This is a genomic window from Burkholderia sp. BCC1208, from assembly GCF_902833095.1.
GTDB lineage: Bacteria > Pseudomonadota > Gammaproteobacteria > Burkholderiales > Burkholderiaceae > Burkholderia.
On record NZ_CADFDY010000008.1, the window covers coordinates 1 to 57393 of the forward strand.

Sequence of the window (57393 nt, forward strand, 5' to 3'; positions counted from 1 at the left end):
CCCACCCCCACCACCCGCGCGAAAACTCTCTCAAATCCCGACCAAAAGCTGCGCAGTTTTTCTCGCTGCCCGCCGGTCCGAGCAAGATGAGGAAAAACATTCTCGGCTGCGCGCGAAAAAATAGAGCCATTCGCTGCCGGCCCCCGGCGTCATCCGACGCCCCGTCGCGCGCGGCCCAGAACAGCACAATCCGGAGACTTCCCCCCATGACCGCCCGCCTGCCCGTCGACGGCACGCCTGCCCTGTCCGACTACCGCCTGACCGACAACCTGACCGCGACGCGCGGCCGGATCTTCCTGACCGGCACGCAAGCGCTGGTCCGCCTGCTGCTGATGCAGCGCACGGTCGACGCCGAACTGGGGCTCGATACGGCCGGCTTCGTCAGCGGCTATCGCGGCTCGCCGCTCGGCATGGTTGACCAGCAGCTGTGGAAGGCGAAGAAACTGCTCGACGCGAGCGGCGTGCGCTTTCTGCCCGCGATCAACGAGGAGCTCGGCGGCACGGCCGTGCTCGGGACGCAGCGCGTCGAGGCCGACCCCGAGCGCACGGTCGAAGGCGTGTATGCGATGTGGTACGGCAAGGGTCCGGGCGTCGATCGCGCGGGCGACGCGCTGAAGCACGGCAACGCGTACGGTTCGTCGCCGCACGGCGGCGTGCTGGTCGTCGCGGGCGACGACCATGGCTGCGTGTCGTCGTCGATGCCGCACCAGAGCGACTTCGCGATGATGGCGTGGCACATGCCGGTCGTGAACCCGTCGAACATCGCCGACATGCTCGAATTCGGCCTGTACGGCTGGGCGCTGTCGCGCTACTCGGGTGCGTGGGTCGGCTTCAAGGCGATCTCGGAAACGGTCGAGTCGGGCTCCACCGTCGACCTCGATGCATTGCAGACGCGGTGGCCGGCGCCGGAAGGCTTCGCGCCGCCCGCGGGCGGCCTGCACAATCGCTGGCCCGACCTGCCGAGCCTCACGATCGAGGCGCGCCTCGCGGCGAAGCTTGACGCGGTCCGCCATTTCGCGCGCGCCAACAGCATCGACAAGTGGATCGCGCCGAGCGCGCAGGCGAACGTCGGGATCGTCACCTGCGGCAAGGCGCACCTCGACCTGATGGAAGCGCTGCGCCGCCTCGACCTGACGGTCGCCGATCTCGACGCGGCCGGCGTGCGGATCTACAAGGTCGGCCTGTCGTATCCGCTCGAAATGACACGCGTCGAGACCTTCGTCGGCGGGCTCGCCGAAGTGCTGGTGATCGAGGAGAAGGGCCCGGTCATCGAGCAGCAGATCAAGGACTACCTGTACAACCGCACCGAAGGCGCGCGCCCGCGCGTGCTCGGCAAGCATGACGCCGCCGGCGCGTGCCTGCTGTCCGAGCTCGGCGAGCTGCGTCCGTCGCGCATTCTGCCCGTGTTCGCCGAGTGGCTCGCGCGGCACAAGCCGGCGCTCGACCGCCGTGAGCGCGTCGTCGATCTCGTCGCGCCGCAGATCCTGTCGAACGAGGCCGATGCGGTGAAGCGCACGCCGTATTTCTGCTCGGGCTGCCCGCACAACACGTCGACGAAGGTGCCGGAAGGCTCGATCGCGCAGGCCGGCATCGGCTGCCACTTCATGGCGTCGTGGATGGAGCGCGACACCACGGGCCTGATCCAGATGGGCGGCGAGGGCGTCGATTGGGCCGCGCACGCGATGTTCACCCACACGAAGCACGTGTTCCAGAACCTCGGCGACGGCACCTACTTCCACTCGGGCATCCTCGCGATCCGCCAGGCGGTCGCCGCCAAAGCGAACATCACGTACAAGATCCTCTACAACGATGCGGTCGCGATGACGGGCGGCCAGCCGGTCGACGGCAGCATCTCGGTGCCGCAGATCGCGCGGCAGGTCGAGGCGGAAGGCGTGTCGCGCTTCGTCGTCGTGTCGGACGAACCGGAGAAGTACGACGGCCATCACGGGCTTTTTCCGAAGGGCACGACGTTCCATCACCGCAGCGAGCTCGACGCGGTGCAGCGCGAATTGCGCGAGACGCCGGGCGTCACCGTGCTGATCTACGACCAGACCTGCGCGGCCGAGAAGCGCCGTCGCCGCAAGAAGGGCGAATTCCCCGACCCGGACAAGCGCCTGTTCATCAACGACGCGGTGTGCGAAGGCTGCGGCGACTGCGGCGTGCAGTCGAACTGCCTGTCGGTCGAACCGCTCGAGACGCCGCTCGGCCGCAAGCGCCGCATCGATCAGTCGTCGTGCAACAAGGACTATTCGTGCGTGAACGGCTTCTGCCCGAGCTTCGTGACGGTCGAAGGCGCGGCGCTGAAGAAGGCCGCCGGCGCCGCATTCGACGAAGCGGCGCTCGCCGCGCGCGTCGACGCGCTGCCGGTGCCGGCGACGCACCTCGACGCGGCGCCGTTCGACATGCTCGTGACGGGCGTCGGCGGCACCGGCGTCGTGACGGTCGGCGCGCTGATCAGCATGGCCGCGCACCTCGAAGGCAAGAGCGCATCGGTGCTCGACTTCATGGGCTTCGCGCAGAAGGGCGGCTCGGTGCTGTCGTTCGTGCGGATCGCGTCGAGCGACCGCTGGCTGAACCAGGTGCGCATCGATACGCAGCAGGCCGACGTGCTGCTCGCGTGCGACATGGTCGTCGGGGCGAGCGCCGAAGCGCTGCAGACGGTGCGTCACGCGCGTTCGCGCATCGTCGTCAATACGCACCGGATCCCGAATGCGTCGTTCGTGCAGAACCCCGACGCGAACCTGCATGCGGATGCGCTGCTCGAGAAGATGCGCCACGCGGCCGGCGACGGCTATCTGTCGAGCTGCGACGCGCAGGCGCTCGCCGCGAAGTTCCTCGGCGATTCGATCGGCGCGAACATCCTGATGCTCGGCTACGCGTGGCAGCTCGGCCTCGTGCCGGTGTCGCTCGCCGCGATGATGCGCGCGATCGAGCTGAACAACGTCGCGGTGCCGATGAACAAGCTCGCGTTCTCGATCGGCCGGATGGCGGCCGGCGACGCGGCGGGCCTCGACGCGTTGTGGAACGCGCGGCATACGGTGGCCGCGCAAGCCGCGCCGGAGACGCTCGCCGAGCTGATCGCCGATCGCGAAGCGCGCCTCGACGCATACGGCGGCGCGCGCTACGTCGAGCGCTACCGTGCGCTGGTGAACGCGGCGCGCGCGAAGGGCGACGACGCGCTCACGCGCGCGGTCGCGACGACGTTCTACCGGCTGCTCGCGGTGAAGGACGAATACGAAGTCGCGCGGCTGTACACGGACGATGCGTTCCGCACGGCGCTCGAAGCGCAGTTCGAAGGCGTGCCGGGCCACGCGTACCGCGTGAAGTTCAACCTCGCGCCGCCGACGGTCGCGAAGGCCGGCAGCGACGGCAGTACGCCGAAGAAGCGCGTGTTCGGCCAGTGGATGTGGCCGGTGTTCGGCATGCTTGCGCGTGTGCGCGGCCTGCGCGGCACGTGGCTCGATCCGTTCGGCCGCACGGTCGAGCGCAAGATGGAGCGCGCGCTGGCCGACGATTACGAGACCACGCTCGCGCGTGCGTTCGCCGCGATGACGGCCGGCAATGCGGCGCAGGTCGTGCAACTGGCCGACCTGCATGCCCGCGTGCGCGGCTTCGGTCACGTGAAGGTGCGCAACCTCGCCGGCGTGAAGCGTGCGGAACGCGAGCTCGCGTTGCAGCTCGGCATCGACGCGGCGACGAGCGCGGCCGTGCAGCACGCGCTCGACGAGATGAAGGGCGCGGGGATGCTGAAGGGGATTCCGGTCGTCGTCGCGAAGTAACGCCGCGGCAGGCGGATGTGAAAACGGCGACGCCGGTGCGTCGCCGTTTTTTTGCCTCTCGGGCGGCTGCGCGCCGGCCGCGGCCGATCGTTCAAAGAATGCCTTTCTTGCGCGTCGACAGCGCGGTTTCCGACAGGTCGATCTCGCGAAGCAGCTTCGTCAGCGTCTCGTCGGAAATCTTGCTGTCGGTGCGCAGCCGGTACAGCGCCGAGCGTTCCGCGCGCACGGCCGCGATCCGCATCTGCAATTCCATCGTTTCGGATTGCTTCGCTTGCGCGCGCGGCGTGGGGCCGTCCTCGGCCAGCGCGGCCAGCCGGCGGCGGTACTGGTCCATCACGCGTGCGGAGATGTCCGCGCAGCGCGCCGCGCCCGATTCGTCGAGGTCGGCCGAGATCGCGTCGTGCGACGCGTCGATCGCACGGATCGCGGCCTGCGCGGCGGCCGAGCGTGCGATGCGCTCCTCGTCGCCGAGCGCGTTGCGCGTCGATCGCACGCCGCGCAGCAGCAGCGGCAGGCCGATCACCGCGACGATCAGCGAGCCCAGGATCACGGCCGACGCGATGAAGACCGCGGTGTCGCGGCCCGGCAGCGGCGCGCCGTCGGACAGCGCGACCGGGATCGACAGCACGCCCGCGAGCGTGACCGCGCCGCGCACGCCGCCGACCGTCATCACCGCGATCGTGCGCACGCCGGCCATCGTGCCGGCGAGGCCGTGGCGCGCCGCGCGGCGGCTCGCGAACCAGCGCAGCAGCCATACCCACAGGAAGCGGATCGCATACAGCGCGAGCATCATCGCGCACACGTTGAAGATCATGCGGCCGACCAGCGCGTCGCTCGTATGGTGCGCGTCGACGAGCGCGCGGCCGATGATGTGCGGCAACTGCAGTCCGAGCATGATGAAGACCATGCCGTTGAACACGAACTCGATCATCGCCCACGTGCTTTCGGCGCGCACGCGCGACGCGACGGTGCTTTTGCGCGAAAAGCTCGTGTAATTCATCATCATCCCGGCCGATACGGCCGCGAGCACGCCCGACAGGTCGAGGTGCTCGGCGAACAGGTAGGCCGCGAACGGCACCAGCAGCGTCATCACGATGCCGGGGGCCGGGTCGCCTTCCTGCTCGGCATTCAGGAAGCGCGTCGACAGCGCGCTGAACACCCACGACACGATCGCTCCCGTCGCGAGCCCGCCGGCCGCGACGATCACGAACGTGAGCGACGCGGCGCGCAGCGAGAACACGCCTGTCAGCGCGGCCGCGATCGCGAACTTCAGCGCGACGAGGCCCGACGCGTCGTTCATCAGCGCCTCGCCTTCGAGGATGTGCATCAGTTGCGGCGGAATGCGCCCCTTGCCTGCGATGCCGGACAGCGCGACCGCATCGGTCGGCGACAGCACCGCCGCGAGCGCGAACGCGATCGGCAGCGGCAACTCGGGAATCAGCCAATGCGCGAAGTAGCCCACCGCGAGTACCGTCATGAACACGAGGCCGAACGCGAGCATCAGGATCGCGCGGCGCTGCAGGTAAAGCTCGCGTTTGGGAATTCGCCAGCCGTCCGCGAACAGCAGCGGCGGAATGAACAGCAGCATGAAGATTTCAGGGTCGAACGTGACGTGCAGGTTCAGCTTCGGCCACGCGAGCATCGCGCCGAACGCGATCTGCATCAGCGGCAGCGGCAGTTGCAACGGCAGGAGGCGCGTGACGGCGCCGGACAGCGCGACGGTCAGCAGCAGAATGAGGACTGTGAAGACGATTTCCATCGATACGGCGGATAGGCAGAATGAAACGGTCGTACGGAGTGTAGCGTGCCGACGTGACGGATGCGCTCGAGCGGCCGGTGCGTGCGCACGGAAATGGTGCGTCGATGGTGCGCCACGATGGTGCGGCGGCCCGGCGCGGCCGCGCGGCGCGAGGTTCCGCGCACCTTGCACGGAGCTTGCTTGAAGGTGGGCAGCCGCCCGGCCCGAGCCGGGCAACCGAGGGTCCAACCATGACATTGCGCGCGCCGTCCCGTTCGTCGTTTCGTTCGGCGGACGTCGCGTTCGACCGCATCACCAGGAGAAGGGCATGACGATCGTGCAACAGGAGCGTCCGGCCGCCGCGTCGCCGTACCGGTTCGAGCGGGAGATGAGCTCCGGCTTCGAACGGCTGGCGACGCAGCACCGCGACCTGACGCTCACGACCGTGTTCCAGCCGATATTCAGCCTGTCGCACCAGCGTGCGGTGGGCTACGAGGCGCTGCTGCGCGCGCACGATGCGCTCGACCGCCCCGTGTCGCCGCTCGACGTGTTCGGCGAAGCCGCGCGCCGGGGCGAACTGCTGCAGATCGACCGGCTCGCGCAGGCGCTGCATCTGGAGAACTTCGCGCTGCTCGGCGCGGAGCGCGAGTGGCTGTTTCTCAACGTCCATCCGGGCGTGCTCACGGATCCGTTCCAGGCGGCCGCGCTGCTCGCGAACCTGAAGCGGCTCGGCATGCCGCCGCGGCGTATCGTGCTCGAAGTGCTCGAACAGCGCGCGGACGACGTCGAGCGGCTCGCGGAGGCCGTGCGCGAATTCCGCACGCACGGCTTCCTGATCGCGCTCGACGATTTCGGCGCGGGCCACTCGAACCTCGAGCGGATCTGGCAGCTGAACCCGGACATCGTGAAGCTCGACCGGATCATGCTGTCGCACGCGGCGCACCGTACGGGGCTCACCGCGATCCTGCACGGGCTCGTGACGTTGTTGCACGAGGCCGGCAAGCTGGTGCTCGTCGAAGGGATCGAGACCGAGCACGAAGCGCAGATCGCGCTGTCGTGCGAGGCCGATTTCGTGCAGGGCTACTACTTCGGCCGGCCCGCGCCGGGGCTGCCCGACAGCGCGGCCGCGACCGGCTGCATCGGCGAGCTGACCGAGCGCTTTCGTCAGCAGACCGAAGCGCGCGAGCGGCGCGACACGCAGCGGCTCGCACCGTACCTGCGCGCGTTCGAACGTGCGGCCGAGCGCCTCGAGGCCGGCGAGCCGCTCGACGAGGTGTGCTGGAACTTCCTCGCGCTCGACGCGGCCGCGCGCTGTTTCCTGCTCGACGCGCAGGGCCGGCAGTCGGGCCGCAACCTCGTGCTGCGCGCCGATCGCGCGCTGGCCGAGGCGCGCTTTTCGCCGCTCGCGGACGCGCAGGGCGCGAACTGGCTGCGCCGGCCGTATTTCCGCTCGGCGATCGCCGAACCGGGGCGCGTGCAGGTGACGCGGCCGTACCTGTCGATCAACGAGGCGCAGCCGTGCGTGACGCTGTCGGTGGCCGTGCGCGTCGGCGATGCGCAGCGCGTGCTGTGCGGCGATATCGACTGGAGCGACGACGACGCCGAAGCGGCGTAGGGACGCACGGCTTGCACCGGCGATCGTCGACATGATGCAGCCGCAGGGCGCGCACTTCAGCGCGCGGATGTTCAGGTTCGTGCCCGGCGCCGCGGTGACGGCGTTGTCCGCACTGGTCGGCATCTGGCTCGTGCGGCGCGGCTGAAGGACGCGGCCGACGTATTCGACCGACATACGCGGCCGCCGGGGCGCTGGCGTCCGTCACGCGGCTCGGCTAGGATGCGCGAATTGTCCAGACGATTCGCGGGCCGCCCATGAACCGACACGCCGCTTCTTCCGTTCTCCTCGAAGTGATCGCCACGACCGTCGGCGATGCAAAGGCTGCCGCCCGCGCGGGCGCCGACCGCCTCGAACTCGTGACCGCGATCACCGAAGGCGGGCTCACGCCGAGCGTCGGGCTGATCGAGGCCGTGGTGGCCGCCGTGCCGATTCCCGTCAACGTGATCGTGCGTCCGCACAGTCGCTCGTTCGTCTACGACGCCGACGACCTGCGCGTGATCGAGCGCGACGTGCGTGCGGCCGTCGCCGCCGGCGCGAACGGCGTCGTGTTCGGCGCGCTCGATGCGCGCGGCGACGTCGATCTCGGTGCGCTGGCCCGCATCGCGGCCGCCGCCGACGGGCGCGCGCTCACGTTCCACCGCGCGTTCGACGTCGCGCGCGATCTGAACGCCGCGTTCGACGCGCTGCTGCGCGTACCGGCCGTCACGTCCGTGCTGACGTCGGGCGGCCATCCGTCGGTGCTCGATGCGGTCGCGACGATTACGCGGCTCGTGCGGCAGGCGGCGGGCACGACCTGCACGGTGCTGGCCGGCTCGGGGCTCACGATCGACGCGGTCGGCGATTTCGTGCGCGCCACCGGCGTGCGCGCGGTGCATTTCGGCTCGGGCGTGCGGCCGCGCGGCGAGGTGCTGGCGCCCGTCGACGAGCAGCGCGTCGAACGCGTGCGCGCGGCGCTCGACGGCGCGGCGTCGCACGTGTGATGCCGCCGCTCGCGCACCGTCGCGTATTTCGTACGAACCGGGTTTTTCGGCACACGTTCAAAGAGCCACGGGCGATGGGCGGCGCGGGCCGAGCGCGCGCCGCGAGCACATAAAAAAACCGGGACGTATCCCGGTTTTTTTGCGACGCATGAACTTGCCGTGTGCTTACACGCTCTCCGCCAGCGCATCGGCCTGGCTCGCGCGAATCCCGAGGCGCTCGAACAGCGCACGGTCGCGCTGCGTCTGCGGGTTGCTCGTCGTCAGCAGCTGGTCGCCGTAGAACATCGAGTTCGCGCCCGCGAGGAAGCACATCGCCTGCATCGCGTCGTCGAGCTGCTCGCGGCCGGCCGACAGACGCACGACCGCCTTCGGCATCGTGATGCGCGCGACCGCGATCGTGCGCACGAATTCGAACGGATCGAGCGGCGCGGTGCCTTCGAGCGGCGTGCCTTCGATCGCGACGAGGTTGTTGATCGGCACCGATTCCGGATACGGGTTCAGGTTCGCGAGCTGCGAGATCAGGCCCGCGCGCTCGCGGCGCGATTCGCCCATCCCGATGATGCCGCCGCAGCACACGTTGATGCCCGCGTCGCGCACGCGGTCGAGCGTGTCGAGACGATCCTGGTACGTGCGCGTCGAGATCACCTGGCCGTAGAACTCCGGCGACGTGTCGAGGTTGTGGTTGTAGTAGTCGAGGCCCGCGCTGGCGAGCTGCTGCGCCTGTTCGTCCTCGAGCATGCCGAGCGTCATGCAGGTCTCGAGGCCGAGTTCCTTCACGCCGCGCACCATTTCGGTCAGCGCCGGCATGTGGCGCTCCTTCGGGTTGCGCCACGCGGCGCCCATGCAGAAGCGGCTGGCGCCGTTCGCCTTCGCCGCGCGCGCGGCGTCGAGCACCGTGTCGACGTCCATCAGCTTCTCGGCCTTCAGACCCGTGTCGTGATGCGACGACTGCGAACAGTAGCCGCAATCTTCCTCGCAGCCGCCCGTCTTGATCGACAGCAGCGTCGACAGCTGCACCGCGTTCGCGTCGAAATGCTCGCGATGCACCTGCTGCGCGCGGAACATCAGGTCGTTGAACGGCAGCTCGAACAGCGCGACGACGTCGGCGACGCGCCAGCGTTGCGGGGCCGGTGCAGCCACGGGAATCGCGTCGGGTTGCACGGCGGCGGTCTGGGCTTGGGTCATTTCGTTTTCCTGTCCTGGGCGGAATTTGGGGGATCGGTTGGTCAATGCCGCGCGGCGCGCAGCGACTCGACGAGCGCGGCGATGTCGAGCATCGCCGCGGCGGATTCGGGGGCGGCCGGCGTCATGTGCGCGATGCGGCCGAGGAGCGGCGCACGGTGCTCGCGCGCGAGCCAGTCGCGGATCGTCGCGACGTTCTCGTCGGCGAACGACATGGCCGGGTCGACGTGGTTGGCGACCCAGCCCGCGAGCGTGAGGCCGCGCTGGCGAATCGCATCGGCCGTCAGCAGCGCGTGGCTGATGCAGCCGAGCCGGACGCCGACGACGAGCACGACGGGCAGGCCGAGCGCGACCGCGAGATCGGCGGTGTCCTGCGTGTCGTTCAACGGCACGCGAAAACCGCCGACGCCTTCGACGACGACGACGTCCGCGCGCGTCAGCGCTTCGCGATGGCATGCGACGATCGTGTCGAGGTCGAGCGTCACGCCTTCCCGCGCGGCGACGATGTGCGGTGCGGCCGGCGCTTTCAGCAGGAACGGCGTGCGCAGCTCGGGCGGCAGCACGACGTTCGCGGCGGCGTCGAGCTGGTCCGCATCCTCGTTGCGCCACACGCCGTCGCGTTCGTACGCGCCGGCCGCGACCGGCTTCAGCGCGGCCGCGCGCAGGCCGTGCCGCGCGAAGCCGTGCAGCATCGCGGCCGAGACGAAGGTCTTGCCGATTTCGGTGTCGGTGCCGGTGACGAAGACGGAAAGCGGGGCGGTGCTCATGCGGCTGCCTCGCTGGCTTCGATCAACGCGGCTTCGAGCCGTGCGAGATCGTCGAACGAATGCGCGGCCGACAGAGACACGCGCAGCCGCGACGTGCCGGCCGGCACCGTCGGCGGCCGGATCGCGGGCACCCACAGGCCGTGCGCGTCGAGCGCGCGCATCGCCGCGAGCGTCGCGTCGTTGCCGCCGATCACGAGCGGCTGCACGGCCGTGTGCGAATCGACCGGCTGCCAGCGCGTGTTGCGCAGCAGCGTGCGCGTGCGTTCGATCAGCGCGGCGAGGTGCGCGCGGCGCGCGTCGCCTTCGTCGCCCGCGATCACCTTCAGGCTGGCCGATACCGCATGCGCGACGGCCGGCGGCGCGGCAGTCGTGAAGATGTAGCTGCGCGCGCGCTGGATCAGCCATTCGATCACGGTTTCATGCGCGATCACGAAGGCGCCGGCGACGCCGGCCGCCTTGCCGAGCGTGCCGACGTACACCAGATGCGGCGAACGCAGTGCGGCGGCCGCGAGCGCGCCGCGGCCCTGCGGGCCGAGCACGCCGAAGCCGTGCGCGTCGTCGACGACGAGCCACGCGCCATGGCGTTCGGCCAGCGCGACGAGTTCGGCGAGCGGGGCGAGATCGCCATCCATGCTGAACACGGTATCGCTGACGATCAGCTTCGTTTCGGCGTCCGACGCGTCGAGCAGCGCGGCGAGCGCGGCCGTATCGGCGTGCGGATAGACCTGCACGTTCGCGCGCGACAGCCGCATGCCGTCGATCAGCGAGGCGTGGTTCAGTGCGTCGGAAAAGATCGTCGCGCCCTTGCCGGCGAGCGCCGTCATCGCGGCGAGGTTCGCCATGTAGCCGGTGCTGAAGTACAGCGCGCGCGGCGCATCGGAGAAGCCGCCCGCGAAACCCGCGAGTTCGTCCTCGAGTCGGGCATGCGCGCGCGAATGCCCGCCGAGCAGGTGCGAGCCGCCGCTGCCGGCGCCGTAGCGCTGCGCGCCTTCGCCGAGCGCGGCGACGAGCGCCGGATGCGCGGCGAGGCCGAGGTAGTCGTTGCTCGCGAAGCCGACGATCTCGCGGCCGTTCACGGTCATGCGCGCGTCGCATGCGGTGTCGGCGATGCGGCGCACGCGGCGCAGCCCTTGGGCGTCGAGGTCGGCGAGGCCGCGTTGCAGGGTGTCGAGCAGGCTCATCGGCCGAGGTCCTCCAGCGTGGCGTCGAGCGTGTCGCGCGTGCGCTGCGCGAGCCATGTGACGTCGTCGTCGCTCATCACGTACGGCGGCATCAGGTACACGGTCGTGCCGATCGGGCGCAGCAGCAGTTCGCGCGCGAGCGCCTGCTCGAAGAAGCGCCGCGAGAAACCGCGTGCCGCGTCGCCTTGGAGCGCGACGTCGAATGCGAATAGCGTGCCGCGCTCGCGCAGGTGGCGCACGTGCGGATGCGCGTCGAGCGGCGCGAGCGCCGCGCGCAGCGTCGCCGATTTGCGGGCGTTGCTCGCGAGCACGTCGTCGCGCGCGAACAGATCGAGCGTTGCAACGGCCGCGCGGCACGCGAGCGGGTTGCCCGTGTACGAATGCGAGTGCAGGAAGCCGCGCGTGGTGTCGTCGTCGTAGAACGCCGCGAACACGTCGTCGCGCGTGAGCACGAGCGACAGCGGCAGGTAGCCGCCGCTGATGCCTTTCGACAGGCACATGAAATCGGGCCAGACGCCGGCCTGCTCGCATGCGAAGAAGGTGCCCGTGCGGCCGCAGCCGACCGCGATCTCGTCGGCGATCAGGTGCACGCCGAATTCGTCGCACAGCGCGCGCAGCCCGCGCACGTACGACGGATCGTGCATCGCCATGCCGGCCGCGCACTGCACGAGCGGCTCGACGATCAGCGCGGCAATCCGGTCGCCGCGTTCGACGAACAGGCGCCGCACGTCCGCGAGTGCGCGGCCCGCGACGTCGGCGGCCGTCTCGCCGGGCTGCGCGCCGCGCGCATCGGGCGACGCGACGACGTGCGCATGGCGGATCAGCGGGTCGTACGCATCCTTGAACAGCGCGACGTCGGTCACGCCGAGCGCGCCGATCGTCTCGCCGTGATAGCTGTTCGCGACGCAGACGAATTCCTGCTTGTTCGCGCGGCCGCGGTTGCGCCACGCGTGGAAGCTCATCTTCAGCGCGATCTCGACGGCCGACGCGCCGTCCGACGCGAAGAACGCATGGCCGAGCGTGCGCGCGGTGAGCGCATGCAGCCGTTCTGCGAGTTCGATCGCCGGTTCGTGCGTGCAGCCGGCGAGCATCGCGTGCTCGAGCGTGTCGAGCTGGTCCTTCAGCGCCGCGTTGATGTCCGGGTTCGCATGGCCGAACAGGTTGACCCACCACGAGCTGATCGCGTCGAAGTAGCGGCGGCCGTCACGGTCGTACAGCCACACGCCCGCGCCGCGCGCGACGGGGACGAGCGGCAGGCGCTCGTGATGCTTCATCTGGGTGCAGGGATGCCAGACCGCGCGCAGGCTGCGCGCGACCCAGTCGTCGGTGGCTGGCGTACTCAAGGCGACTCCGGGGGTAAAACGGCCGCGCGGCATCGACGGGATGCCGCGCGGCGGGACACGAAACGCGCAGAGATTAGCGTGTTCCGCTGGACGTTGCACTAGCGGTTACAAACGCCGCAAAGCCTTGCTGGGCGGGAGTTCGGCGCAGTTCGGCGGTGCTCGGAACGGAACGCGGCGGATCGGGCGAAATGCGTGCAGATGGCGACGTTCGAGTGCCGCCCCCCGACAGAAAAAAATCGCGGGTCGGGGCGGGGCGCCGTGGCGAAATATGGGGAACGATTATGGTGCGGTGTTTGCGGCGACATGGGGCGATCTTGCGTCGCGGATCGTCCGGTCGATGAGGCGGCGCAAGGCCGGACGACGGGACGAAATCTGGCGCGAATTCAACTCGATTGCTCGTAAAAGCGAGCGTCACGCAATGTGTGCTTGATTAGACGAGAAGGGGAGAGCGCGCCGCGACGACCTTGATGGACGGGGCTGCAAGCGGGAAGAACGACAGCCGCGCGTCAGCGCGAAGCCAATGCGCGCGTATCGATGTCGCGGGTGTGATCGTCGCCGTTGTCGGCCGTCCGCGTCGCGTTGTCGCTCCACACGACGCGGTCGTTGACCGCATACAGTCGGCATGCGCCCGCCCCTTGCTTCGCGCAGTTGTCGAGCGCGAGCGCCATGGGATCGTCGCCGCCTTCGGCCCACGACCACGCGCCTTCCGACGACACCGCGAACGCGCGGCTCGGGTGCTGGTTCAGGAAGCGGCGATAGCCTTCGCGGCCCGCTTCGTCGACATAGGGCACCGCGTTGACCGCATCGATCGACGCATAGCCGGTGGCCTTCGGCTCGTGCGGGTCCGCGACGGCATAGCGCACCGCGGTCGGCAGGTTCAGTTCGGCGAGGAATGCGTGCACGGCCGGCCACCACACGGGCACGCCGTCGCGATCGACGATCAGCCGGTGCGCGTCGTCCTTGTAGCGGCCGAAATCGATGAACTGGGCCTGCGTGCCGTGCGACACGTATGCGTCGTGCATCTGCGCGACGAGCGCGGGCGTCCACACCGAGTCGTTGTCGCCGTACAGCCAGAGCGACCGCACGGCGGTATGCGCGCCGTACTGATCGAACGCGTCGACGAGGTTGTGCTGCCAGCCGTCGCACAGGTCCTGGCGCAGCCCGCCGGAGAAGTTGATGATGCCGCGCACGCCCGCTGCGGCTTCGGTGCCGTATGCGATCGACACGAGGCCGCCGTGCGACGTGCCGGCGACGACGATGCGCGACGCATCGACGTACGGCTGGCGCGACATGTAGCGCACCGTCGCATCGACGTCGGCGGCCTGCGCGAGGCCGTTCTTGCCGACGTTGCAGCCTTCCTGCTGGTACGTGCCGTCCGACCCGGCGAAGCCCTGGCGATTCGGCGCGATCACCGCATAGCCGCGGCGCACGAATTCGCGCGCGAACGCGAGCGGCCGGCTGCGTGGCTGCAGATGGAGATCGCCGGTATTTTTGCCGTGGTTGAAGACGACGAGCGGGAACGGGCCGGGGCCGTTCGGCTTGAAAAGCGTCGCCTCAAGCGTGACGGCGCCCGACGCGTCGGCCGGAATGCGAAGGATCTGTTCGTTGAGGTCGGCGGTGACCTGCGGCAGGTTCGAGTCGGCGTAGTCGAAGTGCTCGGCGTGGGCGAGCGAGCCGCTGGTGCCTGCACCCGTCGTGGCGCTCGTCAGCGTACCGGCCTGAGCGGCCGACAGCGCACAGGCCGCCATCCATCCCACCAATACCTTGCTGAACGCCATCCGTAAGCCCTGCCATGCAACATGACCAATTCGAGGCCATCGTAGCCCGACAAAATCAGGTTGTGCAATGCGGGAATTACCCGGCGTCTGACATGGCAACTATTTGTCAGCGTTCACTTACTTCGCCGTCGACATAGCGCCAGAATCCCTGCTCGTCGCGCTCGAATCGGCTCGTCTCGTGGAGCCGGTACGCGCGTCCGCCGACCTTGTAGCGGGCCACGAATTCGACCTCCGCATGCCGGTCGTCGAGCGGCACGTGGCGTTTGACCGCGAGGCCCAGCCAGCGCGGCGCCTCCGGTGCTTCCGGGTCGGTGTCGAGGTCGGACGGGCAGGTGCGCGCGGCCCACGTCGCGCGCAGGTAAGCGGTCGCGCCGAGCACGTACGCGCTGTACCGCGAGCGCATCAATTCGAGTGCGGTGGGGGCGGCTTCGCCGCCGTCGATGAAGCGGCCGCAGCAGGCCGCATAGCGGGGCGCCGGCGCTTTGCCGGCGGGCGCGGGCGACGCGCCGCCGCACGGGCATGCGTCAGGTCGGTTCGAAATCATGCGAAATATGAATTAACAACGCTCGGTTGCCGGCGCCGCTCACCAGCTGAGCTCGATGCCGTCGTACTGGAAGAACCGGCCGTTCGCCTGAGACACGTCCGAGCCGGATTCGGCGATGACGCGACGCATGCCGGTCACGCTCGTTTCCGGATCGATCGCGGCTTGCGCGCCGCCCATGTCGGTGCGCACCCAGCCCGGATGCAGCGAAATGCACGCGGCATGGCGCGTCTGCAGCGACGCGATGCGCAGCGCGTCGTTCAGCGCGGCCTTGCTCGCGCGGTACAGCCAGCCGGTCGTGCCGGTCGCTTCGGCGATGCTGCCCATCCGGCTCGACACGACGGCCAGCACGCCGCGCGCGTCCTCGACGAGCGGCAGCACGATCGGCAGCAACTGCATCGGCCCGCGCACGTTCGTATGCATCACCGCGTCGAAATCCTCGGCGGTGATCGTCTCGACGCCTTCGGTGCGCGGTCCGTACACGCCCGACACGAGCACGGCCGCATCGAGCCGCTCGCCGTCGAGCTTCCAGCCGAGCGCCGCGATCTGCTCGGGCTGCGCGATGTCGAGCGCATGCGGCTGCGCGCCGAGCGCGCGCAACGCGTCGAGCGACGCCGCGTCGCGCGCGGTGGCGATCACGTTCCAGCCATCGCGCCGGTATTGCCGGACGAATTCGCGGCCGAGGCCGCGCGATGCACCGACGATCAATACGGTTTTCATGCCGTCGCTCCTTGGGTTGGCGCCGCCGAGGCAGTGCCGGTGTCAGATCCGTTCGATGCGTGTCGCGCCCGCGAGGCAGCCGCCGGCAGGCGGCTGGCGCGTCACTTCACTGTGCGTCGCCGCACGGCTTCAGCGTGGCGGCGACCGCTTGCGCGACGCCGTCGAGCCGTGCGGCGTCCGCCGCGACCATGTCGTTGTCGGGCGCATGCTGGCCGCGTGCGGTCAGCGCCGCCACGCAGCGCTTGTAGGTTTCGTCGAGCGCGTCGAAGTTCGACACGGCCATCCCGAGGTTGCGCATCCGGCCGTCGTGCACGCCGTACACAAGCCCGTGCACGGTGAGGGACTGGCCGCGTGCCCATGCGTCGTTGACGATCGTCGTGCGGCACACGTTGACGACCTGCTCGATCGAATTCAGCTCGATCAGGCGGCGGTACCGCGCTTCGCCGACCGGCCATTCGTCGAGCAGCGCCGCATGGCGCTCGCGCACGTCCTGCACATGATGCAGCCAGTTGTCCGCGAGGCCGACACGGCGGTTGTGCAGCGCTGCGTTCACGCCCGAGCAGCCGTAGTGGCCGACGACCATGATGTGCTTCACGCGCAGGATGTCGACCGCGAACTGGATCACCGACAGGCAGTTCAGATCGCTGTGCACGACGACGTTTGCGATATTGCGGTGCACGAACACTTCGCCCGGCGGCAGGCCGATGATCTGGTTGGCCGGCACGCGCGAATCCGAGCAGCCGATCCACAGATATTCCGGCGCCTGCTGGTCGGCGAGCCGTGCGAAGAAATCGGGATCGTCGGCGAGCTGGCGTTTGACCCAGGCATCGTTGTTGTCGAACAGATGGGAAAGCGGATTGTCTTGGATAGTCATCGGGTGGCTTCCGTTGGCGGAAATCGGGTCGATATTGGATTCGGTGTTGCCGGCGTCAGGCGGCGCGCTGCGCGTCGCCTTCGCCGTCGTTCGTCGCGCCGAAGCGCGCGGGGTAGCGCACGCAAAAGCGCAGCGCGGCGTCGTACGGATAAAAATCGGGCAATTCGCCCTGCAGCAGCTTGTCCTTGCTCGCCTGCCACAGCGCGGGATCGAAAAAGTCCGCGTGATGCTTCATGAAGACGCTGCGCACGCGCGGGTCGCCGAGCAGGAACGGCCCGTAGGTTTCCGGAAAGATGTCGTGCGGGCCGACGGTATACCACGGTTCGCCGGACAGCTCGTCTTCCTCGTTGCGCGGCGGCGGCACGCGCCGCACGTTGCAGTCGGTCAGGTACTCGATCTCGTCGTAGTCGTAGAACACGACGCGGCCGTGGCGTGTGACGCCGAAGTTCTTGTACAGCATGTCGCCCGGAAAGATGTTGGCCTTCATCAGCTCCTTCACCGCGTTGCCGTATTCCTTCACACCGTGCTCGACGTCCGCGTCGGTGCCGTTCTGCAGGTACAGGTTGAGCGGAACCATCCGGCGCTCGATATACAGGTGCTTGATCACGAGATCGTCGCCCTCGTATTCGAGCAGCGACGGCACTTCCTTCTCGAGTTCGCGCACGAGCGCGTGATCGAGCCGTGCGAGGGGCAGCGCGACGCTCGAATACTCGAGCGTGTCGGCCATCCGCCCGAGGCGGTCGTGGCGCTTCACGAGCTGGTACTTCTCCATGATCTGCGCGCGCGTCGTGTCCTTCGGCGGCGGGAAGTGATCCTTGATGATCTTGAACACGTACGGGAACGACGGCAGCGTGAACACGAGCATCACGAGACCCTTGATCCCGGGCGCGATGATGAAGCGGTCGCTCGAATGCGACAGATGGTGCAGCAGGTCGCGGTAGAACAGGTTCTTGCCCTGCTTCTGCAGCCCGACCGACGTGTAGATCTCGGCCTTCGGCTTGCCGGGCATGATCGTGCAGAGGAACTCCACGTACGCGGACGGCACGCCCATGTCGACGAGGAAATACGAGTGCGAGAAGCTGAAGATGATCTGCAGCAGGTCGCGGCGCAGCAGCACGGTGTCGAGCGCGAGCAGGCCCGGGCGCACGTGGCGGATCGGCACCGCGAACGGCAGCACGCGGTCGGCGTTGATGATGCGGCCGACGATGTACGCGCTCTTGTTGCGGAAGAACAGCGACGACAGCACGTGGATCTGGAAATTCGGCGCTTCGTCGAAGCGGCCGAATTCATCGTCGATCGCCTGCATCACGCAGCCGATGTCGCGCGTGAGATCCTCGAACGCCGGCTCGAGCTGGAAGTTCGTGACGATGCGCTCGAGCGTGACCGCGAGCCCGTCGGTGCCCGGGTAGTACGCGCGGTAGGTCGGCTTCGCGGCCGGCTCGTCGTTCTCCAGATACTCGGTCGAGATCGCCGGGCGCACGAAGATGAAATCGTTGCTGAAATACGAGCGGTGCAGGATCTTGCAGCACACCGAATTGAAGAAGGTTTCCGCGCACTCGGGCTGGCGGTGCGACGTGAGCAGTCCGATGTAGTGCAGCTTGATCTGCTGCCACACTTCGTCGTCGATGTTCTCCGCGTCGTATTCGTCTTCCAGCACCTCGACGCATTCCTTCACGCGATCGTCGTACGACGTGATCCGCTCGCGCGCGAGCCGCTGCAGCCCGTGCCAGTCGCCGCGCTCGTACAGCGTCTTCGCCTCGACCGCCGCTTCGCGGAAGATCCGGTAATGGCGATCGAAGTATTCGAGCATCGTCTGCGCGACGTCGAAACCGATCTGCGACGACAGCAGTTTGGGGAAGTGATTCATCGCGTGCAGGCTCGTTCGGGAGGGACGGTAAGCACCCGCCATTTTAGCGCCCAAGTCGGCGTTTCAATGATTTTTGGGGTGACGCGCGAACGGTCGTCAATCGGCGTGTTGATCGCCGTTGGGTGCCGTTCGGTGCATCTTCGCGTAAAGATACGGGTACGGAACCGATTCTGGCACGAACTTTTTTTGATCGCCCGACGGCCGCCGGGCACGCGTTCCGCGCGACGGCGATAGAATCGACGCACCACCCGCCGTGCCTGCCGCCGGCGCACATTCGCACCGATAACGACGAGACGCCCCCACCGATGAACGCCCTGGAACACCAACTCGACTACCCCTTCGCCGATACGCTGCCCGCCCCGGGCGACACGTTCGAGGTCGCGCCCGGCGTGCGCTGGCTGCGCATGCCGCTGCCGTTCTCGCTCGATCACATCAATCTCTGGCTGCTGCGCGACGAGATCGACGGCCAGGCCGGCTGGACGATCGTCGATTGCGGGATCGCGTCGGACGCGATCCGCACGCACTGGGAGCAGATCTTCGACGCGCATCTCGACGGCCTGCCCGTGCTGCGCGTGCTCGTCACGCACTGCCACCCCGATCACTTCGGCCTCGCGAACTGGCTGTGCGAAGGCGGCGACAAGGGGCGCTGGAACGTGCGACTGTGGATGACGCTCGGCGAATACATGTTCGGCTGCCTGATGGCGGCCGGCAACGGCTCGAACGCGGGCGGCGCGGCCGCCGCCGATCATTTCGCGCGCCACGGGCTGACCGATCCGGCCGCGCTCGACAAGCTGCGCAACCGCCGCAGCTATTACTCGGATCTCGTGCCGGCCGTGCCGCCGCGCTACCGGCGCCTGCGCGAAGGCGACGCGATCGCGATCGGCGCGCGCACGTGGCGCGTCGTCACCGGCTTCGGTCATTCGCCTGAACATTGCGCGCTCCACAGTGAAGCGGACGGCGTGCTGATCTCCGGCGACATGGTGCTGCCGCGCATCTCGACGAACGTGTCGGTGTTCGACCTCGAACCGGAAGGGAACCCGCTCGCGTTGTATCTCGAATCGCTCGGCCGCTACGAGACGATGTCGCCCGACACGCTCGTGCTGCCGTCGCACGGCAAGCCGTTCCGCGGCGTGCGCACGCGCATCGCACAATTGCGCGAGCACCACGATGCGCGCCTGGCCGAAGTGCGCGTCGCCTGCGCGGAGCAGCCGGTGAGCGCGGCCGACATCGTGCCGATCATGTTCCGTCGCCGCGAGCTCGACATCCACCAGATGACGTTCGCGCTCGGCGAGGCGCTCGCGCATTTGAACCTGCTGTGGCTCGCGGGGGAACTCGTGCGCGAGCAGGGCGACGACGGCGTGCTGCGGTTCCGCACCGCCAACTGAGGCCGCTTCGTTCTCCTTACGCGACGGGTTCGTAGCGCCTCCCGTCGCGCCGCCATTCCATCGTGTGCGTCGGTTCGAGCGCCGCGAGAAACGCGGCGTCGTGCGACGCGACCACGATCGCGCCCGGGAAGCCGGCCAGTGCGGCTTCGATCGCGCGCACCGATTCGAGATCGAGATGGTTGGTCGGCTCGTCGAGCAGCAGCAGTTGCGCGGGCGTGCCGCGCCACAACGCGCACGCGAGCGCGGCCTTCAGTCGCTCGCCGCCGCTCAGCTGGCGCGCCGGCTGCGTCGCGCGCGCCGCGTCGAGCTGCAGCAGCGCGAGACGGCTGCGCAGCTCGCCTTCGGCGAGCGGCGTATCGAGCAGGCTCAACTGCTCGACGATCGAGCGCTCCAGGTCCAGCAGCGCGAGCCGCTGGTCGAGATACGCGGCGCTCACGTGCGTCGTGCAGGTGCCCGAGCGCGGCGCGAGCTCGCCCGCGAGCATCCTCAGCAACGTCGACTTGCCGCAGCCGTTCGGGCCCGTCAGCGCGATGCGCACGGCGCCGCTCGCCGACCACGTGATCTCGTCGGCGTCGCCCGCGACGCGCCACGGCAGTTGCGCGCGTTCGAGCGTAAACAGCTGGCGGCGCGCGCTGACCTCGGTGCCCGGCAGCGACACGAGCACGGGCGCATCGGCTTCGACGTGCGCGGCTGCCTGCTGCACGCGTTCGTCGAGCGTCGCCTTGAAATCGTCCTGATGGCGTCGGACCTGTCCCATGATGTTGCGTGCCGCACCCTTGCGGCTCTGTTTCGCTCCCGACGACAGGTTGGCCGTCTTCGCGTCGCGCAGCGACGCGGCCGCGTGGCGCTGGATCGTGTCGTGTTCCTGTTCGAGCCTGCGTCGCACGCGCCCGCGCTCGGTGCGCGCATGGTCGAGCACCGCTTGCGCGGCTTCCCGTTGCGCGTCGCGCTGCGCGCGGTAGAGCGCGTAGTTGCCGCCGTACGAGCGCGCGCCGTGCGGCGTCAGCTCGACGATGCGTTGCACGCCGCCGAGCAGCGCCCGGTCGTGGCTCGCGATGACGACCCCGCCGCGCCAGCCGTCGAGCGCCGCGCGCAGCCACGCCCGGCCCGGTGCGTCGAGATGGTTGGTCGGTTCGTCGAGCACGAGCAGGCCCGCGCCCGACAGCAGCGCGCCGATCAGCGCGACGCGCGCGAGCTGGCCGCCGCTCAGCGCATGCGCGGGCGTGTCGGCGCGGACGTCGTGCAGGCCGGCCGCGTCGAGTGCCGTGCGCAGCCGCTCCGCGAGATCCCAGCGATCGCCGATCAGGTCGAAGTCGTGCGGTTCCGCGTGGCCGTCAGAGAGGCGTGCAAGTGCGCCGAGCGGCGCATCGAGCGCGGCGATTTGCGCGACGGTCTGCGGGGCGGCCGCCGTGTCGTCGTGGTCGTGCTGCTGCGCGACGTAGACGACCTGCGTATGCCGCTCGATGGCACCCGCGCTCGGCGCGCGGCGGCCCGCGATCAGTTGCGCGAGCAGGCTCTTGCCGACGCCGTTGCGGCCGACGATGCCGGTCGGCGTGCGGTCGATGGAAAGGTCGAGCGAATCGAACAGCGTGACGCCGTCGTCGAAGCGGAAGGAAACGTGATGAAGCGCGACGAGCGCGCCGGTGGGCGTGGCTGCAGCCATGAGCACCTCCGAAAATGCGTGAAGACCTTCGCGCGCGGCGTGCGTGGCACGGGCGGCGAAAACATTTCGGGAAGGCTTAGTTGTTCACTTTGGCTGGCGTCCGGTATGAGGAACAGGCGCGCAGTGTAGCAAGCGCGGCGCGCGGGCGGCAAGCGAGCGGCGTGCATGCCGTCGCTTGCGCGCACGCACGGTTACTGCACGGCGACCGCCGCGAAGTTCTGCCGCCCGAACGGACTCACGCGATAGCCGCTCACGTTCGTGCGCGTGAGCGCGGCCGCGGTCGGGTAGCCAAGCGGGATCCACAGCGCCTGGTCGTGGATGATTTTCTGCGCGCTTTCGTACAGCTTCGCGCGCTTGGCCTGATCGGCGGTCGACTTGCCGTCGGCGATCAGCTTGTCGAGCTGCGCATCGCAGAAGCGCGCGAAGTTGATGCCCGACTTCACCGCGTTGCAGCTGAACAGCGGCGACAGATAGTTGTCCGGATCGCCGTTGTCGCCGGCCCAGCCCATGAAGAGCATGTCATGCTGGCCGAGCTTCGCCTGCTTGATCAGCTCGCCCCATTCGATCACCTTGACGTCGGCCTTCACGCCGATCTTCGCGAGGTCGGCCTGCAGCAGTTCCGCGCCGACCTTCGGGTTCGGGTTCAGCACGCTGCCGGTCGGGCGCGTCCAGATGGTCGTCGAGAAGCCGTTCGGGAAGCCGGCCTGCGCGAGCAACTGTTTCGCCTTCGCGGGATCGTACGCATACGGCGCGACGTCGTTCGCATAGCTCCACGTGTTCGGCGGATACGGGTTGTTCGCGGCCGTCGCGGTATTGTCGAACACGACCTTCAGGTAGGTCGCGCGGTCGAACGCGAGATTCAGCGCCTCGCGCACCTTGTCGTTGTCGAGCGGCTTCTTCTGCGTGTTCAGCGCGACGAACGCGGTCATGAACGCGGGCGTCTGCACGACCTTCAGCGCGCTTTCGCCCTTCGCGGCGAGTACGTCCTGCGGCTTCGGCGACAGCGCGATCTGGCATTCGCCGGCCTTCACTTTCTGCAGGCGCACCGACGGGTCGGGCGTGATCGCATAGATCAGCCGGTCGACCTTCGGCTTCGTGCCCCAGTACGTCGGATTCGCGTCGTAACGGATCAGCGCGTCCTTCGTATAGCTCTTCAGCACGAACGGGCCGGTGCCGACCGGCTTCGCATTCAGGTCGGCCTGTTTGCCTGCCTTCAGCAACTGGTCCGCGTATTCGGCCGAGTAGATCGACGCGAAGCCCATCGTCAGGATCGGCACGAACGTCGCATTCGGCTCGTTCAGCACGAACTTCACCGTGCCGTCGTCGACCTTCGTGACCGACTTCACGAGCTTCACGAGGCCCATCGACTGCGCGTGCGGGAAGCCGCTCGCGCCGGCCACCTTGTGCCACGGATTCGCATCGTCGAGCATCCGCGTGAACGTGAACACGACGTCGTCCGCATTGAGCGGGCGGCCCGGCTTGAAATAGTCGGTGGTCTGGAACGCGACGTTCGGGCGCAGGTGGAACGTGTACATGAGGCCGTCGGCACTCGCTTCCCATTTGTCGGCGAGCGCGGGCACGACCTTCTTCGCGGCTTCGTCGTAGGACACGAGCGTGTTGAAGATCACGTCGGCCGATGCGTTGGTCGTGACGAGCGAGTTGTACTGCACGACGTCGAAGCCGTCCGGGCTCGATTCCGTGCAGACGGTCAGCGGCTTGGCGGCGGCGAGGCCGGGGGCGACAAGGGCGGCGGCGACGGCGGCCGCGGCGAACAGCTTGACGTGCATAGGATCTCCCACGTGGCTTGTGTTTTTCGCTGGATGACGGAGGCAGGCGCGGCCGGTAAGCGGGCGGGCCGGCGCGGCTGGCGAATAGCATACCGTCAAAGCGCGCGACGCGTGAAAAAAGGCGCCGGAACGCGGCGAATTGACCGAACAACGGCTGCGTTCGCGACGGAACGGGTGTCGATGCAGCGAAGGGTGCGGCGCAGGCGGCGGGCGGGGCGGGAGAGCCGGGCGGCGCGGAAGGCGGGGAAGGCGGAGAAGGCGGAGAAGGCGGAGAAGGCGGAGAAGGCGGAGAAGGCGGAGAAGGCGGAGAAGGCGGAGAAGGCGGAGAAGGCGGAGAAGGCGTGCGGCGGACGCGGTGAAGACGCCGCGGAAGGTGTCGCAAAACCGAAGCCTCGACGCGTCAGCGCAGCGATACGGCCCGGCATGCATCGCACGGGCCGCCTCTGCGGACCGTCAGTGCGCGCCGGCCTTCGGCTTGCGCGGCGCCTTTTCGAACAGGCGGTCGTACAGCCAGCGCGGCAGCACGTGCAGCACCTTCGCGACGACGCCCATTTGCCACGGAATCACGCGGAACGCGTGCTGCCGGGCGATTGCGCGCGCCGCGCGCGCGGCGAAGCGATCGGCGTCCATCAGGAACGGCATCCGGTACGGGTTGTGCGCGGTCATCGGCGTGCGAATGTAGCCGGGCGCGATCGTCACGACACCGACGCCGGCCGGGCGCAGCTCGACGCGCAGCGCCTCGAGATACTTGATCGCGGCCGATTTCGACGCGCTGTACGCGCCGGAGCCGGGCAGCCCGCGCACGCCGGCGACGCTCGCGACGCCGACCAGCGTGCCGTGGCGCGTGGCCGTCATCGGGCCGACGAACGGCTCGAACGTCGCGACCATCCCGTAGTAGTTGATGTCCATCACGTCGCGGAACGCCGCGAGATCGCCCTGGCCCGTGACGGCGCCCTGGCTGATGCCCGCGTTCGCGATCACGACGTCGGGGCAGCCGTGCGCGGCGATGAACGACGCGGCGGCCGTCGCGAGCGCATCGGCGTCGCGCACGTCGGCGGAATAGACGGAGATGGACAGCTTCGGGAAACGCCGCGCGAACGCATCGAGTGCATCGGTGCGTCGCGCGACGAGCGCGAGCGTGGCGCCCTGGCGGGCGTATTCCTCGGCCATCGCGAGGCCGAGGCCGCTCGACGCGCCGGTGATGAAGACCTTCAGCGGAGTAGTCATGCCGGCGCGCGGGCGGGGATCAGAGCTTCTTGTCCTGAACCTGCTTCACGAGGAAGTCGAGCACCTGGGCGGTACCCGGGATGCTGTTCGTGTAAGCCGGGCCCGTCTTGTACTTGCCCTGGACGACGACCGTCGGCACGCCGTCGATCGCGTAGTCCTTCAGCAGCTTGGCCGACTGGTTCACCTCGCCCTGCACGCTGAACGAGTTGTACGCGTCCATGAACTTCTTCTTGTCGACGCCCTGCGTCGCCAGGAAGTCGGCCTGCGCCTGCGGCGTCAGCAGGTAGTTCTTCTGCTTGTGGATCGCGTTGAAGATCGCCGGCGTGACCTTCTCGGAGATGCCGAGCGCGGACACCGCATAGAACAGCTTCGAGTGCGGGAGGAAATCGTCGCGGAAAGCGACCGGCACGCGCTTGAAGTCGATGTTGTTGCCCTGTTTCTTCACCCAGGCCTCGATCGTCGGCTCGAACTCGTAGCAGTGCGGGCAGCCGTACCAGAAGAACTCGATCACCTCGACCTTGCCGGCCGGCGCGGACACCGGCTGCGGCGACTTCATCACCTCGAAGTCCTTGCCGGACACCGGCGCGGCGGGCGATGCCTGGGCCAGGCCGGCAGCCAGGCCGAGGGACAGAAGGAGCGTGCTAAGCAGTTTTTTCATGTTGTGGACGTCGAATCAGTTGCTCGGGTTACGAAACGTAACGTAACGGGTTCTGCGTGGGTGCGGCCGGCTGCTTACTGCTTCGTGAAGCGGATCACCGCCGTGTCGACACCTGCATCGGACAGGCGCTGACGGGCCGAGTTCATATCCTCGAACTTCGAGAACGGGCCGACGCGCACGCGGAAATAGGTCACGCCGCTGACGTCGCGCTTCGACACCTTCGATTCGAAGCCCTGGAAGCCGAGACGCGCACGCTGCTGCTCGGCATCGCCTTCCGTCTTGTACGCGCCGACCTGCAGGAAGTAGCCGGTGTTCGCGTCGTTCGCGGTCGGGGGCTTCGCTGCCGCCGCGGCCGTGACCGACGACGTCGGCTTCGGCGTGTTCGCGGCCTGCTGCTGTTGCTGCTTTTGCGCGGCGGCCTGCTGCGCCTGCTTCTGCGCGGCGAAGCGTGCGAGGTCGTCCTCGCCGCCTTGCTGCTGTTGCTGCGCCTGTTGCGTCTTCTTCGGCGGCGGTGTGGTGTCGGCCGGCTTCGGTGCGACGGCGACGCCGTTGCCCGACGACGGATTGTTCGACGCGGTGGTGTTGCTCGAGCCGGTGGCGCCGTTCGTGTTACCCGACGGCGGCACTTCGACGATCTGCGGCTCGGGCAGCAGGCCGCCGCCCTGGGTCTGGTTCGCGGCCTGGCCGGGCGCGGTGTTCGGCGGTGCGGGCTGCGCGGCCTGCGGCACCGGCTGGCCGGGCGTCTTGCCCTGCAGCGCGCGGTTCGGGTCGAACTGCTGCGGCTGGCTCGCGCCGTTGTCGGCCGGCGGCGGCGCGACCTTCGACACGAACGGCGACGGCGAACGCGTGATGTAGAGCGCCACCACCACGGCGATCGCGAGGCCGACGATCAGGCCCAGCACGATTCCAAGAAATGTCCCTCCGGCTTGTTTCGATTGTTTCGAAGTGCGGCGTGGTTGTGCCATTGCTTGAGTCACCTGCAAAAAGAATCGTGAAAAGGCTGCGACGGGCATCCGGCGACGGGCATCCGGCGGCGGGCATCCGGCGGCGGGCATCCGACGACGGGCGCTGCCGCCGCAGCCATTCGCGGCCCGGTTCGGGGCCGCGCGGACATCCTTACATCTTGGCGGGCGCGGATACGCCGAGTACCGCCAGGCCGTTCTCCAGCACCTGCCGGGTCGCGGCGAGCAGCGCGGCGCGCGCATTGCGCGGCGCTTCGTCGTCGACCAGCACGCGCTCCGCATTGTAGAACGAGTGGAATTCGCCAGCGAGATCGCGCAGGTAGAACGCGACCGCGTGCGGCGCCAGCTCGTTCGCCGCATGCGTGAGCATGTCCGGGTACTCGGCCAGCTTCTGCATCAGCGATGCCGCTTGCGCGCTGGTCAGCTGCGACAGGTCGGCGCCCGGCAGTTGCGCGACGTCGACGTTGTAGCGCGACTTCAGTTCGTTGAGCACCGAGCAGATCCGCGCATGCGCGTACTGGACGTAATAGACCGGGTTCTCGTCGTTCTGTTTCAGCGCGAGGTCGATGTCGAACACGAACTCGGTATCGGCCTTGCGCGAGATCAGGAAGAAACGCACCGCGTCGCGGCCGCGCGTGATGGTCGCCTCGTCGATCAGGTCGGGCGCCGCTTCCTGGCCCGCCGCCGCGCCGCCCGACCATTCGATCAGGTCGCGCACCGTCACGTAGCTGCCCGCGCGCTTCGAGATCTTCACTTCCTGGCCGTCGCGCATCACGGTGACCATCTTGTGCAGCACGTAGTCGGGATAGCCCTTCGGGATCCCGATGTGCAGCCCCTGCAGGCCGGCGCGCACGCGCGCGATCGTGCCGTGGTGGTCCGAACCCTGGATGTTGATCACCTTCGTGAAGCCGCGCTCCCACTTCGTCACGTGGTACGCCACGTCCGGCACGAAGTACGTGTACGTGCCGTCCGACTTGCGCATCACGCGGTCCTTGTCGTCGCCTTCGTCGGTCGTGCGCAGCCACAGCGCACCGTCCTGCTCGTAGGTCATGCCGGCCTTGATCAGCGCGTCGACCGTCTTCTCGACGCGGCCTTCGCTGTACAGCGACGACTCGAGGTAGTACTGGTCGAACTTCACGCCGAACGCCTGCAGGTCCATGTCCTGCTCGCGACGCAGATACGTGACCGCGAACTTGCGGATCGCGTCGAGATCCTCGACGTCACCCGCACCCTTGACCGGCTCGCCGTCCGATGCGGCGACCGTTTCGCCGTTCAGGTAGTCGCGCGCGATGTCGGCGATGTACTCGCCGTTGTACGCGGCTTCCGGCCAGCCCGCGTCGCCCGGCTTCAGGCCGCGGGCGCGCGCCTGCGTCGAGATCGCGAGGTTGCCGATCTGCACGCCCGCGTCGTTGTAGTAGAACTCGCGGTGCACCGCGTAGCCCTGGCTCGCGATCACGTTCGCGAGCACGTCGCCGAGCGCGGCCTGGCGGCCGTGGCCGACGTGCAGCGGGCCGGTCGGATTGGCCGACACGAATTCGAGCAGCACCTGCTTGCCTTTCTCGCGATCCGACGTGCCGAACGCGCGGCCCTGGTCGAACACGGCGGCGATCACCGCCTGTTTCGCGGCGGCCGACAGGCGCAGGTTGATGAAGCCGGGCCCTGCGATCTCGGCGGCTTCGACGAGGCCTTGCGCGGCCGGCTGCGCGGTGAGTGCGGCGACGATCTGCTCGGCGAGCTGGCGTGGGTTCGCGCCCAGCGGCTTCGCGAGCTGCATCGCGACGTTGCACGCGACGTCGCCGTGCGCGGCGACCTTCGGGCGCTCCAGCGTGATGGTCGGGGCGACGAATGCCGCGTCGGCGCCTTTCAGCGCGAGTGCGACCTGCTTGACGCTATCCGCGAGCAGGGCTTCGAGGGTCTGTTTGTGTGCTGGCAGCATGCTGGTAGAAGGCTTCGTTGGTGGCGGCCGGAAATGTCGGGCCGCCGGCGCGCTTTTTAAGCGCGCGTTTCAGGGATCGCAGAATTTTAACAGGTGCTAATATGCCGATCAGGCGGCCCGCGTCCGCGAGGCCGGACGCCGGTCGGCCGGCTTCCCCAACTTCGCCGCGCAGGCACAACAAGATGAAAAGGGAATTGTCATGATTACGTTCAAGAGCAAGGCGGCACAGGATCTCGACGTGCTGAAGGATTTCGCGGTTTTCGTGCTGGGTGTCGTCGGCAAGCAGCTGGGCGAGCGCGGCGTGATTACGCACGACGAACTGGACCACGCGATCGAAAAGCTGGAAGGCGCGGTTGCGCAGGCGAAGCAGGCGCGCGCCGAGCATGCCGGCCATTTCCACGAGGACGAAGCCGACCACGCGCACCATGAAGTGCCGCCGAGCCTGGCCCAGCGCGTCGCGCCATTCCTGACGATGCTGCGCGAGGCGAAGGCCGCCGAGGCCGACGTGCACTGGGGTTTCTGAGCGTCCTTGCCGGGCGGATCGAAAGGTTCGCCAGACAGGAAAAAGCCCGCTTTCGAGCGGGCTTTTTATTTTGTCTGATCAAAAGGCGGCCGGGCCGCCCGTTCGCGTCGATCAGAGCTGCGGCGCGAGCGCGCGGCGGGCGTCGTCGAGCGACAGCGCCATGCGCTGCGCGTAGTCCTCGAGCTGATCCTGCCCGATTTTGCCGACCGAGAAATAGCGGCTGTCCGGATGCGCGAGGTAGAAGCCCGACACGCTCGCCGCCGGCAGCATCGCCAGCGAATCCGTCACGCTCATGCCGATTTCGTCCGCGTGCAGCACGTCGAACATGTCGCGTTTCACGAGGTGGTCGGGGCAGGCCGGGTAGCCGGGCGCCGGGCGGATGCCCGCGTACTTTTCCGCGATCAGCGCGTCGTTGTCGAGCGTCTCGCCGCTCGCGTAGCCCCACAGCTCGCGCCGCACGCGTGCGTGCATCGCTTCCGCGAGCGCTTCCGCGAAACGGTCGGCGAGCGCCTTCAGCATGATCGCGCTGTAGTCGTCGTGGTCCGCTTCGAACTGCTTCTCCTTCACGTCGACGCCGAGGCCGGCCGTGACCGCGAACATCCCGATGTAGTCGGCGACGCCCGATTCCTTCGGCGCGATGAAATCGGCGAGCGAGCGGTTCGGCCGCATCACGCCGTCGACCACCGGGCGCACGCTCTGCTGGCGCAGGTTGCGCCACGTGAGCAGCACGTCGGAGCGCGACTCGTCGCTGTAGATCTCGATGTCGTCGTCGTTGACGGTGTTCGCGGGCAGCAGCGCGATCACGCCGTTCGCGGTCAGCCAGCGGCCCTGGATCAGGCGCGCGAGCATCGACTTCGCGTCGGAGAACACGCGCCGCGCCGATTCGCCGACGATCTCGTCGTTCAGGATCGCCGGGTACGGGCCCGCGAGGTCCCAGGTCTGGAAGAACGGGCCCCAGTCGATGTAGTTCGCGAGCTCGTTCAGGTCGTAATTCTTGAACACGCGGCGGCCGATGAACTTCGGCTTCACCGGCTGGTAGCCGGCCCAGTCGACCTGGGTCTTGTTCGCGCGCGCCTCGGCGAGCGTGACCATCGGCTGCTGCTTGCGGTTCGCGTGCTGGTCGCGGATGCGCTCGTAGTCGGACTTCAGCTCGTCGAGATACTTCGCCGCGCCTTCGTCGGACAGCAGGTTCGACGCGACCGACACCGAGCGCGACGCATCCGGCACGTAGACGACCGGGCCTTCGTAGTGCGGCGCGATCTTCACGGCCGTGTGCACGCGCGACGTCGTCGCGCCGCCGATCAGGAGCGGAATCTTCTTCACGCGGAAGTAGTCGTCGCGCTGCATTTCGGACGCGACGTACGCCATTTCCTCGAGGCTCGGCGTGATGAGGCCCGACAGCCCGATGATGTCCGCGCCTTCGACCTTCGCCTTCGCGAGGATCTCGTTGCACGGGACCATCACGCCCATGTTGACCACTTCGAAGTTGTTGCACTGGAGCACGACCGACACGATGTTCTTGCCGATGTCGTGCACGTCGCCCTTGACGGTCGCGATCACGATCTTGCCCTTCGCGCGCACGTCGCCGCCCGCTTCCGCGAGCAGGCGCTTTTCTTCCTCGATGAACGGGATCAGGTGCGCGACCGCCTGCTTCATCACGCGCGCGGACTTCACGACCTGCGGCAGGAACATCTTGCCCTGGCCGAACAGGTCGCCGACGATGTTCATCCCGTCCATCAGCGGGCCTTCGATCACGTTGATCGGACGGCCGCCGGCCGCGTCGATCTTCGCGCGCACTTCTTCGGTGTCCTCGACGATGAAGGTCGTGATGCCGTGCACGAGCGCATGCGAGAGCCGTTTCTCGACCGGCTGATTGCGCCACTCGAGGTTCTCTTCCTTCTTCGCGCCGCCGGCCTTGAACTTGTCGGCGATTTCGAGCAGGCGGTCGGTGGAATCCTCACGGCGGTTCAGGATCACGTCCTCCACGCGCTCGCGCAGCTCCGCGTCGAGATCGGCGTACACGCCGAGCTGGCCCGCGTTCACGATGCCCATGTCCATCCCGGCCTGGATCGCGTGATACAGGAACACGGTATGGATCGCCTCGCGCACCGGGTCGTTGCCGCGGAACGAGAACGACACGTTCGACACGCCGCCGCTCACCTTCGCGTGCGGCAGGTTCTGCTTGATCCAGCGGGTCGCCTCGATGAAGTCGACCGCGTAGTTGTTGTGCTCCTCGATGCCGGTCGCGACCGCGAAGATGTTCGGGTCGAAGATGATGTCTTCCGGCGGGAAGCCGACTTCGTTCACGAGGAAGTCGTACGAGCGCTTGCAGATCTCGGTCTTGCGCTTGAACGTGTCGGCCTGGCCCGTTTCGTCGAACGCCATCACGACCGCGGCCGCGCCGTAGCGGCGGATCAGGTTCGCGTGGTGGCGGAACGCGTCCTCGCCTTCCTTCAGCGAGATCGAGTTCACGATCGCCTTGCCCTGCACGCACTTGAGGCCGGCCTCGATCACGTCCCACTTCGACGAGTCGATCATGATCGGCACGCGCGCGATGTCCGGCTCGGACGCGATCAGGTTCAGGAAGCGCACCATCGCCGCCTTCGAATCGAGCATCGCCTCGTCCATGTTGATGTCGATCACCTGCGCGCCGTTCTCGACCTGCTGGCGCGCGACGGCGAGCGCCTCGTCGAACTGGCCGTTGAGGATCATCCGTGCGAACGCCTTCGAGCCGGTGACGTTGGTACGTTCGCCGACGTTGATGAAGAGCGTCCCGGGCGTGACGTTGAACGGCTCGAGGCCGGCAAGGCGCATCATGTGATCGGTCATGGCGGTGCGGATTCTGAGATGAAGGACGTGGGCGGTCGGGTCAGGCGTTGTCGCTGTACTGGTTCGGCCAGCGGCGCGGCTTCACGTCGGCGAGCGCCTTCGCGATTTCGGCGATGTGTTCGGGCGTCGTGCCGCAGCAGCCGCCCGCGAGGTTCACGAGCCCGGCCTGCGCGAATTCCTTCAGCAGGCCCGACGTGACGTCCGGGGTTTCGTCGAAGCCGGTGTCGCTCATCGGGTTCGGCAGGCCCGCATTCGGGTAGCACGACACGTAGGTGTCGCACAGCTTCGCGAGCTCGGCGATGTACGGGCGCATCAGCGCCGCGCCGAGCGCGCAGTTCAGGCCGAACGTGAGCGGCTTCGCGTGGCGCAGCGAATTCCAGAACGCCTCGACCGTCTGGCCCGACAGGATCCGGCCCGACGCATCGGTGACGGTGCCCGAGATCATGATCGGCAGGCGCTCGCCGGTGTCCTCGAACAGCTCGTCGAGGGCGAACAGCGCGGCTTTCGCATTCAGCGTGTCGAAGATCGTCTCGACGAGGAACAGGTCGACGCCGCCGTCGAGCAGCGCCTTCGCCTGCTGGTAGTACGACGTGCGCAATTCGTCGAACGTGACGTTGCGCGCGCCCGGATCGTTGACGTCCGGCGAGATGCTGGCCGTCTTCGGCGTCGGCCCGATCGCGCCCGCGACGAAGCGCGGCTTGTCGGGCGTCGCGTATTTCGCGGCCGATTCGCGCGCGAGCTTCGCCGATTCGACGTTCATCTCGACGACGAGATCTTCCATTCCGTAGTCGGCCTGCGCGACGGTCGTCGCGCCGAACGTGTTGGTCTCGACGATGTCGGCGCCGGCCGCGAAGTACTGGTCGTGGATCTCGCGGATGATCTGCGGCTGCGTGATCGACAGCAGCTCGTTGTTGCCCTTGATGTCGCGCGGGAAATCCTTGAAGCGCTCGCCGCGATACGCGGCTTCGTCGAGCTTGTAGCGCTGGATCATCGTGCCCATCGCGCCGTCGAGGATCAGGATGCGCGATTTCAGCAGCGCGGGCAGGGCGGCGCCGCGCGTGTAGGGCGCGTCGAGCGGGACGGAAGCAGCGAGAGGAGTCGCAGACATGGGCGGGAGACCGGCGAAGACGGAAAACCGTCATTGTAGCCGGTGCGTCAAGGGGGCGCCGACCCTCCCCGCGCCCGCCGGACGGCCCGCCAAATGAAAGCCCCCGCCGGCGAACCGGACGGGGGCATGATCGGAGTGCACGCGGCGCCGCGTCGGTGCGCGGCGAATGGCCCGGCCGCGTGACGCGCCGGGCCGCGGGTCGTCAGTGCAGCACGACGGGCATCATCATCAGGCTGTCGAATTGTCCGAGGAATTCGTCGACTTCGTCGAGCGACGGTTCATCCTCGATCAGTTGCTTCACGTGCGCGCGGAATCGTTCGGCAAGTTCGCCGTCGATGAAGATTTCGCGCTGCGCGTTCTTGTCGACGATTTCGTATCCGCCGGCATTCATCAGGTGATGGCCGGCCTGCGGCGCAAATTCGACGACGCAGTAGTTGGGGCTGTTGTAGATCATTTGCATGGCGGCACTCCTCTTCGCAGTGGCATCTGGCCTTGTTGTCCCCTAGGTGGGGCGAGCCTTGCCGGTTTCAAGGGGCTTGCGCTGCACACCCCGTTCTCCCGTTTGCGTGGGGTGTATCGGTTAGAAGCCGATGTCTATCAAACGTTTCTTATTGTGAGCCGGTGGACTGAAATAGTTGTTAAAGAGTGTCATCGGCCATTTTCGGGAAATCTGTAATCGGTCGAAATTGCCGATTCGTGTGCGTTCACTGTGTGACAGTCGATGAGGCTGGTGGTTGCATCGTCGTGGGCGGGGCCGATTGCGCCGATTGTGCAGGCGGCGCGGCCGATGCATCGGGCGACGGTGCGGCGGCGGGCGCGTTCGTTGCGCCGCTTGCTGGCGCGGCATCGGCAGGCACGTTCGGTGCGGCGAGGCGGCCGTGCCACAGCAACTCGATCTGCGCACCGTTCGGCTCGCTCTGCACGAGCCGCGCGGGCAGCCAGCCGAGCGACGGCGCGAGCCACATGTCGATGCGGCGCGTGTCGCCGTCGCGGCGCGGCAGGCGCATGAAGTGCCGCGCGGCGATGATGCCGGTCTGCGTCTGCACCTGCTCGTCGCCGATCACGGTGATCGGCCAGGTCTCGCCGCTGTTGTTGTCGATCACGAAGAATTGCTGCGTGACGCCCGGTTTGTAGGCGGCGGGATTGCCGCGCACGAGCCCCGACAACTGCATCAGCATGCTGAAGCGGTCCTGCACGCCGTCGGGCAGCGGCGCGTTGTTCGGCGTGCGCGTGAACACGACCTGCCGGATCTCGCGGTTGAAGATCGCGATGTCTTCCGGCCGCTTGCCGCGCTTCTCGACGTAACGGTCGGGCGCGACGCCGAAGGCATCGATGCGGCCTTCGCTGCGATAGGTGAACGGGCCGACGAACGGCACGGGCATCGATACCGACAGGTCGTACGTGTGCCCGTCGGTGCGCCAGTGGATCGTGCCGATCATGTTCTGCATGCCGTTGTAGAACGTGTCGTACTGCAGGTCGCCGGACGGCGGCGCGGCGAATTTCACGCCGCTCGTCGCGGGGCCGGGTGTCGCGGCGCTGGCGCCGGCGGCCGACGCGGCGTGTGTGCTCGACGCCCCCGAGGTCCCCGCCGTGCCGCTCGCGGCGGACGCGGCGGCAGCCGGCGGTTCGCCGTGCTCGGCCGTCTGCGTCGACGTGAGGACCGGCTCGTGCGACGGTGCGGGTTTCGGCGGGGCCGCCTTCGGCGCGTCGGCCCTGGGCGCGGCCGGACGTTCGACCGGCTTCGGCTCCGGCGGAGCAGGCTGCCGCTCGATCGGCCGCGGTTTCAGTAGCTCGATCTGCACGGGGATGTCGGCGGGCGGCGGCGGCGTGAACGATTCGCGGTTGCGCATCAGCCAGAACCCGGCGAGCGCATGCAGCACCAGCACGGCGACGAGCGCGATGCCCACGCGCAGTCCGCGGCGGGGCGGGGCGTGACTCGGGCGAAGGTCGGCGGGCTGCATGGGCATCGGAACGGGCTCGGGGGGCTTGCGTGAGGTCGGGCGCGCGGTGCGCGCCACAGGAATCGGACCATCGGATGCGCCGCGCGTTCGCGATGCGTGACGTGGCGCGAACCGGATGCGTCAGGCGTCGCGTGCGTCGGGACTATAGCCGAGTTCGTAAGACAGTTTCTGCGCGCATGCGCGCAGCGCGGTGTCGATCTCGCCGCCCCATGCGATGTCGAACGAGCCTTCCTGGCCGAGCGCGACGATCGCGAGCGCGAGTTCGCCGACCGCGTCGAACACCGGCATGCAGAACGCGTGGATCGTCGGCAGCAGCATCCCTTCGACGCGCGCGGCCTGGTGCGCGCGCACGTCGGCGAGCACCGCGTCGACTTCGTCGAGCGTGCGCGGGCCGCCGTGGTGCGGCGAGCGGCGCGTATCGGCGAGTTCGCGCTCGAGCATCGCGGCGGTCTTGCCGCGCGGCAGGTACGCGGCGAACAGCAGGCCCGTCGCGGAGCCGAGCAGCGGCATCACGTCGCCGAGCTTCAGCGACGCCTTCGCGGGATGGCTCGATTCCATCCAGTGCACGATCGTCGGCCCCTGGTTGCCCCATACCGCGATGCCGACCGTCTGGTCGAGACGGTCGCGGAATTCGGTCAGCGCGATCCGCGCGAGCTTCACGCCGTCGACGCGCGCGAGCCGCGCGAGGCCCATCTGCAGCGCGAAGCCGCCCAGCTCGTAGCGGCCCGAGACGGGATCCTGAGACACGACGCCGAGCCGCGAGAAGCTGACCAGATAGCGGTGCGCCTTCGCCGGACTCATGCCCGCGCGCTGCGCGAGATCGCGCAGCATCATCGCGCGCGGCTCGCTCGTCAGCACGTCGAGCAGGCGGAAGCCGACCTCGATCGACTGGATGCCGGAACGGACCTTCTCGCCGTGTTCGCCGGAGGCGGCGTCGTCGGTATCGGAGTCGGCGAGATCGTCGTCGGGAAGCGGGCTGGCGGGCATGGGCAAGAGGTGCGCGAAAATGCGGCAGGAAACGGGGCGAAAACGGCGTGCGCCATCATGACGCGCCGCATGGATTCACCATCGTAAAATAGATTCCCTCCATCGTCACTACAACGGCAGATCCTCCCTATGAAACTTGCTTCGCTGAAGGACGGCACGCGCGACGGCCAGCTGATCGTCGTGTCGCGCGACCTGCACACCGCGGCGATTGCCGATGCGATCGCGCCGACGCTGCAGCGCGTCCTCGACGACTGGGCGTTCTACGCGCCGCAACTGCGCGACCTGTACGACGCGCTGAACCACGGCCGCGCGCGCAATGCGTTCGCGTTCGACCCGGCCAACTGCATGGCGCCGCTGCCGCGCGCGTTCCAGTGGGCCGACGGCTCCGCGTACGTGAACCACGTCGAGCTCGTGCGCCGCGCGCGCGGTGCCGAGATGCCGCCCGAGTTCTGGACCGATCCGCTGATGTACCAGGGCGGCAGCGACGATTTCCTGGGGCCGCGCGACGACGTCGTGTGCCCGTCCGAGGAATGGGGCATCGATTTCGAGGCGGAAGTCGCGGTGATCACCGGCGACGTGCCGATGAGCGCGTCGCCCGACGACGCGCTGAAGGCCGTGCGGCTCGTCACGCTCGTGAACGACGTGTCGCTGCGCAACCTGATTCCGCACGAGCTCGCGAAGGGCTTCGGCTTCTTCCAGAGCAAGCCGGCCACCGCGTTCGCGCCGGTCGCCGTCACGCCCGACGAGCTCGGCGACGAGTGGCGCGCAGGCCGCGTGCACCGCCCGATGATCGTCCACTGGAACGGCAAGAAGGTCGGCCAGCCCGACGCCGGCACCGACATGGTGTTCCATTTCGGCCAGCTGATCGCGCACGCGGCGAAGACGCGCAACCTGCGTGCCGGCTCGATCGTCGGCTCCGGTACGGTCTCGAACAAGGACGCGAAGCGCGGCTACTGCTGCATCGCCGAGAAGCGCTGCCTCGAGACGATCGAGCACGGCGCGCCGCAGACCGAATTCATGCGCTACGGCGATACGGTGCGCATCGAGATGTTCGATGCGGCCGGCAAGTCGATCTTCGGCGCGATCGAGCAGTCGGTCGCCCCGCCCGACGGCGTGGCATGAGCCGCGCGGGGATGCGGCGCAGCGGCGAAACCCTGCCGCGGCCCGCGCGCCGGGTTTCGCCCGATGTTTGACCGCGCGGGCTTGGCTACACTCGATTCAAGCGTTCGAACCCCTCGAACAAGGAGCAGCAGATGGCCGATCTCGCCGCGTACGGCGGTTACGAAGCACTGAAGGTGACGCGCCGCGACCATGGCGTGCTCGACATCGTGATGAGCGGCGAGGGCGCGAACCGCAGCGGCCTCGCGACCGCGAACGCACGCATGCATCGCGAGCTCGCCGACATCTGGCGCGACGTCGATCGCGATCCCGACACGCGCGTCGCGGTGATCCGCGGCGAAGGCAAGGGCTTTTCGGCGGGCGGCGATCTCGCGCTCGTCGAGGACATGGCGAACGATTTCGACGTGCGCGCACGGGTGTGGCGCGAGGCGCGCGACCTCGTCTACAACGTGATCAACTGCAGCAAGCCGATCGTGTCGGCGATGCATGGCCCGGCCGTCGGCGCGGGGCTCGTCGCCGGGCTGCTCGCCGACATCTCGATCGCCGCGAAGGACGCGCGCATCATCGACGGCCACACGCGCCTCGGCGTCGCGGCCGGCGACCATGCGGCGATCGTGTGGCCGCTGCTGTGCGGGATGGCGAAGGCGAAGTACTACCTGATGCTGTGCGAGCCCGTGAGCGGCGAGGAGGCCGAGCGGATCGGGCTGGTCTCGCTCGCGGTCGAGCCGGCCGACCTGCTGCCGAAGGCGTACGAAGTGGCCGAGCGGCTCGCGCACGGTTCGCAGTCGGCGATCCGCTGGACCAAGTACGCGCTGAACAACTGGCTGCGCACCGCCGGGCCGACCTTCGATACGTCGCTCGCGCTCGAATTCATGGGTTTTTCGGGGCCCGACGTGCGGGAAGGCATCCGTTCGCTGCGCGAGCGGCGCCCGCCCGCGTTTCCCGGCGACGCGCCGTTCTGACGTGCGCGCTATGATCGAACCACGCGCGGCTGCGCGACGCACGGCGGCCGCCTCGCTCCCCCAGTCAACCAGGATGCCCGTATGACGACCGATGCCTCCGGCGCCAACCCTTTCGCCGGCTTTGCCGGGTTCCAGCCCGCCGACATGATGGACCGGATGTGGGACATGATGCGGATGTCGCCGTTCGGCGGGATGGCGCCGTTTCCGGGCGCGACGCACGGGCTGCCGCCGTCGCTGTCGAGCATGTCCGACATGATGTCGCCGCTCACGAACGTCGAGGAACTCGACAAGCGGATCACCGATCTGCGCGCGGTCGAGCAGTGGCTGAAGCTCAATCTCGGGATGTTGCAGTCCGCGATCCAGGCGCTCGAGGTGCAGCGCGCGACGCTCGCGACGCTGCGCGCGTTCGGCGCGTTCGCGCAAAGCTCGATGTCGGCGGCCGAGGAAGCGGCCGTTGCCGCCGCGCAGGCCGCGAAAACCGCGTCGACGGGCGAGGCCGCGCCCGCGGCCGATGCGGCGGCATCGGCCGCCGCGGATGCGCCGGAAGGCGGCCCCGCGCAGCAGCCGTTCGACCCGGCCGGCTGGTGGAACCTGCTGCAGACGCAATTCAACCAGCTCGCGAGCCTCGCGATGGCGCAGCCGGGCGTGCAGCCTGCTGCCCCGGGCGCCGCGCCGCCGGAGGCCGCTGCCGCGCCGGAACCCGCCGCGAAGCCGGCTGCGGCCGCGGCCGCACCGCGCAAGCCCGCCGCGAAGCGCGCGAAGCCGTCCGGTTCGGCGGCGGCCCGCGCGGCGGCCGCTTCGTCGCCCGAAACCCGTCCGCCGAAGCGCTCGACGTGATGCGGCGCAGGTAGGAGGTCGGCCATGCGACTCGCGCTCGTTCTGATGGGAGGCGGCGCGCGCGCCGCATACCAGGTCGGCGTGCTGAAGGCGCTGGCCGAGATCGCGCGCGAGGCCGATCCGCGGCGGCACACGCTGCCGTTCGCGGTCGTGTGCGGCTCGTCGGCGGGCGCGATCAACGCGACGTCGATCGCCAGCCACGCGGACGATTTTTCCCATGGCGTGCGGCGCCTGCTCGAATTCTGGGAGCCGCTGCGCGCCGAATACGTGTATCGCACCGACTGGCTCGGCGTCGCGGCCGCCGGCGCGCGCTGGCTCGCGACGATGACGTTCGGCTGGGCGGCGCGCCGCTCGCCGCGCGGGCTGCTCGACAACACGCCGCTCGCGCACCTGCTGCAGCGCGAACTGAGCTTTCACCGGATCGAGCAGATGCTCGAGGCGCGCCTGCTGCACGCGCTCGCGATCACCGCGCTCAGCTATTCGAGCGGCCGGCACCTCACGTTCTATCAGGCCGCCGAGCCGATCCAGGCGTGGCGGCGCGCGCAACGCACCGCGCGGCTCGTCGACCTGTCGGCGTCGCACTTGCTCGCGTCGTCGGCCATTCCGTTCGTGTTTCCGGCCGTGCCGCTCGTGCTCGACGGGCAGATCGAATACTTCGGCGACGGCTCGATCCGGCAGATCGCGCCACTGTCGCCGGCGATCCACTTCGGCGCGCACCGGATCGTCGTCGTCGGCGCAGCCGATCCGCGGCCCGAGATTCCGGCCGCGAACGGCGCGGGGCGGCCGCGCGGCTACCCGACGCTCGCGCAAATCGGCCAGCAGGTACTCGCGAGCGTGTTCCTCGACTCGATCGGCTCGGACATCGAACGGATCGAGCACATCAACCGGATGATCGAGCACCTGCCGCACCAGGTCGAAATAGACAGCGGCTGGCGGCACGTCGACGTGCTCGCGATCGCGCCGTCCGAGCGCATCGAGCTGATTGCCGCGAAGCACCTGAAGCAGATGCCGGCGACGATGCGCGGGCTGCTCGGCGCGATCGGCGGCAGCCAGCCGGCCGGCGCGTCGTTCGCCAGCTACCTGCTGTTCGAGGAGGCCTTCACGCGCGAGCTGATCGAGCTTGGCTACCGCGACGGCCGGGCGCAGCGGGAGACGCTCGCCGGCTGGATCGCGCACGCGGACGGCAGCACCGCGCCGGCACCCGGCATGCCGCCGGAAGACGGCCTCGCGACGGGCGAAATGCGGGTCTGACACGCGCAGGCGTGCTGTAAGGTTGTGTTTTCGCGACGGTCGGCCGCGACCGATCGCCGCACCGCGGTGGGCGGCGCACCACTGGCCAGGCGTCTCGGAACCGTCATGCACGCGTGCTATCATGGCCGCCGCCGTATACACCATATCGAGCAGCCCGCCGATCCGGCATCCGCACGGGACCTTTCGGGGAACCCGCCTGCGGCAAGGGACGGGCGCGCCACCGAGCCGGCCAGCGCCGGCCCCCACTCAGGCACGCGCGCCCGGCTCCGTCCGAACGGAGCGGGGGTGACGGCATGCCCAACGGCGGCAACGCGGCCGCCTGGCTGCCAGACGAGGAATCGGCGTCCGGCGGGCCGGATTCCCGCGTAAAATTAGAGTCTTGGCTGCAAAAAGCGCGTGGCGCGCTTGCGCGGCAACAGTCACGTTTAGAGAAGTCGCATTGCGCAGAACAGGGGTGGGACCATCATGAACACCATGCTTTATCCGGAACTTTACAGGTCGCTCGAAGCTGTCCGCTGGGACATGGAGAAGGACATTCCGTGGGACAAGTTCGACGCTTCGTTGCTCACCGACGAGCAGGCGAAGACGATCAAGATGAACGCGATCACCGAATGGTCGGCGCTGCCCGCGACGGAAATGTTCCTGCGCGACAACCAGCACGACAGCGACTTTTCCGCGTTCATGAGCGTGTGGTTCTTCGAGGAGCAGAAGCATTCGCTCGTGCTGATGGAATACCTGCGCCGCTTCAAGCCGGAGATGGTGCCGACCGAGGAGGAACTGCACGCGGTGCGCTTCCAGTTCGATCCGGCGCCGCCGCTCGAGACGCTGATGCTGCATTTCTGCGGCGAAATCCGCCTGAACCACTGGTACCGCTGCGCGGCCGACTGGCATACCGAGCCCGTCATCAAGCAGATCTACGAAACGATTTCGCGCGACGAGGCGCGTCATGGCGGCGCGTACCTGCGCTACATGAAGAAAGCGCTGAACAACTGCGGTGACGTCGCACGCGCCGCATTCGCGAAGATCGGCGTGCTGATGGCGTCGGCGCGCCGCACCGAGAAGCCGCTGCACCCGACCAACCTGCACGTGAACCAGGCGCTGTTCCCGCGCGACACGGTGCAGTCGCGCCTGCCGGATCCGGAATGGCTCGAGCGCTGGCTCGACGAGCAGATCCGGTTCGACGGCGAGTGGGAGAAGAAGGTCGTCGAGCGGATCCTGCACAACCTGTCGATCCTGTTCGAGCGCACGTTCGCGACCGCGCAGGAGCTGAACCGCTACCGCAAGGAAGTCACCGGCCGCCTGCAGGCCGAAAGCGGCCCGTCGTCGGCCGCGCAGCCGGCCTGAGGCCGGCAGGTGCCGGCGGCGGCGCGAGTCGCACCCGGCTCGCGGCACCGTGCCGCGTTCGTCGCATGAAGCCCGCCCGGCCGGTCCGGCGGGCTTTTTATCTGGTGCCGCCGTCGCGCGCGCCGTTGTTCATTCCGTCCGATCTCCATCATGTCCGCCACCTTCGAACGCAAGCTGATCACCCGTGATGCCCTCGTCGCGCTGCGCGCGTCGCTGCCGTCGCCCGTCGTGTTCACCAACGGCGTGTTCGACATCCTGCATCGCGGTCACGTCACGTATCTCGCCGATGCGAAAGCGCTCGGCGCCTGCCTGATCGTCGGCGTGAACAGCGATGTGTCGGTGCGCATGCTCGGCAAGGGCGACGACCGGCCGATCAACCGCGAGGAGGATCGCGCGGCACTGCTGGCGGCGCTGGAAAGCGTCGACTGGGTCGTGACGTTCGGGGAAAAGACGCCCGTGTCGCTGATCGAGGCCGTCCGTCCGGACATCCTCGTGAAGGGCGGCGATTACGACATGGATGCGCTGCCGGAATCCGCGCTCGTGCGCGGCTGGGGCGGCCGGGCGCTGGCGATTCCGTTCGAGCACGACCGCTCGACCACCGCGTTGCTGAAGAAGGTGCGCGCGCAACGGCCCTGAGCGCGACGCGGCGCCGTCACGGCGCGGATGCCGCGAGCGGGACGGTCGTGACGGCCGGCGCCGCGATCGGGCCGCCGACGACGGGCTGGTCGGTCGCTCGCATCAGCGGTGTCACGCGCAGCGCGTCCGGCCGCACCTGCCGCGACAGCACGCCGGGTTCGCGCGGCCCGGCCGCCGGCAGCGGCCCGAACACGCCGCGCGCCACCACGAACGCGAGCATGTTGGCGAGAAAGAGAACAGCGATCAGCCAGCGCAGCATCGTCGAAACTCCTTGTCGTCATCGACGTGATTCACATCGTTCAGTCGAGCCGGCCGCATGGCCGGCTTTTTCATGGCTTCCGTTGACCGTTCGTGCGGGCCGCTGACGCGGCGCCGCGCGTACTGCGTCGTCGGCGGGGCGCGGGCGGCTTCGGTCCGCTTGGCTCCACTTCGGCCTGCATGGCCACGCGCCGGCGCGATGCCGGCGCCTTCGTCAATCCTGCGCCGTTGCCGGGCCGGCCGCATCCGCTGCGATCAGCGCGAGCCCGGACAGGATCAGCGCGTCGTGCCGCGTATGCGGGACCGTCAGCGCACGCGCGACGTCATCCGCCGCACCGCCTGCCAGCACGAGCCGCACGGGTGCCTGCCACGCAGCGACGAGATCATGCCACGCGCGCTCGATCAGGCCGGCCTGCGCGTAGAGGCAGCCGGCCGACAGCGAGCGCGACGTATCGACCTGGAACGGTTCGGCTTGCGCGCCCGCGAGCAGACCACTGGCGATATCGGTGGTCAGCGTCGGCAACTGCGCGGTGTGCGTGCCGAGCGCGCGCATCATCAGCGCCCAGCCCGGCGCGATCAGCCCGCCCGTGAAGCGGCCGTCCGCGCGCAGTGCCTCGAGCGTCGTCGCGGTGCCGAACGTCGCGATCAGCAGATGCTCGTCCGGAAACGCCGCGTGCGCGCCGATCAGGCCGGCCCACCGGTCGCTGCCGAGCTGTTCGGGCGTCGTATAGCCGTTCGTCACGCCGCATTGCGCGGGCCGCGAGCGGATCGTCGTGCGCGGCAGGCCCGGCCAGCGTGCATCGAGCAGCGCATCGATCCGTGCGGCCACGTCGGCGCCCGCGACGTTCGAGATCCATGCGCCGCGCGGACGCGACAGGTGCGACCAGTCGGGATCGGCGCCGCCGTCGCGCGTGTGGCCGAACGCGCCCGTGTCGACGAGCGTGCGCCGCGCGTCGGCGAGCGCCCACTTGATCCGGCTGTTGCCGGCGTCGATCAGCAGGTGCGGTTCGCTCATTGCGCTTCGCGCAGCGACACGTCGCCGGCCGCGATCGTCTGCACGCCGCTCGGCGTGTCGAGCAGCAACTGGCCGGTCGCATCGATGCCCGTCGCGATGCCGCGCGCGCGTTCGACGCCCTGTTCGAGCAGCACGACTTCGCGGCCCGCGTACGCGTGCAGCGCGTGCCAGCGCGGCAGGAACGGCGCGAGGCCGTCGGCGCCGAATTGCGCGAGCGCGGGCGTGAGCGCGTTCAGCGACGCGGCGAGCGTATCGGTGAGGTTCGCCGACGCGCACGCGATCGACAGCGCGGCGGGCGGCAGCCCGCTCGCGAGTGTCGCTTCGCGCGCGCGCAGCGCGTCGACCTGCGCGGCGACGGCTTCCGCGCCGCGCACGTTGATGCCGAAGCCGATCACGACGGCGGTCGCCTCGGCGGTGGTCCAGACGGTTTCGATCAGGATCCCGGCGAGCTTGCCGACGATGCGCGGCGTGCCGTCGTCGTCGGTCGTCAGCAGCAGGTCGTTCGGCCATTTGAGCGCGACGCGCATGCGCGCGTCGAGCGGCAGCGTGGTTAGCCCTTCGGCGAGCGCGACGCCGATCGCGATGCTGAGGCCGCCGAGCGCGTCGATGGCGCGCGGCACGATGCAGCCGACCGAGCACAGCAGCGCATTGCCGGGCTGCGCGAACCACGGGCGGCCTTGCCGGCCGCGACCTGCCGTCTGCTCGAACGCGACGCGCACGAGCGGCGCGGGCAGCGCGTTCGCGCTGCGCGGCAGCGCCTTGAGCCGCGTTGCGACGTCGGCGTTGGTCGAGCCGGTGGCGGCGACGATGTCGAGCGGCCACGCGCGCGGCGCGGCGTCCAGGTGCGCCTCGAGCCGGTTGCGCGCGATGTGCGCGTCGCCGGATTCAGGCGTGTCGGAGGAGGTGGGGGCGTTCATGGCGCCTATTGTAGCGACAGGGGGCGTCGGCGCGTGCCGGGCCGTGCGTGCGACAGGCCGGTGTACGGCCGCGGTCCGGGCGCGCACCGCGCCTGGGCCGCCCGCCGGACCGGCGCCAAGTCGCTCAGTGCTGCCCCAGTTGTTCCAGCGCCTTGATGTCTTCCTCGCTCGTCATTTCGCAGGCGAGCAGCGTGTTGCCTTTGAGCGCCGGACCCTGGCGGGCCGACACGAGGATCAGAGCACCGCCCGGGCCGCGGACGTTCAGCCGGCGCGAATAGCCGACGGACGACGCACCGAGCAGGTGGCCTTTCTCGCGGGTGAGCTCGTAGCGTTTGGCGAGCTGGTCGGCGACTTCGCCTTCCACGAGCACGCCGATGCCGGTGGCGACGAACACGACGTGCTGCGTCGTGAAGCCGTCGCGGCGGATCGGCTCGGGCAGGCGATAGACCGCTGCACCCAGCATCGAGTTGTCCGGTTTCGGATCGGCCGCCTTGGCGGCGTTGTAGATCGCGTCCATCAGGTCCGACGTGAACGGCGGCTTGCACAGCGCGGCGTTGAAGATGTCGGGCGGCGCGGCGAGCGAAACGAGCGGAACGGCAGCGACGGCGGCGCCGATGGCGGCGCGCAGGCCGGACAGGCGATGCGACATGGATGAAGGCCTCTCAGGTTTTATTGTGAATGCGAGGCAGCATGTTAAGGCATCGCCGCACGTGTATCGAGCTGCGAGAACCGACAGGCTGCGCGGCGCGGCGACCGGAGTGCGTATCGCGCGCCGCGCATCGATCGCCGTCGTGCGCGTTCGACGCACGACGCGACGGATCATGCTTGTCGGGCAAGTCGCCGTTACGCTACCGCACGGTCGTGCGTGCGCCGTCGACGTCCGTCACGGTGCCACTACCGGGTGCTTCAGCGCATGCGCGGTCTCGATCCACTGCGCGTGGAATTCGTCCGCGTCGGGCCGAAGCCCGAGTTCGCCGTTGCGATAGGCCATCGCGAGGGTCTGCACGGCTTCCGGCAGCTCGTGTTCGGCGGCCCGGCGATACAGCGCGAGCGCGCGCGCGTCGTCGCGCGGCACGCCGCTGCCGTCGCGGTACGCGTTCGCGAGCATGAAATCGGCGGCCGGGATGTCCGCGCGCGACGCGATGTCGAACCAGTGCGCGGCCCGCACCGGGTCGGCGGCGATGCCGTAGCCGCTGCGGTAGATCAGCCCGAGGTAATACGCGGCGGCCGGGTCGCCCTGTTCGGCCGCGGCGCCGAGCAGCGCGCGTGCGCGTGCATAGTCTTTCGGGAGCTCGCCGCTGCCGAGCAGCAACGCCTTGCCGAGCGCGAGCCGCGCGCGCCGGGCAGCCGGCGCGTCGGCCTGGTTGTCCGCCGTCGCGGCCGTTTCCAGCCAGCCGCGCCCCTCGTCGCGCAGCCCCGGTTCGTGCGCATCGACGAGCGCGATGCCGAGCGCTGCCTGCGCGGCGCCCGAGCCGCGGCGCGCGAGCGTGCGCAACTGGGCCAGCGCGTGCGGCTCGGTCGCCTGCGTGACCATCGCCTGCCATTCATCGAGCTGCGCGGCGCTCGGCGCGGGGCCGGCGCCGCGCAGGCCGGCGGCCGCGACGACGGCCGCGACGGTCACGGCCGCCGCCGCGAGTAGCGCGGCGGGCGGGAGTTTGGCGCGCAGCATGCGCCGCGCGGCAGCGGCGAAGCCGGTTTCGGCGGGCCGCATCGTCCGGATCGGTTGCATCGCGTGTCTCATTGCGTGAGGTCGATCTCGTAGGTGGCGAGGTTCTTGCCCGAGCCGTCGTCGGCAGCGACCTGCGTGATGCCGGTCAGGCCGGCCGCCGCCGCGTCGCCGACGCGGTTCGGGGCGGACGCGAACTGCACGTGCGCGACCGAGCTCGCGAGCTTCGTGAACCGCCAGCTGCGCTGCGCGCCGTCGGCCGCGCGCGTGATCGCGCCGCGCTTCTTGATGAACGCGATCAGCACGTCGCGGTTCGCGTCGGGCGACGCGAAGATCGTCTTGCTGCCGTCGAGGCCCGGGAAGTTGCCGCCGCCGCTCGCACGGTAGTTGTTGGTCGCGACGATGAACTGCGCGTTCGAATCGATCGGCGCACCCTTGTACGTCAGGTTCCTGATGCGGCTGCCGACCGGCTGCGTGACGTCGATTTCATAGGCGAGATCGGCCGACGTGAACATGTCGAAGTTGTAGCCGGGGAAGGTGCTGACGAGCGGCTGCACGGTCGCCTTGGCCGGGTCGATCGTATTGAAGCGCTTCGCGGCCGTCTCGAGCCAGTTCTTCACGTCGGCGCCGCTCACCTTCACCGCGTACACGGTGTTCGGATACAGGTACAGGTCGGCCGCGTTGTTGATCGCGAGCGCGCCCGGCGCGACGTCGGTGTAGTCGGTGCCGCCGCCGAAGCCGCTCTTGAACGGCGCGCTGACCGACAGCACCGGCAGCGACGCGTATTGCGGCAGGTTCGCCTGCACGTAGGTCTTCACGTAGTCGGCCTGCGCCTCGTTGACGATCTGGATCGCGCCCGGATCGCCGACGTCCGCGAAGTACGAGTTCATCCGGTAGTCGGTCGAGCCGATCGGCGTCTTCACGTAGTCGATCGTCGCCTGGTGCTCGGCCGCGATCGCGGCGGAGACCGACGGATCGGCGGCGACGTAGCTCTTGTCGGCGTTCTGGATCGGCCGCGCCTCGACGGTCGTCTGCGACTTGTCGACGGCCCACGTCTTGCCGTCGAACTTCAGGCCGAGCTTGATCACGCCGAGATGCTTGCCCCAGTAGTTGGCCATCACGGTCGGCACGCCGTTGACGGTGCCCTTGACCTTGTCGACGCCCGGCAGGTTGAACTGCGACACGGTGCTGTTCGCGTCCGGGAACACCTGGTGCGAGTGGCCGATCAGCATCGCATCGATGCCGGACACCTTCGACAGCCACCAGCTGCCGTTTTCCATCGTCGGCGAGTACGCGGCATTGTCGAGGCCGCCGTGCGAGATCGCGACGACGAGATCGGCGCCCTTCGCGCGCATTTCCGGAATGTACTTCTCGGCCGCCTCCTTCAGCCCGGTCGTGTAGACCTTGCCGTCGAGCCAGCGCTTGTCCCAGTTCATGATCGCGGGCGGCGTGAAGCCGATGATGCCGATCTTCACGGGCGCGCTGACCGTCTTGCCGTCCGGCGTGGTGGCCGTCACCGTGCGCGTCAGGATCGTATACGGCGTGAACAGCGGCGCGTTGGTCTTCGCGCTGATCACGTTCGCGAGCACCTGCGGGAAGTTCGGGCCCGCGCACTTCTTCTGCTGGGCCGGCGCCGGCAGGCCGTCGACCTCGAACGTGTTGCCGGTCACCTGCGACAGGTACGGCAGCCCGTAGTTGAACTCGTGGTTGCCGATGCCGCCGCCGTCGAACTTCGCGGCGTTCATCACCTTGTAGATCGCGAGCGTCTGGTCGCAGCCCACCGGCTTCACGAGCGCCTGGTAGTCCGACAGCGCGGTGCCCTGGATCGTGTCGCCGTTGTCGAGCAGCAGCGTGTTCGGGTACTGCTTGCGCGCCTGCGCGATCAGCGTCGACACGCGCTCGAAGCCGAGCGAATTGTCGGCGGCAAGCTTGAAATAGTCGTACGACAGCACGTTGGTGTGCAGGTCGGTCGTCTCGAGCAGCGCGAGCGTGGCCGTCGTGCCGACGGGCGCCTGGGCCTCGGGCTGCGACGGCGGCGTGGCGGTGACGTCGTCGCCGCCGCAGCCGGCGAGGACGAAGGCGAGGCTGGCGAGCGCGGCGGCGGCCGGGACGTGACGGCGGGAAAGCGGGGGGAGACGCATCGGTTGTCCTGTTCGGTGTTCTGCTTTATGAAATGCGAGGTACGCACGAATGGCGGCGCGGCGCGCCGACGGCCTGACGTGCGGCGCGTGAGAGTATCGAAAGGAAACGTGACGGGACAATGAAAGGTCGCGATGCCGGCAGCGAGCCGTGGCCGGCGGCGGCTTCCGGACGGTCCGGGCCGGTCCCGGCCGGTCCCGGCCGGCGCCCGAGCATGCCCGGTGTCGTCCCGGGCATGCCCGCATCGGCAGCATCGTCATGGTCCGTCCGGATACTCGGCTCCAGGGCGCACGGCCGCCGCTTTCGACTGCGCGCCGCGCGCCCGGCGCCGCGTCGGAAATCCTCACGTCGCGGCGCCGGGTGGTTCGCTACAATGGCCGCTGTCATCCTTTTGCAAACAACCTGCCCTTGGACTTCGAGACTCCTCCCGGCCTGTCGGTCGACGCCGGCGGCCAGGGCCAGACGGTGCGCCTGACCGGCCAGTGGACCGCGCTCTCGCTCGCGCGCAACCGCGGCGCCGTGGCGCGCCGCATCGCGAGCATCGCCGCCGGGCGCGTGAGCGACTGGGATCTGTCCGGCATCGAGCGGCTCGACCACGTCGGCGGCCAGGCGCTGTGGCGCGTGTGGGGCCGCAAGCTGCCGGCCGGCGTCGCGCTGAGCCCCACGCAGCGCACGATCTTCGAGCGCATCGAACGGCTCGACAGCCAGCGCGAGGCGCCCGAGCGCATCGTGCGGTTCGATCCCGTCACGCGGCTCGGCCTGGCGCTCTTCTCGTTCGGCGAACACCTGCAGGGCGGCATCGCGATGTTCGGCCTCGTGATCCTCGATGCGCTGTCGGTGCTGCGCCGCCCGCGGACGATGCCGTGGAAGGAAACCTCGGCGAACATCTACAGCGCCGGCGCGCAGGCGCTGCCGATCACCGCGCTCGTCGCCTTCCTGATCGGCATCGTGCTCAGCTACCTGTCCGCGCAGCAGCTGCAGATGTTCGGGGCGAACCGCTACATCGTGAACATCCTCGGGCTGTCGGTGATCCGCGAGCTCGGCCCCGTGCTGTCGGCGATTCTCGTCGCGGGCCGCTCGGGCTCGGCGATCACCGCGCAGATCGGCGTGATGCGCGTGACCGAGGAGCTCGACGCGATGCGCGTGATGGGCATCCCGCACGGGCTGCGGCTGATCCTGCCGCGCGTGCTCGCGCTCGGCGTCGCGATGCCGCTGCTCGTGATGTGGACCAACATCATCGCGCTGACGGGCGGCGCGCTCGCGGCGAAGCTGGTGCTCGGCATCGACATCAACTATTTCGTGCGCTCGCTGCCGGGCGTCGTGCCGATCGCGAACCTGTACATCGGCGTCGGCAAGGGCGTCGTGTTCGGCATGCTGATCGCGCTGGTCGCGTGCCATTTCGGCTTCCGGATCAAGGCGAACTCGCAGAGCCTCGGCGAAGGCACGACCACGTCGGTGGTGTCGTCGATCACGGTCGTGATCCTCGCCGACGCGGTGTTCGCGATCCTGTTCCAGAACGTGGGGCTCGGATGAACGCATCGAACGAAACGCCGGCCGGTGCCGCGCCGGCCGATGGTGCGCCGACCGGTGCCGCGGCCGCCCACGCCGCGGCAATCGCCGCCGCCGCGATCGGCACGCCGCCGTCCGCCGCGGCGCAGGCCGCCGACTTCGTGATCGAGGTGCGCAACCTGACCAAGCGCTACGGGCGCAACATCGTTCACCAGAAGCTCGACTTCGACGTGCGGCGCGGCGAGATCGTGTCGATCGTCGGCGGCTCGGGCTCCGGCAAGACGACGCTCGTGCGCCAGATCCTCGGCCTCGAGCGGCCGACGTCGGGCACGATCAAGGTGTTCGGCGAGGATACGGCGACGATCGACGACGCGAGCGCGCGGATGATGCGCACGCGTTCGGGGATGCTGTTCCAGCAGGGCGCGCTGTTCTCGTCGATGACGGTGTTCGACAACGTCGCGCAGCCGCTGCGCGAACTCGGCCGCGTGCCGCCGGACCTGCTGCACGACATCGTGATGCTGAAGCTCGAGATGGTCGGGCTGCCGTGCAAGCACGCGTCGAAGATGCCGGCGGCGTTGTCGGGCGGGATGGTGAAGCGGGTCGGCATCGCGCGCGCGATCGCGCTGGAGCCCGAGCTGCTGTTCCTCGACGAGCCGACGGCCGGCCTCGACCCGCAGGCATCCGACGAATTCGTCGAGCTGATCGCGACGCTGCACCGCACGCTCGGGCTGACCGTCGTGATGGTGACGCACGACCTCGATACGATGGTCGCGCTGTCGACGCGCGTCGCGGTGCTGGCCGACCGCAAGGTGCTGGTCGCCGCCCCCGTCGAGGAGGCCGCGAACGTCGACCATCCGTTCATCCACGAATATTTCCTGGGGCTGCGCGGGCGCCGCGCATTGCAGGCGCTGCCGCCCGAGCGGCGCGCGAAGCTGCCGAAGGCGGCCCTCGAACCGGCGCTGTCGAGCGTCGAGCTGTAGAAGCAAGGAACCCGCGAATGGAAAACAAATCACATGCGTTCTGGGCCGGCCTGTTCACGATCGCGCTGACGCTCGCGATCGCGGGCACCGTGTTCTGGTTCAACGTCGACCGCACCGTGCGCGTGCCGTACGACCTGCTCGCGCGCACCAACGTGACGGGGCTGTTCCCGGACGCGGCCGTGCGCTTTCGTGGCCTCGACGTCGGCAAGGTGCAGTCGATCGGCTTCGACCGCACGCATCCGGGCCAGATCCGGATCCGCATCCTCGTCGATCACGACGCGCCGATCACGCAGTCGACTTACGGCAGCCTCGGCTTCCAGGGCGTGACGGGCATCGCGTTCGTGCAGCTCGAGGATACGGGACGCGATCTGTCGCCGCTGCCGTCGTCCGCGAAGTCGATCGCGCAGATCCCGATGCGGCCGAGCCTGTTCGACCAGATCCAGGAACGCGGCGACGTGCTGCTGCGGCAGTTCGAACTGGCCGCGAAGAGCGCGAACGCGCTGATGTCGCCCGAGATGCGCGAGCAGTTGCGCGCGACCGCCGAGAGCCTGCAGCACGCGGCCGACAGCGCGGCGACGCTGACGAAGCAGCTCGGCCCGGCGGTCACCGCGCTGCCGGAGACGATGCACGAGGTGAACCGCGCGATGGCGTCGGCGAACACGCTGCTGCAGCCGAACGGGCCGCTCGTGTCGAACCTGAACAAGGCCGGCACGGCCGCCGAGCAGGTCGGCGTCGCGCTGAACGGCCTCAACGCGCGCGTGCAGTACGACACGCTGCCGCGCTTCAATGCGCTGGCCGGCAGCGTCGGCGACGCGTCGCGGCAATTGAAGGACGTCGCCGGTGAACTCGGCCGCAACCCGCGCAGTCTGTTGTTCGGGTCGCCCGGCGCGGCGCCGGGGCCCGGCGAAGCGGGCTTCGTCTGGCCGGGCGCGACGGCCGGCCAATGACGCCCATCGAAACCGGAAACATCATGCAGGAATACGCCATGCCACGAATCCTTGACCGCGCGCTGCGCCCGGCCGCGGCCGCGCTTGCCGTGCTGACGCTCGCGCTGGCGGCCGGCTGCGCCGGCAACGAAGCGGTGCTGTCGAACATCCGCTACGACCTCGGACCCGCGTCGTCGGTGACCACCGGTTCGGGCCCCGCGCTGAAGGTGCTCGACGTCGCCGCGCCCGACGCGCTCGACTCGGACAAGTTCGCGTACCGCCTCGCATACGCCGATGCGCAGCACGTGGCCGTCTATCGCGACAGCCGCTGGACCGCGCCGCCCGCCCAGTTGCTCACGCAACGGCTGCGCGGCGCGCTGTCGTCGCGCGGTGCGGTGCTCGAAGGCTCCGACGGCGTGCGTGCACCGACGCTCAAGGTCGACCTCAGCGAATTCGAACAGGTTTTCGACGGGCAGTCGCAAAGCCACGGCGCGGTGACCGCGCGCGCGACGCTGATGCTCGACGGCAAGGTGCTCGGCCAGCGCACGTTCGTCGCGCGCGCGCCGTCGAGCACGCCCGACGCGGCCGGCGGCGCGCGTGCGCTCGCGATGGCCAGCGACGAGCTCGTGTCGCAGATCGCCGCGTGGGTCGGCGTGCAGGCGTACGCGGGCACGCCGTGACGCCCGACGGGCAGCCGCGATGAGCGTGCCCGGCACGCATCGCGCGTCGCCGCTCGCGCGGCAGGCGTTTGCCGCCTACGCGGCGCTGATCGTTTATGCGTCGCTGTATCCGTTCGAAGGCTGGGTGTCGCTCGGCATCGGTCCGTTCGATTACCTGTTCGCGCCGATGCAGCGTTACGTGACGGCGTTCGACGTGGTCACGAACGTGCTCGGTTATCTGCCGTTCGGCGCGCTCGGCGTGCTCGCGCTGCACCCGCGCTGGCGCGGCGTGGCCGCGACGCTGATCGCGGGCGGGCTCGGCGTGCTGCTGTCGGGCACGATGGAAGCGCTGCAGACCTACTTGCCGACGCGCGTCGCGTCGAATCTCGATCTCGGCGCCAACGCGCTCGGCGCGCTGCTGGGCGCGGCGCTCGCCGCGCCGGCCACCGGTGCGCTGCTCGACCGCGGGGTGTTGCGCCGGCTGCGTTTCGCGTGGCTGGAGGCCGACGGTTCGACGCCGCTGCTGCTCGCCGCGCTGTGGCCGTTCGCGATCGTATTTCCGTCGCCATTCCTGTTCGGCATCGGCGACTGGCCGGCCGCACTGTGGGAGCGCGCCGATGCGTCGATGCAGGACACGCTGCTCGCGTGGCTGCCGGCCGCGTGGCGCGTCAGCGAATGGCCCGAGCGGGTCGACGGCTGGTTGTCGGATTCCGCGTGGGAAGCCGTGCTCGGCGGGCTGATGCTGTTCGCCGCGCTGGCGATCGCGTCGCTCGCGATGCGCCCGCGCGCGCCGCGCATCCGGCTGCTGATCGCGCTGGTGGTCGCCACGCTCGTGCTGAAGGCGGCCGCGACGTTCATGCAGTCGGCCACCGGCCTCGTCGTCGTGTGGGCGACGCCCGGCGCGCGGCTCGGCATCGAGCTCGGTTTCGCGGCGGCGCTCGTCTCATTGCGCGTGCCGGCGACGTGGCGCGCGATGCTCGCGGCGCTCGCGCTGCTGGCGGGCGTCGCGCTCGTGAACCTGCTGCCGGTCAACCCGTTCTTCGACTTCACGCTGTCGGGGTGGCGGCAGGGCCGCTACGTGCACTTCAACAGCATCGCGCGCTGGCTCGCATGGATCTGGCCCTACGCGGCGCTGATCTGGCTCGGCCAACGCGTCGAGCACGCGTGGCTGCCGGCCGCGCTGCGCCGCTGACGCGGCAGCCCGGGCCCGAGCCTGTCCGGCGGCCGTACCGCGGGCAGCCGCGTGCGCCGGTCGCTATAATCGTCCGCATCCTCCGTTGCCGCTTCGCGTAACGGCAATTCATCGCCCCTCTTTGCGCACGGCCTCGCGCCGGGCCGCTCGTCACCATCATGGATTCCTACTACCAGCACCACGTCTTCTTCTGCCTGAACCAGCGCGATCCCGGCGCCGAGCGTCCGAGCTGCGCGCAATGCAACGCGCAGACCATGCAGGAATACGCGAAAAAGCGCGTGAAGGAACTCGGTCTCGCGGGGCCCGGCAAGGTCCGCATCAACAAGGCCGGCTGCCTCGACCGCTGCGAGGAAGGGCCGGTGATGGTCGTGTATCCGGAAGGCACGTGGTACACGTACGTCGATCAGGCCGACATCGACGAGATCGTCGAGTCGCACCTGCGCGACGGCAAGGTCGTCGACCGCCTGAAGATCTGAGCGGGCCGGGCGAATGAACGTTCATACGCAGAAATCGCTGATCGCCGGCCCGATCGGACAGATCGAAATCGCGGTCGACCTGCCCGACGCCGTGCGCGAGGGCGGCGCCGCGCCGCGCGGCATCGCGCTCGTCGCGCATCCGCATCCGTTGTTCGGCGGCACGATGGACAACAAGGTCGCACAGACGCTCGCGCGTACGCTCGTGCAGCTGAACTATGTCGTCTACCGGTCGAACTTCCGTGGCGTCGGCGCGACCGAAGGCGTGCACGACAACGGCACCGGCGAGGCCGACGATCTGCTCGCGGTGCTCGCGCACATGCGCGCGCAGCCCGCGTATGCGGACCTCCCGCTCGTGCTCGCGGGCTTCTCGTTCGGCACCTTCGTGCTGTCGCACGTCGCGAAGCGGCTGCGCGACGCGGGCGAGACGATCGAGCGGATGGTGTTCGTCGGCACGGCCGCGAGCCGCTGGCAGGTGGCCGACGTGCCCGAGAACACGCTCGTGATCCACGGCGAAACCGACGACACGGTGCCGATCGCGTCGGTGTACGACTGGGCGCGGCCGCAGGAACTGCCCGTCGTCGTGATACCCGGCGCCGAGCACTTCCTCCATCGCAAGCTGCACGTGCTCAAGCGCATCATCGTCGACGCGTGGCGATAGCGTCCATGTGGGCGCCGGCGTAAGCGCCGGCAGCCCGTACCGCGCGTGGGCTTCGGCCGGAGGATGCGCGAACCTTCCCGACACTTCACGCGACATCGCGCCGCACCGCGCCCCGCCTGCCGCACGGTGGCACTACCCGACTGGCATGCCGCCTGCACCCGCCTTTCGCGCGACGTCAGGCACGCGCGCCCGACGCGTCGCCGCGCCATGCGCGCGAAGCCGCTATGCGGGCGTCCGCTGCCCCGTTCGCGAAAACGCCGTTCGCGGCCACGTATAATGGCCGCATTCCGCGTTGCCCGCGGCCCGGCTGGGCCCATGCGGCGCTCGTTTCGCCGCCTGTCCGCCCGCTCGCGACGGCCGCGAACCGAACGCGTCCGCACGAGTCCAACCGGCGCGTTTCGCGTCGCCCGACGGTGTCGGGCGAGTGCCCGAAACGCCCGCCGCCTTGCCGTTCAACCCTGCGCGTTTCGCACCGCACTTTCTGCCATCAGCCTGAATCGATCATGCGTCTGTCTTCCCAAGGCCTCAAGTCCCTCGCTTCCTCCATCGCCTTCGGCACCGCCGCGCGCAACGTCGCGCTCGGCGTGATGCTGCCCGTCGCGCTCGCCTCGACCATCGTCGTCGCCGAGGCGAAGCCGGCCGCCAAGGCCAAGGCCGCGCATGCGGCGCCGGCCGCCGAGCAGTCCACCGGCGCGCCCGCGACCTACATGCCGGGCGCGGTGCCGCCGCCGGGCGTGAACGCGCGCTCGTGGGTGCTCGTCGACGCGACGAGCAACACGGTGCTCGCATCGGGCAATGCGGACGAACGCGTCGAGCCGGCGTCGTTGACGAAGCTGATGACGGCGTATCTCGTGTTCGAGGCGCTCGACAAGAAGAAGATCTCGATGGAGCAGATCGTCACGCCGAGCGACGCGGTGCGCCGCGTCGGCCGCGACGAGTCGCGCATGTTCATCGAGGCGAACAAGCCGGTGTCCGTGCATGACCTCGTGTACGGGATGATCATCCAGTCGGGCAACGATGCCGCGATCGCGCTGGCCGAGCTCGTCGGCGGCAGCGAAGGGCAGTTCGTCACGATGATGAACGACGAGGCGGCGCGCCTCGGCATGAAGGGCACGCACTTCGCCGACGTGAACGGCATGCCCGACCCGAACCACTACACGACGGCCGGCGACCTCGCGAGGCTGTCCGCACACCTGATCCGCGATTTTCCGCAGTACTACGGCATCTTCTCGGAGAAGGAATTCAAGTACAACAACATCCGCCAGGGCAACCGCAACCGGCTGCTGTGGCTCGACCCGACGGTCGACGGCCTGAAGACGGGCCATACGCAGGCAGCCGGCTACTGCCTGATCGCGTCGGCCAAGCGCGCGATCCCGGGTGTCGACGGCCAGCGCCGCCTCGTGTCGGTGATGATGGGCGAGCAGAAGGAAAGCGACCGGACGCAGGACAGCATGAAGATGCTGAACTACGGCTACAGCGCGTTCGATTCGGTGCGCCTGTTCAAGGGCGGCCAGGCGATCGCGACGCCGCGCCTCTACAAGGGCAAGGACAACACCGTGCAGGTCGGCGTGAAGGTCGACCAGTGGGCGACGGTGCCGCGCGGCCTCGGCGACAAGGTCAAGACCGAAGTCGACGTCAACGCGCCGCTGATCGCGCCGCTCGCGCAAGGCCAGCAGGTCGGCACCGTGAAGATCGTCGCCGACGGCAAGACGCTGTCCGAATTCCCGGTCGTCGCGCTGCAGGCCGTGCCGGAAGCGGGTATCTTCGGACGTATCTGGGACTCGATCCTGCTGATGTTCAGCAAGAAGAAGTAAGCACGACGGGCCTTTGTTTTCACGACTTCATCCCCATCTGTCATAGCCATGAGCCAAGCCGAATTCGAACCGATCGTCTACCTCAGCGTCTCGTCGCAAGAGGAACTGGTGCCGCTGTCCGAAGCCCGTGTGCCGGTGCTCGACCGCGGGTTCATCTTCGGCGACGGCGTGTATGAAGTCGTCCCCGTGTATGCGCACGACGGCGCGCACGTGCCGTTCCGGATCGAACAGCATCTGGATCGGCTCGCGCGCAGCCTGAAGAAGATCGGCATCGACAGCCCGCACGATGCGGCCGGCTGGCGCGCGCTGATCGAGCGGGTGGTCGCGGCGAACGCCGAAGGCCTCCGCGACGGCAACGTGCTCGTCTACCTGCAGGTCACGCGCGGCGTCGCGAAGCGCGGCCACGCGTTCCCCGCGAACGCGGTGCCGACCGTGTTCGCGATGGCGAGCCCGCTGCGTCTGCCGTCGGAAGAGGAGCGCGCGCGAGGCGTGCGCTGCGTGACGGCCGAGGATCGCCGCTGGCTGCATTGCGACATCAAGTCGATCTCGCTGCTCGGCAACGTATTGATGGCGCAGCATGCGGCCGAACGCGACGCGTTCGAGACGATCCAGTTGCGCGACGAAAACGTGACCGAAGGCTCGTCGTCGAACGTGTGGATCGTGAAGAACGGCGAACTGTTCGCGCCGCCGCGCAGCAACAAGATCCTCGAAGGGATCCGCTACGCGCTGGTCGAGCAACTGGCCGAGGAGTGCGGGATCCGGTTCGTCGCGCGCGAGATCAGCGAGGTCGAACTGCGCACGGCCGACGAGATCATGCTGACGTCGGCCACCAAGGAAATCCTGCCCGTGACGTCGCTCGACGATCTGCCCGTGCAGGGCGGCAAGCCGGGCCCCGTGTTCGCGGCGCTGTATGACGCGTACCAGCGTGCGAAGGCACGCGAGTTTGAACAGTTTGACCTGACCCGGAGGAAGTGATGAGCGAACCGACCAAAACCGTCGAGGTCACCGGCGCGATCGAAACCCGGAAGGAGTCGCTGCTGGAGTTCCCGTGCGATTTCCCGATCAAGATCATGGGCAAGGCGCACCCCGAATTCAAGGACACGATCTTCAAGGTCGTGGCCGTTCACGACAACGAGATCGACGTCGAGAAGATCGAGGAGCGCGCGTCGAGCAGCGGTAATTACACGGGCCTCACGATCACCGTGCGCGCGACGAGCCAGGAGCAGCTCGACAACATCTACCGCGCGCTGACCGGCCATCCGATGGTCAAGGTCGTGCTCTAAGGGCCCGTTCCGACGGCCCGGGGATCAGCGCAAACGGCCGCTGATCCCTTTCCATCCGCCTTCCAGCGCGCACTCGGCGGGGCATTTCCCCGCCGCGCGCCGCGCGTCCAGCTCGTCGCACAGCCGCTTGTATTCGGCGACTTCCTCGAACAGCCAGGTCCGGAACGCCTGCACGCGCGGCGTGTTCAGCAGCGGCGGCGGACACACGAAAAAATAGTGCCACGGGCTCGGCCCGTCGATGTCGAACAGGCGCACGATGCGCCCGTCGAGCAGGTCGTGCACCGCGAGCGAGCGGCGCACCAGCGCGATCCCCTGGCCCTCGATCGCGGCGAGCAGCAGGTTCGACGAATCCTGGTACAGA

The 57393-nt window shown here is 68.8% G+C and carries 50 protein-coding genes (1 of these 50 only partly in view); 21 read left to right on the forward strand and 29 right to left on the reverse strand.

What is annotated here, in order from left to right; genetic code table 11:
- Window positions 1-206 precede the first annotated feature (206 nt).
- Window positions 207-3779: an indolepyruvate ferredoxin oxidoreductase family protein gene (locus HWX09_RS19385; protein WP_027785590.1), complete on the forward strand. Its 3573-nt coding sequence runs from the start codon at window positions 207-209 to the stop codon at window positions 3777-3779.
- Between the two features lie 91 nt (window positions 3780-3870).
- Here HWX09_RS19385 and HWX09_RS19390 read toward each other — a convergent pair whose 3' ends face one another.
- The gene (locus HWX09_RS19390; RefSeq protein WP_027785589.1) at window positions 3871-5538 is read right to left on the reverse strand and encodes a Na+/H+ antiporter; all 1668 of its coding nucleotides are present in this window, start codon (window positions 5536-5538) and stop codon (window positions 3871-3873) included.
- 307 nt (window positions 5539-5845) lie between these two features.
- Here HWX09_RS19390 and HWX09_RS19395 point away from each other — a divergent pair, with 307 nt between their 5' ends.
- On the forward strand, window positions 5846-7132 hold the full coding sequence (locus HWX09_RS19395; protein ID WP_027785588.1) for an EAL domain-containing protein: 1287 nt from the start codon (window positions 5846-5848) through the stop codon (window positions 7130-7132).
- 254 nt (window positions 7133-7386) lie between these two features.
- Entirely contained in the window at window positions 7387-8112 is a 726-nt protein-coding gene (locus tag HWX09_RS19400; RefSeq protein ID WP_027785587.1) for a copper homeostasis protein CutC, read from the forward strand.
- 165 nt (window positions 8113-8277) lie between these two features.
- Here the strand turns inward: HWX09_RS19400 and bioB are convergent, their stop codons facing one another.
- The 9 genes from bioB to aceK form a co-directional block, all read right to left on the reverse strand.
- Window positions 8278-9297, reverse strand: a complete 1020-nt coding sequence (gene bioB / locus HWX09_RS19405) for a biotin synthase BioB (protein ID WP_027785586.1) — start codon at window positions 9295-9297, stop codon at window positions 8278-8280.
- A gap of 41 nt (window positions 9298-9338) precedes the next feature.
- Window positions 9339-10061: a dethiobiotin synthase gene (bioD, locus tag HWX09_RS19410; protein ID WP_027785585.1), complete on the reverse strand. Its 723-nt coding sequence runs from the start codon at window positions 10059-10061 to the stop codon at window positions 9339-9341.
- Window positions 10058-11242 (reverse strand): 8-amino-7-oxononanoate synthase, encoded by a 1185-nt coding sequence (gene bioF, locus HWX09_RS19415; RefSeq protein WP_027785584.1) that lies wholly within the window; start codon window positions 11240-11242, stop codon window positions 10058-10060. The genes bioD and bioF overlap by 4 nt, the downstream gene beginning before the upstream one ends.
- Complete coding sequence (gene bioA / locus HWX09_RS19420) at window positions 11239-12585, reverse strand: adenosylmethionine--8-amino-7-oxononanoate transaminase (protein ID WP_027785583.1); 1347 nt, start codon at window positions 12583-12585, stop codon at window positions 11239-11241. Before bioA ends, bioF begins: the two co-directional genes overlap by 4 nt.
- A gap of 506 nt (window positions 12586-13091) precedes the next feature.
- Window positions 13092-14363: a CocE/NonD family hydrolase gene (locus tag HWX09_RS19425; protein ID WP_027785582.1), complete on the reverse strand. Its 1272-nt coding sequence runs from the start codon at window positions 14361-14363 to the stop codon at window positions 13092-13094.
- 106 nt (window positions 14364-14469) lie between these two features.
- Window positions 14470-14907: a YchJ family protein gene (locus HWX09_RS19430; protein ID WP_027785581.1), complete on the reverse strand. Its 438-nt coding sequence runs from the start codon at window positions 14905-14907 to the stop codon at window positions 14470-14472.
- Between the two features lie 39 nt (window positions 14908-14946).
- A complete protein-coding gene (locus tag HWX09_RS19435; protein ID WP_027785580.1) occupies window positions 14947-15624 on the reverse strand; it encodes an SDR family oxidoreductase in 678 nt (225 codons plus the stop codon).
- A gap of 106 nt (window positions 15625-15730) precedes the next feature.
- A complete protein-coding gene (gene can / locus HWX09_RS19440; protein WP_027785579.1) occupies window positions 15731-16498 on the reverse strand; it encodes a carbonate dehydratase in 768 nt (255 codons plus the stop codon).
- Between the two features lie 55 nt (window positions 16499-16553).
- Window positions 16554-18365 carry a bifunctional isocitrate dehydrogenase kinase/phosphatase gene (gene aceK / locus HWX09_RS19445; RefSeq protein WP_027785578.1) on the reverse strand — a complete coding sequence of 604 codons (1812 nt, stop codon included), beginning with the start codon at window positions 18363-18365 and terminating at the stop codon, window positions 16554-16556.
- A 305-nt stretch (window positions 18366-18670) separates the two neighbouring features.
- Between aceK and HWX09_RS19450 the strand changes: the two genes are divergently transcribed.
- Entirely contained in the window at window positions 18671-19750 is a 1080-nt protein-coding gene (locus HWX09_RS19450; RefSeq protein WP_027785577.1) for an MBL fold metallo-hydrolase, read from the forward strand.
- A 16-nt stretch (window positions 19751-19766) separates the two neighbouring features.
- On the opposite strand, the gene HWX09_RS19455 is transcribed toward HWX09_RS19450, so the two are convergent.
- The 7 genes from HWX09_RS19455 to argS form a co-directional block, all read right to left on the reverse strand.
- Complete coding sequence (locus HWX09_RS19455) at window positions 19767-21413, reverse strand: ABC-F family ATP-binding cassette domain-containing protein (protein WP_027785576.1); 1647 nt, start codon at window positions 21411-21413, stop codon at window positions 19767-19769.
- A 191-nt stretch (window positions 21414-21604) separates the two neighbouring features.
- Window positions 21605-23200 (reverse strand): ABC transporter substrate-binding protein, encoded by a 1596-nt coding sequence (locus HWX09_RS19460; protein ID WP_027785575.1) that lies wholly within the window; start codon window positions 23198-23200, stop codon window positions 21605-21607.
- Window positions 23201-23295: 95 nt separating this feature from the next.
- On the reverse strand, window positions 23296-23625 hold the full coding sequence (locus tag HWX09_RS19465) for a hypothetical protein (protein WP_175888592.1): 330 nt from the start codon (window positions 23623-23625) through the stop codon (window positions 23296-23298).
- Between the two features lie 28 nt (window positions 23626-23653).
- Window positions 23654-24427, reverse strand: a complete 774-nt coding sequence (locus tag HWX09_RS19470; protein WP_027785574.1) for an SDR family oxidoreductase — start codon at window positions 24425-24427, stop codon at window positions 23654-23656.
- A gap of 19 nt (window positions 24428-24446) precedes the next feature.
- Window positions 24447-25085: a thiol:disulfide interchange protein DsbA/DsbL gene (locus HWX09_RS19475; RefSeq protein WP_027785573.1), complete on the reverse strand. Its 639-nt coding sequence runs from the start codon at window positions 25083-25085 to the stop codon at window positions 24447-24449.
- Between the two features lie 74 nt (window positions 25086-25159).
- Complete coding sequence (locus tag HWX09_RS19480) at window positions 25160-26050, reverse strand: SPOR domain-containing protein (protein WP_027785572.1); 891 nt, start codon at window positions 26048-26050, stop codon at window positions 25160-25162.
- A gap of 151 nt (window positions 26051-26201) precedes the next feature.
- Complete coding sequence (gene argS, locus HWX09_RS19485; RefSeq protein ID WP_027785571.1) at window positions 26202-27983, reverse strand: arginine--tRNA ligase; 1782 nt, start codon at window positions 27981-27983, stop codon at window positions 26202-26204.
- A 199-nt stretch (window positions 27984-28182) separates the two neighbouring features.
- On the opposite strand from argS, the gene HWX09_RS19490 reads away from it, so the two are divergent.
- Window positions 28183-28506 carry a DUF1840 domain-containing protein gene (locus tag HWX09_RS19490; protein ID WP_027785570.1) on the forward strand — a complete coding sequence of 108 codons (324 nt, stop codon included), beginning with the start codon at window positions 28183-28185 and terminating at the stop codon, window positions 28504-28506.
- A gap of 111 nt (window positions 28507-28617) precedes the next feature.
- Here the strand turns inward: HWX09_RS19490 and metH are convergent, their stop codons facing one another.
- The 5 genes from metH to HWX09_RS19515 form a co-directional block, all read right to left on the reverse strand.
- The gene (metH, locus tag HWX09_RS19495) at window positions 28618-31335 is read right to left on the reverse strand and encodes a methionine synthase (protein ID WP_027785569.1); all 2718 of its coding nucleotides are present in this window, start codon (window positions 31333-31335) and stop codon (window positions 28618-28620) included.
- Window positions 31336-31375: 40 nt separating this feature from the next.
- Window positions 31376-32443 (reverse strand): homocysteine S-methyltransferase family protein, encoded by a 1068-nt coding sequence (locus HWX09_RS19500; RefSeq protein WP_027785568.1) that lies wholly within the window; start codon window positions 32441-32443, stop codon window positions 31376-31378.
- 202 nt (window positions 32444-32645) lie between these two features.
- Window positions 32646-32903, reverse strand: coding sequence for a DUF3567 domain-containing protein (locus HWX09_RS19505; protein WP_006477667.1), 258 nt, complete (start codon window positions 32901-32903; stop codon window positions 32646-32648).
- A 244-nt stretch (window positions 32904-33147) separates the two neighbouring features.
- Window positions 33148-34410, reverse strand: coding sequence for a DUF3108 domain-containing protein (locus HWX09_RS19510; RefSeq protein WP_027785567.1), 1263 nt, complete (start codon window positions 34408-34410; stop codon window positions 33148-33150).
- 114 nt (window positions 34411-34524) lie between these two features.
- Complete coding sequence (locus HWX09_RS19515) at window positions 34525-35391, reverse strand: IclR family transcriptional regulator (RefSeq protein WP_027785566.1); 867 nt, start codon at window positions 35389-35391, stop codon at window positions 34525-34527.
- A gap of 129 nt (window positions 35392-35520) precedes the next feature.
- Between HWX09_RS19515 and HWX09_RS19520 the strand changes: the two genes are divergently transcribed.
- The 6 genes from HWX09_RS19520 (at window position 35521) to rfaE2 (ending at window position 41540) form a co-directional block, all read left to right on the forward strand.
- Window positions 35521-36513, forward strand: a complete 993-nt coding sequence (locus tag HWX09_RS19520) for a fumarylacetoacetate hydrolase family protein (RefSeq protein WP_027785565.1) — start codon at window positions 35521-35523, stop codon at window positions 36511-36513.
- Window positions 36514-36644: 131 nt separating this feature from the next.
- A complete protein-coding gene (locus HWX09_RS19525) occupies window positions 36645-37472 on the forward strand; it encodes an enoyl-CoA hydratase/isomerase family protein (protein ID WP_027785564.1) in 828 nt (275 codons plus the stop codon).
- An 81-nt stretch (window positions 37473-37553) separates the two neighbouring features.
- Window positions 37554-38309, forward strand: coding sequence for a PhaM family polyhydroxyalkanoate granule multifunctional regulatory protein (locus HWX09_RS19530; protein ID WP_027785563.1), 756 nt, complete (start codon window positions 37554-37556; stop codon window positions 38307-38309).
- A gap of 24 nt (window positions 38310-38333) precedes the next feature.
- Window positions 38334-39560 (forward strand): patatin-like phospholipase family protein, encoded by a 1227-nt coding sequence (locus HWX09_RS19535; RefSeq protein WP_027785562.1) that lies wholly within the window; start codon window positions 38334-38336, stop codon window positions 39558-39560.
- Window positions 39561-40025: 465 nt separating this feature from the next.
- Window positions 40026-40904 (forward strand): diiron oxygenase, encoded by an 879-nt coding sequence (locus tag HWX09_RS19540; protein ID WP_011353352.1) that lies wholly within the window; start codon window positions 40026-40028, stop codon window positions 40902-40904.
- 150 nt (window positions 40905-41054) lie between these two features.
- Window positions 41055-41540, forward strand: a complete 486-nt coding sequence (gene rfaE2 / locus HWX09_RS19545; RefSeq protein WP_027785561.1) for a D-glycero-beta-D-manno-heptose 1-phosphate adenylyltransferase — start codon at window positions 41055-41057, stop codon at window positions 41538-41540.
- Between the two features lie 16 nt (window positions 41541-41556).
- On the opposite strand, the gene HWX09_RS19550 is transcribed toward rfaE2, so the two are convergent.
- From HWX09_RS19550 to HWX09_RS19575, 6 genes are all read right to left on the reverse strand, one after another.
- Complete coding sequence (locus tag HWX09_RS19550) at window positions 41557-41799, reverse strand: hypothetical protein (protein ID WP_027785560.1); 243 nt, start codon at window positions 41797-41799, stop codon at window positions 41557-41559.
- A 213-nt stretch (window positions 41800-42012) separates the two neighbouring features.
- Complete coding sequence (locus tag HWX09_RS19555) at window positions 42013-42813, reverse strand: type III pantothenate kinase (RefSeq protein ID WP_027785559.1); 801 nt, start codon at window positions 42811-42813, stop codon at window positions 42013-42015.
- A complete protein-coding gene (locus tag HWX09_RS19560; RefSeq protein WP_027785558.1) occupies window positions 42810-43730 on the reverse strand; it encodes a biotin--[acetyl-CoA-carboxylase] ligase in 921 nt (306 codons plus the stop codon). The genes HWX09_RS19555 and HWX09_RS19560 overlap by 4 nt, the downstream gene beginning before the upstream one ends.
- Window positions 43731-43854: 124 nt before the next feature.
- On the reverse strand, window positions 43855-44553 hold the full coding sequence (locus HWX09_RS19565; protein WP_227789628.1) for a hypothetical protein: 699 nt from the start codon (window positions 44551-44553) through the stop codon (window positions 43855-43857).
- A 60-nt stretch (window positions 44554-44613) separates the two neighbouring features.
- Entirely contained in the window at window positions 44614-45459 is an 846-nt protein-coding gene (locus HWX09_RS19570; protein WP_027785556.1) for a tetratricopeptide repeat protein, read from the reverse strand.
- Window positions 45460-45467: 8 nt separating this feature from the next.
- On the reverse strand, window positions 45468-47537 hold the full coding sequence (locus HWX09_RS19575; protein ID WP_027785555.1) for a bifunctional 2',3'-cyclic-nucleotide 2'-phosphodiesterase/3'-nucleotidase: 2070 nt from the start codon (window positions 47535-47537) through the stop codon (window positions 45468-45470).
- Between the two features lie 406 nt (window positions 47538-47943).
- Between HWX09_RS19575 and HWX09_RS19580 the strand changes: the two genes are divergently transcribed.
- From HWX09_RS19580 to HWX09_RS19625, 10 genes are all read left to right on the forward strand, one after another.
- Window positions 47944-49068: an ABC transporter permease gene (locus tag HWX09_RS19580; RefSeq protein WP_027785554.1), complete on the forward strand. Its 1125-nt coding sequence runs from the start codon at window positions 47944-47946 to the stop codon at window positions 49066-49068.
- Window positions 49065-50024, forward strand: a complete 960-nt coding sequence (locus HWX09_RS19585; protein ID WP_230469137.1) for an ABC transporter ATP-binding protein — start codon at window positions 49065-49067, stop codon at window positions 50022-50024. Before HWX09_RS19580 ends, HWX09_RS19585 begins: the two co-directional genes overlap by 4 nt.
- Window positions 50025-50041: 17 nt before the next feature.
- On the forward strand, window positions 50042-50971 hold the full coding sequence (locus tag HWX09_RS19590; protein ID WP_027785552.1) for an MlaD family protein: 930 nt from the start codon (window positions 50042-50044) through the stop codon (window positions 50969-50971).
- 38 nt (window positions 50972-51009) lie between these two features.
- A complete protein-coding gene (locus tag HWX09_RS19595) occupies window positions 51010-51630 on the forward strand; it encodes an ABC-type transport auxiliary lipoprotein family protein (RefSeq protein WP_027785551.1) in 621 nt (206 codons plus the stop codon).
- Window positions 51631-51649: 19 nt separating this feature from the next.
- Window positions 51650-52801, forward strand: coding sequence for a VanZ family protein (locus HWX09_RS19600; RefSeq protein ID WP_027785550.1), 1152 nt, complete (start codon window positions 51650-51652; stop codon window positions 52799-52801).
- Window positions 52802-52959: 158 nt separating this feature from the next.
- Window positions 52960-53277, forward strand: a complete 318-nt coding sequence (locus tag HWX09_RS19605; protein WP_027785549.1) for a ferredoxin — start codon at window positions 52960-52962, stop codon at window positions 53275-53277.
- 13 nt (window positions 53278-53290) lie between these two features.
- Window positions 53291-53935 carry an alpha/beta hydrolase gene (locus tag HWX09_RS19610; protein ID WP_006485236.1) on the forward strand — a complete coding sequence of 215 codons (645 nt, stop codon included), beginning with the start codon at window positions 53291-53293 and terminating at the stop codon, window positions 53933-53935.
- A 503-nt stretch (window positions 53936-54438) separates the two neighbouring features.
- A complete protein-coding gene (locus HWX09_RS19615) occupies window positions 54439-55749 on the forward strand; it encodes a D-alanyl-D-alanine carboxypeptidase family protein (protein WP_027785548.1) in 1311 nt (436 codons plus the stop codon).
- A gap of 48 nt (window positions 55750-55797) precedes the next feature.
- A complete protein-coding gene (locus HWX09_RS19620; protein ID WP_027785547.1) occupies window positions 55798-56724 on the forward strand; it encodes a D-amino acid aminotransferase in 927 nt (308 codons plus the stop codon).
- Window positions 56724-57032, forward strand: coding sequence for a YbeD family protein (locus HWX09_RS19625; protein WP_027785546.1), 309 nt, complete (start codon window positions 56724-56726; stop codon window positions 57030-57032). The genes HWX09_RS19620 and HWX09_RS19625 overlap by 1 nt, the downstream gene beginning before the upstream one ends.
- A 24-nt stretch (window positions 57033-57056) precedes the next feature.
- Here the strand turns inward: HWX09_RS19625 and HWX09_RS19630 are convergent, their stop codons facing one another.
- On the reverse strand, window positions 57057-57393 hold the end of the coding sequence (locus tag HWX09_RS19630) for a transcriptional regulator GcvA (RefSeq protein WP_027785545.1). It continues 653 nt past the right edge of the window; only the last 337 of its 990 coding nucleotides appear in the window; its start codon lies beyond the right edge, outside the window — the gene reads right to left on this strand; it ends in the stop codon at window positions 57057-57059.

Bases quoted from the DNA above. Each gene is read 5' to 3' on its own strand.
- HWX09_RS19385 (WP_027785590.1), top strand. From the start codon at position 207: ATGACCGCCCGCCTGCCCGTCGACGGCACGCCTGCCCTGTCCGACTAC.
- HWX09_RS19390 (WP_027785589.1), bottom strand. From the start codon at position 5,538: ATGGAAATCGTCTTCACAGTCCTCATTCTGCTGCTGACCGTCGCGCTG.
- HWX09_RS19395 (WP_027785588.1), top strand. From the start codon at position 5,846: ATGACGATCGTGCAACAGGAGCGTCCGGCCGCCGCGTCGCCGTACCGG.
- HWX09_RS19400 (WP_027785587.1), top strand. From the start codon at position 7,387: ATGAACCGACACGCCGCTTCTTCCGTTCTCCTCGAAGTGATCGCCACG.
- bioB (WP_027785586.1), bottom strand. From the start codon at position 9,297: ATGACCCAAGCCCAGACCGCCGCCGTGCAACCCGACGCGATTCCCGTG.
- bioD (WP_027785585.1), bottom strand. From the start codon at position 10,061: ATGAGCACCGCCCCGCTTTCCGTCTTCGTCACCGGCACCGACACCGAA.
- bioF (WP_027785584.1), bottom strand. From the start codon at position 11,242: ATGAGCCTGCTCGACACCCTGCAACGCGGCCTCGCCGACCTCGACGCC.
- HWX09_RS19425 (WP_027785582.1), bottom strand. From the start codon at position 14,363: ATGGCGTTCAGCAAGGTATTGGTGGGATGGATGGCGGCCTGTGCGCTG.
- HWX09_RS19430 (WP_027785581.1), bottom strand. From the start codon at position 14,907: ATGATTTCGAACCGACCTGACGCATGCCCGTGCGGCGGCGCGTCGCCC.
- HWX09_RS19435 (WP_027785580.1), bottom strand. From the start codon at position 15,624: ATGAAAACCGTATTGATCGTCGGTGCATCGCGCGGCCTCGGCCGCGAA.
- can (WP_027785579.1), bottom strand. From the start codon at position 16,498: ATGACTATCCAAGACAATCCGCTTTCCCATCTGTTCGACAACAACGAT.
- aceK (WP_027785578.1), bottom strand. From the start codon at position 18,365: ATGAATCACTTCCCCAAACTGCTGTCGTCGCAGATCGGTTTCGACGTC.
- HWX09_RS19450 (WP_027785577.1), top strand. From the start codon at position 18,671: ATGAACGCCCTGGAACACCAACTCGACTACCCCTTCGCCGATACGCTG.
- HWX09_RS19455 (WP_027785576.1), bottom strand. From the start codon at position 21,413: ATGGCTGCAGCCACGCCCACCGGCGCGCTCGTCGCGCTTCATCACGTT.
- HWX09_RS19460 (WP_027785575.1), bottom strand. From the start codon at position 23,200: ATGCACGTCAAGCTGTTCGCCGCGGCCGCCGTCGCCGCCGCCCTTGTC.
- HWX09_RS19465 (WP_175888592.1), bottom strand. From the start codon at position 23,625: ATGCCGGGCCGTATCGCTGCGCTGACGCGTCGAGGCTTCGGTTTTGCG.
- HWX09_RS19470 (WP_027785574.1), bottom strand. From the start codon at position 24,427: ATGACTACTCCGCTGAAGGTCTTCATCACCGGCGCGTCGAGCGGCCTC.
- HWX09_RS19475 (WP_027785573.1), bottom strand. From the start codon at position 25,085: ATGAAAAAACTGCTTAGCACGCTCCTTCTGTCCCTCGGCCTGGCTGCC.
- HWX09_RS19480 (WP_027785572.1), bottom strand. From the start codon at position 26,050: ATGGCACAACCACGCCGCACTTCGAAACAATCGAAACAAGCCGGAGGG.
- argS (WP_027785571.1), bottom strand. From the start codon at position 27,983: ATGCTGCCAGCACACAAACAGACCCTCGAAGCCCTGCTCGCGGATAGC.
- HWX09_RS19490 (WP_027785570.1), top strand. From the start codon at position 28,183: ATGATTACGTTCAAGAGCAAGGCGGCACAGGATCTCGACGTGCTGAAG.
- metH (WP_027785569.1), bottom strand. From the start codon at position 31,335: ATGACCGATCACATGATGCGCCTTGCCGGCCTCGAGCCGTTCAACGTC.
- HWX09_RS19500 (WP_027785568.1), bottom strand. From the start codon at position 32,443: ATGTCTGCGACTCCTCTCGCTGCTTCCGTCCCGCTCGACGCGCCCTAC.
- HWX09_RS19505 (WP_006477667.1), bottom strand. From the start codon at position 32,903: ATGCAAATGATCTACAACAGCCCCAACTACTGCGTCGTCGAATTTGCG.
- HWX09_RS19510 (WP_027785567.1), bottom strand. From the start codon at position 34,410: ATGCCCATGCAGCCCGCCGACCTTCGCCCGAGTCACGCCCCGCCCCGC.
- HWX09_RS19515 (WP_027785566.1), bottom strand. From the start codon at position 35,391: ATGCCCGCCAGCCCGCTTCCCGACGACGATCTCGCCGACTCCGATACC.
- HWX09_RS19520 (WP_027785565.1), top strand. From the start codon at position 35,521: ATGAAACTTGCTTCGCTGAAGGACGGCACGCGCGACGGCCAGCTGATC.
- HWX09_RS19525 (WP_027785564.1), top strand. From the start codon at position 36,645: ATGGCCGATCTCGCCGCGTACGGCGGTTACGAAGCACTGAAGGTGACG.
- HWX09_RS19530 (WP_027785563.1), top strand. From the start codon at position 37,554: ATGACGACCGATGCCTCCGGCGCCAACCCTTTCGCCGGCTTTGCCGGG.
- HWX09_RS19535 (WP_027785562.1), top strand. From the start codon at position 38,334: ATGCGACTCGCGCTCGTTCTGATGGGAGGCGGCGCGCGCGCCGCATAC.
- HWX09_RS19540 (WP_011353352.1), top strand. From the start codon at position 40,026: ATGAACACCATGCTTTATCCGGAACTTTACAGGTCGCTCGAAGCTGTC.
- rfaE2 (WP_027785561.1), top strand. From the start codon at position 41,055: ATGTCCGCCACCTTCGAACGCAAGCTGATCACCCGTGATGCCCTCGTC.
- HWX09_RS19550 (WP_027785560.1), bottom strand. From the start codon at position 41,799: ATGCTGCGCTGGCTGATCGCTGTTCTCTTTCTCGCCAACATGCTCGCG.
- HWX09_RS19555 (WP_027785559.1), bottom strand. From the start codon at position 42,813: ATGAGCGAACCGCACCTGCTGATCGACGCCGGCAACAGCCGGATCAAG.
- HWX09_RS19560 (WP_027785558.1), bottom strand. From the start codon at position 43,730: ATGAACGCCCCCACCTCCTCCGACACGCCTGAATCCGGCGACGCGCAC.
- HWX09_RS19565 (WP_227789628.1), bottom strand. From the start codon at position 44,553: ATGATCCGTCGCGTCGTGCGTCGAACGCGCACGACGGCGATCGATGCG.
- HWX09_RS19570 (WP_027785556.1), bottom strand. From the start codon at position 45,459: ATGCAACCGATCCGGACGATGCGGCCCGCCGAAACCGGCTTCGCCGCT.
- HWX09_RS19575 (WP_027785555.1), bottom strand. From the start codon at position 47,537: ATGCGTCTCCCCCCGCTTTCCCGCCGTCACGTCCCGGCCGCCGCCGCG.
- HWX09_RS19585 (WP_230469137.1), top strand. From the start codon at position 49,065: ATGAACGCATCGAACGAAACGCCGGCCGGTGCCGCGCCGGCCGATGGT.
- HWX09_RS19590 (WP_027785552.1), top strand. From the start codon at position 50,042: ATGGAAAACAAATCACATGCGTTCTGGGCCGGCCTGTTCACGATCGCG.
- HWX09_RS19595 (WP_027785551.1), top strand. From the start codon at position 51,010: ATGCCACGAATCCTTGACCGCGCGCTGCGCCCGGCCGCGGCCGCGCTT.
- HWX09_RS19600 (WP_027785550.1), top strand. From the start codon at position 51,650: ATGAGCGTGCCCGGCACGCATCGCGCGTCGCCGCTCGCGCGGCAGGCG.
- HWX09_RS19605 (WP_027785549.1), top strand. From the start codon at position 52,960: ATGGATTCCTACTACCAGCACCACGTCTTCTTCTGCCTGAACCAGCGC.
- HWX09_RS19610 (WP_006485236.1), top strand. From the start codon at position 53,291: ATGAACGTTCATACGCAGAAATCGCTGATCGCCGGCCCGATCGGACAG.
- HWX09_RS19615 (WP_027785548.1), top strand. From the start codon at position 54,439: ATGCGTCTGTCTTCCCAAGGCCTCAAGTCCCTCGCTTCCTCCATCGCC.
- HWX09_RS19620 (WP_027785547.1), top strand. From the start codon at position 55,798: ATGAGCCAAGCCGAATTCGAACCGATCGTCTACCTCAGCGTCTCGTCG.
- HWX09_RS19625 (WP_027785546.1), top strand. From the start codon at position 56,724: ATGAGCGAACCGACCAAAACCGTCGAGGTCACCGGCGCGATCGAAACC.